This window comes from Hymenobacter psychrotolerans DSM 18569 (genome assembly GCF_900142395.1).
Classification (GTDB): Bacteria; Bacteroidota; Bacteroidia; order Cytophagales; family Hymenobacteraceae; genus Hymenobacter; species Hymenobacter psychrotolerans.
Window position 1 is genome coordinate 57,672 of sequence record NZ_FRAS01000005.1, and the last position, 55,350, is coordinate 113,021.

A 55,350-nucleotide genomic window follows, 5' to 3' on the forward strand; every position below is an offset into this window, starting at 1 on the left:
AGGCCGTAAGGGCCGGTAGAAGCGGCATTCACGTAAAGCACCGTGGCCGCGTTGTTGTTGATGCGGAACGTGGTGCTGCTGAACGAGGTGACGGGCGAGCCGGTCGTGGTGGTGATGGACGTAGCGCCGTTCAGGCGCACCAGCTGGCCCTCATACTGCTCGGCAAAAGCGGCTGTGAAGCCGCCGGCCGGAAACGCCACGGGCGTGGGCAGCGGCCGGTTGCCGGCCAGCACCGTCAACGACGACACGGGGTCCAGCTCCAGCAGGCCCCGGAAGTCCTTGAGTGTGCCCGTCACGATAATGGAGTCGCCGGGCACGACGCCGTTGGTCAGGGTAGTGGAGTACACTCCTATGCCGGCCGTGCCATCCTGCATGTAGCGGATGGCGCCCAGCTCGGGCCCGTTCGTGACGATGCCGCGCACCGTGACGGTGGCGCCGGACGTGTTGAAGGCCGGAGCCTGCGCCCGCGCGGCGGCAATGGTAATAGCCGTTTGGGCCTGGGCCGGCCGGAATGCGGCCATGCTGCAGAGCAAAGCCAGAAGAGTAAAGTTCTTCATAGAAGAAGTACGTGTGGGAAATAACTGTTATTCAGAGTGAAGCAGGTTGTAAATATCCTGATTTTCGGGCAGAATTCAGCCAGCTGCAAGGTGGGCTGTGCAGTATAAAGTCTGGATGAAGAAGCGGCCGGCGGCTTACATAATATTCACTTCGGGGTGCAGCTCCACCCCAAACTTTTCGCGCACCGAAGCAATGATTTCATAGGCCAGGTCGCGGATGTCCTGGCCTTGGGCGCCGCCGTGGTTCACGAGCACCAGCGCCTGCCGGTCGTGCACGCCGTGGGGGCCGCGGCGCAGGCCTTTCCAGCCGCACTGCTCAATCAGCCAGGCGGCCGGCACCTTCACGCCGCCGGGTACCGGGTAGCCGGGCAGGGCCGGGTACTGGCTTTTCAGCTCGTCGAAGCGGGCCTGCGAGATTTCCGGGTTCTTGAAGAACGAGCCGGCATTGCCGATCTGGGCGGGGTCGGGCAGCTTGCTGCGCCGGATGCTGCTCACGGCCTCGCTGATGTTGCGCGGCGTGGGCTCGCCGGCCACGCCCATATCCTGCAGCGTAGTCTGGATGTCGCCGTAGCGCACGTTGGGGCGGGCCTGGCGGTGCAGGCGCAGCAGCACGCCGGTCACGATGAACTGGTTTTTGAGCGCACCCTTGAACACACTTTCGCGGTAGCCGAAGCCGCACTCCGCCGCCGAAAACGTGCGCAGCTCGCCGGTAGCGGTTTCCAGCGCCTCCAACTGCTCAAAGGTGTCTTTCAGCTCCGCGCCGTAGGCCCCGATGTTCTGCAGCGGCGCCGCGCCCACCGTGCCCGGAATCAACGACAGGTTTTCGATGCCGCTCAGCTCCTGGTCCAGCGCGTACTGCACCAGCCCGTGCCAGCTCTCGCCGGCCCCGGCCCGCACCAGCGCCGAGGCATCATCCTGACTGATGATTTCCAGGCCCCGGATTTCGTTTTTGAGCACTACGCCCTCGAAATCCTTGGTGAACAGCAGATTGGAGCCGCCGCCCAGCACCAGCTTCTCGCTTTGCTGCACCTCGGGCAAAGCCAGCAGGGCCCGCAGCTCATCCACGGAAGAGAAACGGGCAAACAGGCGGGCCTTTACCTCAAGGCCGAAGGTGTTGTAGGGGCGGAGCGAAACGTCGTGTTCGAGAACGGGAGCCGAAGCCATAGCAGGAGCGGTAAGGAGGTTGCCCGGCAAAGGTAAGGGGCCCGGCGCTCTATGAAACACGCCACCCCGGCACCGCCAACGTGGGCAGGCCGGGGCGGCGCAGATTATTGGAAGGAAGCACGCGAATTACCGCACGCGGTAGCCACTCACGGCGTAGTAGAGCAGGTAGGCATAGCACAGGGCCGGCAGCACAAACGCCACGCGCAGGCCGCCGCCGTGGGTGGCCACCAGGCCCATCAGCGGCGGAATGACGGCTCCGCCCACAATGGCCATAATCAGGTAGGACGAGCCCTGCTTGGTGAACCTGCCCAGGCCCGTAATGGCCAGCGGAAACACTACAGGCCAGATAATGGAGTTGCAGAGGCCGCAGAGCACCACCAGCCACAGGGCCGTTTCGCCGTGGCTGAAGATGGACAGGAGCACGAACAGAGTGCCGGCAGCGCACACGCCCACCAGCAATTTGCGGGCATCGAAGCGGGTAAGCAGCGGAATCCCGATGATGCGGCCTACCATCAGCCCAAACCAGTACGACGATACCAGCACGGCCCCTACGGCTTTGGTGAAGCCAGCGCTGGTATCAATCGGGTCGGGGGTGTTGCCGAACAGCGCGGCGGCCCAGCTGGTAGCCACGCTCAGGCCACGCACCAGCTCCTGCGTGAAGCCGCTGAGCTGGCTGATGTTCTGGCTTTCGCCGTAGCGAATCAGGAACGAGCCCAGGCCTACTTCGACGCCCACATACGTGAAAATGGCCACCACGCCCAGCGCCAGGTGGCGGAAGTCGAGGGCGGAGCGGCGGCCGGTTTCGGCGGCGGCTTGCGCGGCCGCGGCTTCTTCATCGGCCGGAATGCTTTCAATTTCGGGCAGGCGCACCAGGAAAAACAGCACCGCCAGCACCGCCAGAAACACGGCCAGGCCCAGGTAGAGAGGCTTTACGAGGGCGGCTTCCTGGGTGAGGCGCTCTTCCAGCGGAAGCTGCGCCAGCCGGGCCTTGAGCACCGCCGAGCCACCGAACAGAATCAGGCCGCCGATAAGGGGCGAGATGGTGCCGCCCAGCCCGTTGGCCACGCCCACGATGCTCACGCGGCTGGCCGCCGTGCGGGCCGGCCCCAGCACCGATACGTAGGGGTTGGCCGCCACCTGCAGCAGCGTCACGCCCGCGCCCAGCAGGCCCAGCGCCAGCAGAAACAGCCCGAACGTGCGCGAATTGGCCGCCGGCACAAACAGCAGCGCGCCCAGCGCCATCACCAGCAGCCCTAGCACAATGCCGCGCTTAAAGCCCAGCTTTTCCAGCACCCGCCCCGCCGGCAGCGACATCAGGAAATACGCCCCGAAAAACGCCGACTGCACCGCCGACGACTGCAAATCGGTGAGCTGGCACACATCCTTGAGGTAGGGCATGAGCACGTCGTTGAAATTGGTGACGGCCCCGAACAGGAAGAACAGGGTGGTCATCAGCACCATGGGCCCGGCGTAGGAGCGGGTGGCGCTGGCAGCTGTGGTGGGAGCAGAAGAAGTAAGAGGAGCAGCCATGCAGGCAGAATGAGGGGTATAGGAACGCCTTAAAGATAGAGGGTAATGCGCAGTTGAAGCGTGCCGGGTACGGCATGGGCGCGTGGGGCTCGGCTATTGCCACGCTTGCCGGCGGCAGCGGAAATTCTTAGCGAGTCGAATTGGCCAATAGGCCCGCCTGCTGGTAGAAAGCCATTTCGTTTTGGTTTCGGCTGTCGGTTGCTGTATAAAGTAAAACAGGTTCCGCTCCAGTTCGAATGTTACTTTCTGCATACCTCGGCGCAGCATGATGTACGGCAGACCAACAAAGAAAAAGCCTGATAACAGAACCGCAGCTAGCAAAACCAGCCCGCCGGCCAGGGTCAAGCCCTGGTCCTAGGTGATGAGCGTTACGAGAAAAAACAGCATTCCCACCACGTAGAAAAGGGCAAAAAACAGGAATCTACGGGACACGCCGTTTATTTCCCCTTCCAGCCGGGTGCCTGCCGGAGTTGGCAGAGCCAGGCCTTCGAAAGTAGGCAGATAGAACTGGTGGCCGTCGGGGCGCGGTTTCAACTGGATGAACTCAGGCCGCACAACGCCACAATACGGGGCAACCGTGGGGGAGAAAATGCGGCCCAGCCGGCCGAACGGATTCAGGTGCGGCGGTGCCACGTGTGGCTGCAGGCGCTGCAAAAATTGCGCTGTATCAACCGGTAATTCCAGGGCAAAGGGCGTAATCAGCCGGATTCGGCGTAGTAGCTCTTTCATTGAAATAAAAGTAACAGGTGGCCCCGACGGTAGTCAGCGCCGGGTAAAGATAGGTGTGGTATAGCCGAAGCCCGTTACTTTCCCGACCTTTGCCGCTTCACTTCGTTTTCCGACTTCGTATGGCCCAGGCCCGCCGCTCCGCTCCGTTCTACATGACTGCCACCACCCAGTTCGGGCTCGAAGAAATTCTGGCCGAAGAGCTGTACCAATTGGGGGCCGAAATCGAGAAGATTGGCCAGCGGGCCGTGGAGTTTGTGGGCGACATGCAGCTCTGCTACGAGGCCAACCTGTGGTGCCGCACCGCCGTGCGCATCCTGCGGCCCTTCGCCGGCTTTTACGCCCCCAACGAGAAGGCACTGTACCGCGAAGTAGGCCGCATCAACTGGCAGGATTACATCCAGCCCGACCAGACGTTTGCCATTACCTCGGTCGTCAACAACTCCACGTTCGAGCACTCGCTGTTCGTGGCCCAGCTCACCAAAGACGCCATCGTCGACCAGTTCCGGGACCGGACCGGCCAGCGCCCCAGCGTCGACGTGAAGAACCCTGACATCCGGCTGCACCTGCACATGCTCGAAAACGAGGTGGTACTCAGCCTCGATTCCTCCGGCGAGTCGCTGCACAAGCGCGGCTACCGCCAGCAAACCAACGTGGCCCCGCTCAACGAGGCCCTGGCCGCCGGCATCCTGCTGCTCGCCGACTGGGACGGCAAAAAAACGGTAGTAGACCCCATGTGCGGCTCCGGCACGCTGCTCACCGAAGCGGCGCTCATTGCCCAGCGCATTGCGCCGGGCCTGTACCATCAGGGCAAATTCGGCTTCGAGAACTGGCCCGATTTCGACAAGGCCCTGTGGGAATCGGTGCGCCTAGATGCCGAGCAGGCCCGCCTCGACGAGCCCCAGGCCCTGCTCTATGGCTCCGACCTGTCGCCGGAGTTCATCGAGTTGGCCCGCGAAAACGTGGAAGCTGCCGGCCTCGAAGACTTCATCCGCTTCGCCGTGCGCGACGTGAAAGAGGCCACCGCCCCCAAAGGCGAGCCGGGCATTGTGGTGATGAACCCGCCCTATGGCGAGCGAATCGGCGAGGAAGCCGAGATGGATGCCCTCTACAAAACCATCGGCGACACGCTCAAAACCAACTTCCAGGGCTACGACGCCTTCATCTTCACCGGCAACCTGGAAGCCGCCAAGCGCGTCGGCCTGAAAGCCTCGCGCCGCATCCCGCTCTTCAACGGCGCCATCGACTGCCGCCTGCTGAAGTACGAGCTGTACCGCGGCAGCCGCCGCACCCCAGCGCCCGAAACCCAGGAGTAGGCTCTATACACGCCTGTCATCCTGAGCAGCGCGAAGGATCTTGCCACGCCAGAACGATTCTGGTCAACGTGATAAGGTCCTTCGCTGCGCTCAGGATGACAGGCTTTTGCAGGACTTGTTCAGGCGGCCGGCCGCTCTTTTGGCGTGTTGTCTGAAGGGTGAGGCGGAACCGCGTACCTTTGCAGGCTAATTCCAAGTTTATGCCTTCCTTCGCCGACCTCGGCCTCGCGCCTTATCTTCTGCAAGCCCTCGAAGAGCTGCAATTCGTTCAGCCCACGCCCGTGCAGGAGCAGGTGCTTCCGCTCACGCTCGATGGGCAGGATGTGGCCGGTCAGGCGCCCACCGGCTCCGGCAAAACTGCCGCCTACGGCCTCGGGCTGCTGCAGCAGGTTGACGTGAAGAACGACGCCGTGCAGATGCTGGTGCTGGTGCCCGCCCGCGAGCTGGCCCTGCAGGTGCGCGACGCTCTCAAGAAAATGGGTAAATTTCTGCCCAATCTGCGGGTAGCCGCCTTCTACGGTGGCCACGCTTTCGGCGAAGAAAAGGCTTCCCTCACGCAGGCACCGCACATTGTGGTAGCCACGCCCGGCCGCTTCCTCGACCACCTGGAGCGCCGCACCATCATCCCGAACCAGCTCAAAAGCCTGGTACTCGACGAAGCCGACAAGCTGCTGGAGCTAGGCTTCCAGGACGAGCTGGTGGAGATTGTGAAGCGCCTGCCCCGCCGCCGCCAGACCCTGCTGTTCTCGGCCACGATGTCGGATAAGGTGCTGGAGCTGATCCGCAAAAACCTGACGCGGCCCCGCGTTATCAACCTCGGGGAGGACGAGGACCGGCTGCCCGAAAACCTCACGCTGCTCGGCCACGTCGGCCCGATTGAGCTGAAGCCGGCCGCGCTGCTGCACATCCTGCGCCAGCCCGAAACCGGCCGCGCCCTCATCTTCTGCAACACCCGGGAGCGGTGCATGGAGCTGGCCCGCTTCCTGCAGGGCCGTGAAGTGGCGGCCGAAGTGCTGCACGGCAAAATGCCCCAGCCGGAGCGCGACAAAGCCCTGCTGAAGCTGCGCAACGGCTCCAGCCAGGTGCTGGTAGCCACCGACGTAGCCGCCCGCGGCCTCGACGTGACCCTGCTCGACACCGTGGTGCAGTACGATGCCCCCGACAAAGCTGACGGCTTCCAGCACCGGGCCGGCCGCACGGCCCGCGCTGGTGCCGCCGGCACGGCCCACATCCTGGCCACACCCAAGGAGCAGTCCCACGTGAAGAAATGGCCCGTCGCCGACAGCATCAAGTGGAGCGACATGAAGGCGCCCAAGCTGCCGCCTGCTGCCCCCAAAGCCCCCAAACCCGAAAACGTGACGGTTCACGTGACGGCCGGCAAGAAAGACAAAGTCAGTGCCCACGACCTGGTAGGCGCCTTCGTGAACGTGGGCGGCGTAGCCCGCGAGCAGGTCGGCCACATCGAAGTGTTCGACTACTACAGCTACGTGGCCGTGCCGCGCGGCCAGGTGCAGGACGTGGTGCAGCGCCTGCTAGGCGCCAAGGTGAAAGGCAAGAAAGTGCGCGTCTCGATAGTGCAATAGAATCAGTACAAGAACCGGTAAACCCCAGAACGTCATTCCGAGCTTGCCGAGGAATCTTGCGTGCTGATGTCTGAATACCATTTCGACATCAGCACGCAAGATTCCACGGCAAGCTCGGAATGACGTTTTATGTATCCTGTAGATATGCCCCAGCAACTCCTCTTCATCTGCAGCCAGAACCGCTGGCGGAGCCTCACGGCCGAGTGGCTGTTTGAGGGGCACGCGGTGTATCAGGCGCGTTCGGCCGGCACCGAGCCGGGGGCGCGGGTGCGCGTCACGGCGGGGCACCTGGGCTGGGCCGATGTGGTGTTTGTGATGGAGCGTAAGCACGCCGACCTGCTGCGGCAGAAGTTTCCGGAGGCGCTGGCTGGCAAGCCCGTCGTCACGCTGCGCATCCCCGACAAGTTTCAGTTCATGGACCACATTCTGCAGGACTTGCTGCGCGAACGGCTGCGGGAGCACCTGCCGGAACTGTAGCGCGCCGTACCCCGAAGCGGCGCTTTGGTCGGGGAAGCGGCACTGCGCAGTGCTGGTTCGGTAAGCCGAAGCGCCGCTTCGGGGTACAACCAAACCGCTGGCCGGCCGTTTAGCGGCGCATGCCTTACCTGATTTTTGCGGCTATTGTGGCCGGGGTGCTTTTCCTATTCTACCGCTACCTCACCGCCGACGCGCGCCGCAAAGCCGCAGCCCTGGCCGAAGAGTTTCCGGCCGCGTGGCAGCAGGTGCTAGCCGAGCGGGTGGCCTTCTACAACTCTCTGACGCCCGTAGAAAAAGCCCGCTTCGAGAAGCGCGTGCAGGTGTTTCTGGCCGCCACCCGCATTACCGGCATCCAGACTGATATCGACGACCAGACGCGGGTGCTGGTGGCGGCGTCGGCCATCATTCCCGTGTTTGGATTTCCGGACTGGGAGTACGGCAACCTGAGCGAAGTGCTGGTGGTACCCGACGCCTGGAAGGAGCCGCAAAATCCTGATAAAGAGGTGGCCCCGCTGGCCGGCACGCTGCTGGGCTCGGTGCGCAACTTCCAGACGTCCCACTACATGCACCTGTCGAAGGCCTCGCTGGAGCGCGGCTTTCAGGACTCGCTGGACCGCCAGAACGTGGGCATCCATGAGTTTGCGCACCTGCTCGATGAGGCCGACGGCGTGATTGACGGCGTGCCCGCCACGGTGTTTCCGGCGGCCCTGCGCCCCGAGTGGGAAGCCGTAATGGCACGCGAAATTGCCGCCATCCGGGCCGGCAACTCCGAAATCAACGACTACGCCGGCACCAATGAGGCCGAGTTTTTTGCCGTTGTCACGGAGTACTTCTTTGAGAAGCCCGAGAAGCTACAGCAGCACCACCCCGAGCTGTATGGCCTGCTGCTGCTGGCTTTCCGCCAAAACCCCAAAAGCCGCTTCCAGCGCTGGCACATCGACCCGCGCGAGTGGCTCAAGACGCTGCGCAGCCGCCGCAAGTTCGGCCGCAACGACCCGTGCCCCTGCGGCAGCGGCAAGAAGTACAAAGAGTGCCACCAGTTGCAGGAAGCCGCTGCCGCGTAGGCAACTACAATCATTCTACCTGTCATCCTGAGCACAGCGAAGGACCTTATCACACTTGGGCAAGTGCTTCCGGTGTAATAAGGTCTTCTGTATTCACCTTATGCATGGCATATTTCGAAAGACATAGGCTATTTTGGCAGTTACCAGTATGCTTTAGAGGCTGTTTCGGTAGGCATTGCTCATGCTCAGCTTGTCGAAGCATCTCTACCGCTTCGTTGCAATGGTAGTCAGACGAAGCGGTAGAGATGCTTCGACAAGCTCAGCATGACGTGCTACTACTTCCTAAACAGATTCATTCTTTAAATTCCTAAAACCGCTTTATTGCCTACCTGATCAATCTTTACTGAGAGCGTATCTGCTATGCAGCTAAACCCGGCCACCTTCTGGCGCGACAACGACACCCAGCGCCCACCGCTGACCGCCGCCCTGGTGCGGGAGGCCGAAACCACCCTCGGCGTGCAGCTGCCGCCGGCCCTGCTGGATTTGCTGCGGGTGCAGAACGGGGGCTATACCAACGAATTTGCCTTTCCCATGCCGCCGCCCACACCCTGGGGCGACGATTACCTGCTGCTGGATGAGCTGTTCGGCATCGTGCCCGACCCCACGCTGCGCACCACCCAGAACCTGCTCGATACACCCTACCTCACCGCCGAATGGTGCCTGCCGCCCCGGCAGGTGCTGCTGGCCGGCGACGGCCACACCTGGCTTTCCCTGGATTATCGCGCTGGCCCCGTGCCCGCGATGGTGTGGCTTGATGCTGATGATGCGCTGGTGGTGCCGGTTGCGCCCAGCTTCGAGGCGTTTCTGGCGGGGCTGGTGCCGGCCGGGCAGCTGGGCGCGTAGCGGCCCTCTGCCCCAATCCGGTTAACTTGGGGGCATGAAGAAGACTTCTTTTTCCGCTATGGCGGTTGCGGCGCTGCTGGCCGCCTGCGCCCCCACGGCCAACACCCCAACCGCTTCTACCACGCCCGCCACCACCACGCCTGAGCCAGCTACCCAGCCCGCGGTGCCATCGTGGCCGGAGCGGGCGGAGGCATTCCTGACGGGGTACTCCGCCGAGTACGTGCGCCTCTACACGCAGTCGGCGGAGGCGGAGTGGCGCTCCAACACGCGCATTGTGCCCGGCGACACCAGTAACGCCGGCGCTACAGCTCGCGCCAACGAGCGGATGGCGGCCTTTGCTGGTAGCGCCGCCAATATCAAGGAGTTGCGCGAGCTGCTCGACCACAAAGACCAACTCACGGATCTGCAGGTGAAGCAGTTGCAAGCGGCCCTCTACAACGCCGCTAACTCGCCCCAGACCATTGCCGACGTGGTGAAGCGCCGCATCAAGGCCGAAGCCGCTCAGACGGAAAAGCTCTACGGATTCGATTATAAATTCGGCGGCAAGTCCGTCACGACCAACGACCTGGATGAGCTGCTGCGCAAGGAAAACAACCCGGCGAAGCGCCAGCAGATCTGGGAAGCCAGCAAGGCCATTGGCCCCACGCTGAAAGACGGCTTGCTGAACCTGCGCGACCTGCGCAACCAAACCGTGCAGGCCCTCGGCTACCCCGACTACTTCTCGTACCAGGCTTCCGACTACGGCATGAGCCGCGAGGAAATGCTGACGCTGGTGCGCAAAATCAACGAGGAGCTGCGCCCGCTCTACCGCGAGTTGCACACCTACGCCCGCTACGAGCTGGCCAAAAAGTACGGTCAGAAGCAGGTGCCCGACTACCTGCCCGCTTCCTGGCTGCCCAACCGCTGGGGCCAGGACTGGAGCGCCATGGTGGACGTGAAAGGCCTCAACCTCGACCCGATACTGGCCAAGAAGGGCGCCGAGTGGCAGGTGAAGCAGGCCGAGCGGTTCTACCAGAGCCTGGGCTTCCAGGCGCTGCCGCCGGTGTTCTACGAGAAGTCCAGCCTGTATCCGCTGCCCAAAGACGCCGCTTATAAGAAGAACAACCACGCCTCGGCCTGGCACATGGACCTGAACCAGGACGTGCGCAGCCTGATGAGCGTGGAAGGCAACACCGAGTGGTACGAAACCACTCACCACGAGCTGGGCCACATCTACTACTACCTCACCTACACCAACCCCGAGGTGCCGCCGCTGCTGCGCCAGGGCGCCAACCGCGCCTACCATGAAGCCATGGGCAGTCTCATGGGCCTGGCCGCCACCCAGAAGCCGTTTCTGGCGGGCCTGGGCCTGGTGGATGCCAAAACCAAAACCGACCAGACCCAGACGCTACTGAAAGAAGCGCTGAACTACGCCGTGTTCATTCCGTTTGCCTCGGGCGTGATGAGCGAATGGGAAAACAGCTTCTACGCCGACAAGCTGCCCGCCGACCAGCTCAACGCCCGCTGGTGGGCCCTGGCCAAGCAGTACCAGGGCATCGTGCCGCCCACCACGCGCGGCGAGCAGTACCTCGACCCGGCCACCAAAACCCACATCAATGACGACCCCGCGCAGTACTACGACTACGCCCTGAGCTACGTCATCCTGTTCCAGCTCCACGACCACATCAGCAAGAACATCCTCAAGCAGGACCCGCACGCCACCAATTACTACGGCAGCAAAGAGGTAGGCTCGTTCCTGGCCGACATCATGCGGCCCGGTTCCAGCAAAGACTGGCGCGTGGTGCTCAAGGAAAAAACCGGTGAAGACCTGTCGGCCCGCGCCATGGTGGAATACTTCCAGCCCTTGATGGCTTACCTCAAGCAGCAGAACAAAGGCCGCAAGTACACGATGTAACAATGAAATCCCGGCGCATATGCGCCGGGATTCTACTTTCCAGCAGCTGTATGAAACGTACTCGTCTGTTCGCGTGCTTGTTTTTGGCCGTGTTTCTTGCCGTAGTTTCTTCCAAGGTCCGTGCACAGACTACCGCGCCGCTCAGCATCGGCCAGACGTTCACCATAGAGTCGAAGGTGCTGGGCGAAACCCGGCGGGTTAATGTGTACCGGCCGCAGGCGTATGGCCAAGCGGCAGATGCGCCTCTGCCGGTGCTGTACATGCCGGATGGCGGCATGGCTGAGGATTTTCTGCATGTGGCGGGGCTGATGCAGGTGTCGGTAGGCAACGGAACGATGCGGCCGTTTCTGCTGGTCGGCATTGAAAACACGGAGCGCCGCCGCGACATGACCGGCCCCACCACCAACCCCGAGGACAAGAAAATAGCACCCCGCGTAGGCGGCTCCGCTGCCTTTCGCCGCTTCATTCGTTCCGAGCTGATGCTCGAAATCAAGCGCCGCTACCCCACAACCGCCGAAACGGCCGTAGTAGGCGAGTCGCTGGCGGGCCTGTTCGTGGTGGAAACCCTGCTGCTGGAACCCGACCTGTTCGACGCCTACCTCGCCTCTGACCCCAGCCTGTGGTGGAACAGCAAATATCTGGTGCAGCAGGCGCCTAAGCTGCTGGCAGCGTACAAAGGCGCTCCTAAAACGTTGTTCATCGCCACCAGCAACGAGCCCCAGATTGTGGCAGATGCGGGCAGCTTCGTGAAGGCATTGCAGGTAGCCGGCAGCCGTGCCATTACCTGGCACTACGAGTCCATGCCGCAGGAAACGCACGGTACCATCTACCATCCGGCCGCCTTGCTGGCTTTCCGGGCGGTGTTTAAACCGCAAAAGCCGGCCACAGCCAAATAGCATCAGGAATCTGAGCTTGCCATTCCGGCGCAGCTTACCAGGCAGCAGTAAAACCGAAAGGGCCGGTGTACACCGGCCCTTTTTGCTAATAGTTGGCTTCGGAAGCCGGCAAGTCAATCAAAATAAACTGAGCGTCCTTGCTGGCCCTGATTTCCAGCACGTGCTCATCGGTGGAGCGCACCTGGTCGTTGGGGCCAAGGTCTACGCCGTTGATGTAGAGTGAGCCTTCCTTCACATAAATGAAGGTATTGCGGATCGGGAAAGTCTTGAACGTTACGGTTTTGTCTTCGCGCAGATTGCACCAGTATACGGTTGTGTTGGAGTTCATAAACACCACGTCTTCCAGCACTTTCTGGCCCGAAACCAACGGTACCAGCTCGTTTTTGCTGTCCAGAAAATCTACGTCCTTCTGCTCGTAGCTGGGGGCGAGGCCGCGCTGGTTGGGCATAAACCACAACTGGTAGATGTGGGCCGGTTTTTCTTCAGCATTATGCTCGGAATGGGCCAGTCCGGTGCCGGCCGTCATGCGTTGCACTTCGCCTTTCTTGATGGTCGCCTTGTTGCCCATCGTGTCTTCGTGGCAAAGCTCACCCTCCAGCACCAGCGTCACGATTTCCATCTCGGAGTGCGGATGCTGCGGGAAACCGGACTCTCCCTGAATGGTATCGTCGTTGAAGACGCGCAACGGGCCGAACTGCACGTTCTGCGGGTCGTAGTAGTCGGCGAAGCTGAACAGGAAGTAGCTGCTGAGCCACTGTACCGGAGCGGCGTGGTGGCGGTCGGTGGCAGGAATAACCTTGAGCATAGTGAGGCGAGGGTAAGTGGTTCTACTGCCCTTACGCACTAACGCAAACGGAAGTTAGACGCCGCCCGTTATTGCCCGTGCCAGCGGCGGCCCGCTCACTATCACGCAACAGCCCCAATCCTGACAAAGCAAAAGCCCATCCGGCGCTGTGGGCGGATGGGCTTTTGTAAGGAAAGCAGCTGGTGTGGCTAGCTGCTACACCTTTTTCATAGTCGAAACCTGCTGCTGCAGATCCAGCACAATGCTGGCCAGGCGGTTCAGCGACAGATCGGCAATCGGGAAGGTGCTGCTGATGTAGGCTTTGGCTTCCCAGATTTCCACCACGTCCTCCACGTCAATTTCGTAGGGCGAGTACACGGGGTTGTCGGAGTGCAGGGCCAGCATGGCGGCATCTTTGAGGCGGTTGAAGACGCGCTTGAACACGATGCCTTCCTTGCTGCTCACCACAATGCAGGGCGTGCCATCCTTCAGGCTCATCCAGTCATCGACGTAGCGGCCCACAATGACGGTGCCGCTGGCAATGGGGAGCATGGAGTCGCCGGCAATTTCGAAGGCGCGGTACGTGCCGGTGCTGCCCAGCATGGGCAGGCGGAACTTGGGCAGCTCTTCCAGATATTCCGGATCGGCGTAGCCGTTGAGGTAGCCGGCCGCGGCTTTCTGCGGTACCAGCTCAATATTTTCGTTCTGCTCTTTGTCTACCGTAAGCGCCAGAATCCGCAGGTTGCCGCCGGGGCGGGTTGGGTTGGGGCCGCCGGCCGTACCGGCTGCTTCCAGTTGGCGCACTGCCGCTTTGGCGTTCTTCTTCTTGCTGAAGTCGGTCGTAACCAGCTGATCGAGCGAGATGCCGAACAGGCGGGCCATGTTCACGAGGGTTGCCAGCTTGGGTTCGGCGCGGCCTTCTTCGTAAGCGCCCACCAACGAGCGTTTGATGCCAAGTTTTTCGGCCATCTGGGCCTGCGTCAGGGCCAGTTCGCGCCGCCAGAATTTAAGGTTCGTGTTAATCATGTCGCAGGGGAGCCAGGGGCAAGGCTTCAGAGGTAAAGAATTACCGGCTCACGAAGATACGAACCCATCTACGCGAATACTAATTCAATTAGCCGAAACTTTTAGCAATTTTTTTATTTGCATGTGCCACGAGGCAGCGCTTCGTTCGTCCACGCCGCTCAGTTGATACTGCTCGGCAACGGAATCGTTCAACGAACGAAGCGCCGCTTCGTGGTACGTCTATTCTCCGCGCAGCTTTTTGAAATACATCAGTGCCAGGCGCAGGCGGAAATAGTCGTATTTCTCACGCAGATGGTCGAATAGGTCGCGGAGCATGGGCGAGCTGCCGAGTTGGGCCTGGGCGGTCTGGATTTCGGCCAGGGCCTCAGGCGTCAGGAAATCGGCGATGCGCACATCGTAGCCGCCGGCGTAGCAGGTAGTCAGGTGGGTTTGCACCGTAGAAGCCGTCAGGCCGCGACGCTCGGCTATGGCGTCCACGCTCAGGCCCATGCGGTGCAGCTGAAACGTAGTTTCGGCGGTGCTGCCGGCCTCGGTGTTGGCGTCGCGCTTGCGGGGCGTACGCGGGGCACCGGCGTCGTCGGGACCGAGGCTGCCGGAAATGGCGTCTTCGGCCTCTGCTTCCGCCGCCGGATTGCCGCCGTTGGCCAGAATTTCCTTGATAAACTGCTCGCCGTAGGTGTCGAACTTCTTCATGCCCACGCCCGAAATGCCCAGCATAGCCACCCGGTTTACGGGGCGCTCCACGGCCATTTCCTGCAGCGTAGCATCCGTGAAGATGACGTAGGGCGGCACGTTCTGCTCGTCGGCAATGCGCTTGCGCAGGTTGCGCAGCGCCTCAAACAGCTGCGCCTCCTTGCTAACGGCTGCCACTGCTTTCTGGGCGGCTTTGCGGCCCCGGGTTGGCTTCTCGGCTTTCTCAGTAGGCTGGAATTTCTTCAGGGCCAGCGGGCGCTGGCCCTGCAGTACCTCGCGGCCCAGGTCCGTGATTTTCAGGGCGTAGCCTTCCTCGTAGGCAATGTAGAGCAGCCCGTCGTTCAGCATCTGGTGGATGTAGCTGTACCAGTCGAGGTAGGGCAGGTCGGCGCCGGCGCCGTAGGTTTTGATCTGGTCGTAGCCGCCGCTGATGACGGCCTGGTTGCGCATGCCGCGCAGCACGTCAATCAGCAGGCCGATGGGGGCCCGCTCGCGCATGCGCACCACCGCCGACAGTGCCTTCTGGGCAATCAGGGAGCCGTCGAAGGTGGTGGGCGGGTTGCGGCAGATGTCGCAGTTGCCGCAGTCGGTGGCCAGGGTTTCGCCGAAGTAGTTGAGCAGGATTTTGCGGCGGCAGCTGGCGGCTTCGGCAAACTGCTGCATACGCTCCAGCTTGGTGAGGTTGAGCTGCGTGAGGTGGGGGTTTTCCTTGGTCAGCATCTCGCGCAGCTGCATCACATCGGCGAAGCTGTAGAACAGCACGGCCGTGGCGGGGCTGCCGTCGCGGCCGCCGCGCCCGATTTCCTGGTAGTAGCCCTCGATATTCTTGGGCAGGTTGTAGTGAATCACCCAGCGCACATTGCTCTTGTCGATGCCCATACCGAAGGCAATGGTGGCCACAATCACCTGCAAGTCGTCCTTGAGGAAGCCTTCCTGCACGGCGGCGCGCTGGTTGGGCGTCATGCCGGCGTGGTAGAAGCCGGCTTTCACGCCCTTGGCCTGAATCTTACCGGCCAGCGTTTCGCACTGCTTACGCGAGAGGCAGTAAATAATGCCCGATTCGCCGGGATGGCGCTCCAGAAAGTCAAGGATGCCGCCCACGCGGTCCTGGCCGGGCCGCACGATGAGGTTGAGGTTGGGCCTATCGAAGCTGGACAGAAACACCTGCGGCTCCTGCAGGCGCAGCTGCTGCTGAATGTCGCGCTGGGTGAGGCGGTCGGCGGTGGCGGTGAGGGCAATGATGGGCACCTGCGGAAACTGCTCGCGCAACACCCGCAGCTGGGTGTACTCGGGCCGGAAGTCGTGGCCCCAGGAGCTGATGCAGTGGGCCTCGTCAATGGCGAACATGCTGATGCGCATGCGCTTGAGAAACTGCAGGAAGCCGTCGGAAAGGAGCTTTTCGGGGCTCACGTAGAGCAGCTTCATGTAGCCGTTGAGGCAGTCGCCGCAGATGGCGTTCTGCTCGCTCTGGCCCACGCTGCTGTTGATGTAGGCGGCCGAAATGCCGTTGGCCTTCAGCGCTTCCACCTGGTCCTTCATCAGCGCAATCAGCGGCGACACCACCACGCACACGCCTTCGCTCACCACGGCCGGTATCTGAAAGCACACCGACTTGCCGCCGCCCGTGGGCATGAGCACTACCGTGTCGCGCCCGTCCAGGATGCTCTGGATAATGTCCTCCTGCATAGGCCGGAACGTGTCGTAGCCGTAGTATTGCTTGAGGACTTTGCGGGCAGAGTCGAGGGTAGGAGCAAGGGGTTCGGTAGCGAATAACATCGGGCAAAAATACGACGCGGCGGAGGGAGTTGAAGCTTGAAGGTAACCACAACAGGGGGGAAATGGTGCATCGTTGCGGCCGAATCCTGCATGGCTGTTCAGGCAGAAACCCCGTAAAAGCAACCCTGTCAACTGCTCAACTCACCAACACTTTTCTACGATGAACCAGCCCACTGCTTCCGCCCTCGACAACCAGATTCTACTCGATGCGCTCCACCGCTGCGTAGCGGCCTGCGAGCATTGTGCCACGGCCTGCCTGCGCGACGAGCACGTCGGGCATATGGTCGGCTGTATCCGCCTCGACCGGGACTGCGCCGACATCTGTGCCCTGACGGCCAGACTTGTGGCGCGCGGCTCGGAGCACGCCAAGCACGTAATGAAGGAATGCGTGGAAGTGTGCCGCCTGTGCGAGGCCGAATGCGCCAAACACAGCCACGACCATTGCCAGCGCTGCGCCGCCGCCTGCAAAGCCTGCGCCGAGGCCTGCCAGGCGTATCTGAGCGAGTAACTGAGTAAAGCGAGTAACTGAGTAATGCGGAGTAGCTGAGTAGTTAGGCCGATGGTGAAACGACTTACTTAGCTACTCCGCTTACTCAGTTACTCCCCTATGTCCACGAGCTGGTAGCGTACGGCCGCTTTCTTGGGCTTGATGTCGATGCCGGCATAGTGGGCATATACTTTAGTGAAGCAGGCCCCGAAATAGAAAATCATGGCCGAGTAGAACACGAACAGCAGCACCAGCACAATGCTGGAGGCCGGCCCGTAGATAGGGCCTAGATTGCGCGGTACCAGCAGGTAGCTCAGCACCAACCGGCCCAGATTGATGAGAATAGCAGTGAGAACGGCACCGCGCAACACCGCTTTCCAGGGCACTTTGGCGCTGCTCAGGTTGCGAAACGTGACGGCGAACCAGGCCGCCAGAATCAGGAGCGAGGTAACGGGCTGAATGATCTGGAACAGATAAAACCCAACGCTGGCATCGAAGCCGCGCACGTAGTCGGCCAGGAAAGTCAGGGTGGCATCGGTGGCAAAGGCCAGCACCGACAGCAGCCCGGTGGCCAGCAGCACGCCCAGGGAGCGGGCCCGCTCTTTGAGGGCCGTGCCCAGCCGGTCACTGTTGCGGCGCGCCCGAATCTGCCAGAGCTGGTTGAGCGAGTGCTGAATCACGACGAAGAGCGTGGTGGCAATAAAGAGCAGAAACGCGAAGCCCAGCCACGTGACCAGCCGGCTCCGCTCAATGTTGGTGACGTTCTGCAGAATCTGCTCGACCAGGCCCGCCGCCGAAGCGCCCAGCAGCCCCGACAGCTTGGTGAGCAGCAGCTCCCGCACAATGGAGGTGGAATAGAGCGAGCCCAGCAGCTGAATAAGAATGATGAGGATGGGCGGCAGCGCAAACGTGGCAAAAAACGCCGTGGCCGCGCCCAGCCGTAGCGGGTCGTTGGCGGCCAGCTCGCGGGCCGCGCGGCGCAGCAGTATCACAATATCGGTGAGCCGGCGGCGGGATGGGCCCGGCGCGTGTACTTTTGTCATCAGGCCTGCGTACTAGTTTCGGCCTACAGCCGTTGGGCAACCTACGAAGGTACTGCCCCCGGCTGATTCCTGCACCTCTGTTTTCTATTCCTTGTGTCCGTATCCGTACCGCCCGTTTCGCCACCCCCGGTTCCGGCCAGCTGGTGGCGCCGCCGCATTGCCGGCCCGCTGCTGAACCTGCTCAAGCAGGGCCTTTCGCCGGCCCAACTCTCGCTGACGGTAGCGCTGGGCGTGATTTTCGGGACGGTGCCCATCCTGGGCATCACTACCCTGATGGCCACGGCTACGGCTATGCGGCTGCGGCTGAACGTAGCGGCGCTGCTACTCATCAGCCACCTGATGAGCCCGCTGCAGCTGCTGCTCGTAATTCCGCTGTTGAAGCTGGGTGCGCGCTTGCTTGATGACCAGAAAGGCCCCGCCCTGACGCTGCCGAAACTACAGTACCTCTTTGCCAATGACTGGGGGCAGGCGCTGCGGCTGCTGTGGCTGGCCGGGCTGGGGGCACTGCTGATCTGGGCCGTGGTATCGGTGCCGGTAGGGGTGGCGCTCAACTTCGGGCTCCGGCCGGTATTCCGGCGGCTGCTGGCCCGGCAAGCCGGTAAAGAGACGCCCGCTGAAGCGGCGGAGTAGCGGCACAACGTGCTCAATAACAACCATAAAGCCCTTTCGTGCTATGCACAAAAGGGCTTTCTGATTATCTGAATCGGGAGCTTAGCCGCGCTGGTAGAAGGGCGGCTGTTGCTTGAAGTACTGGTTCAGCGGCTCGTCGGAAGCGGGGTTGATCAGCATCATATCCACAAACTGGTAGCCTTCGAGGCGGCCTTCGATGATGGGCCCCAACTCCTGCAGGAACTCCGGGTTTTGCTCGGGGCTGTCGGCCTGGAACGCCAGCAGCAGACGCGGCGGTACGGGGTTGTTTTCGAGGCGCATCTCGGCCATGTAGGCCTGCTCGATAAAGTCTTTGCCGGCGCAGAATTCCCGCAGGGCTTCCAGCAGCTCAGTAGGCTCTTCGGTTGGCGGGCCAAGCTGGACCGGTACCTGCTCGCCGTCGGCGGGGGCGCCGGGCGGGTTCACGAGGTCGGAGGCCAGCAGGTCCTGAATTTCCTGGCTGGTGAGCAGCTTGCCGGCCGGCGAGAAGGGGTTCAGCACGCAGTCGGTGGCCTGCACCATCTGCAGCAGATCGAAGCCGCGCACCCGGATGTACGAAACCGAGCTGGTTTCTACGCCGCCTTCGTAAATCCGGTCAACGGACGTAAAAAGCGGAATCTTGCCATCGTGTAGCACCTGCAGCTGGATTTCCATGCCCGGCTCCACCTGAATTTCGCCGCCCGGCTCGCCTTCCTTGGGCAGCGTCACGGCGTATACTTCTTCGTGGATAAGGGCCTGGTAGAAGGCCGGCCGCAGCTCGGGCTCGTGTACGGCGCGCATCAGCAGCTCCTCCAGCACGTTGTTGGGCTGGTAGGGCAACTGAATGGGCTGGCCGGGCTGGGGAGCCTCTTCCGGCATCATTTGCATGGGCGGCATTGGCGGCATCATGGGCGCTTCTTCGGCCGCAGGCAGCGTGTAGTTGGAGCCTTTGTAGCGCGGGCCGGCGGGAGCCGGCGCGGCAGTGGCATCAGAAGCCGTGGGCACCGGAGTGGCGGGGGTGGTTTCCGGCGCTTCCGGCTTCTTTTTTAGAAAGTCAAACAGACCCATAGGAATACGAAAAATGAGAGTGCAATCTACTTAGAAGTGATGAAAAGGCGAATCCGCCGACGGGCGAATTTGTGGTTTTGGCGGCAGCGGCAGCATTGCCAGCGGCTAAAGCGCACGAAGTCACCCCTTCACCAGCCGGCAGCTACTGCCCGTCGGAGCCGTGGCAGGGCGCCAGCAGCTCCGATACTTCCCGCACCGTGTAAGGCTCGTTGTTGTTGCCCCAGTTGCGCTGCACAAAGTTCAACAGGTTGGTAATCTGCGAATCAGTCAGATCCTCGTGGCCGGGCATCACCTGGTTGTAGTGAATGCCGTTTACCACCACGTCGCCGTGCATGCCGCGGCGCACAATGCAGGGCAGGCCGGCGCGGTTGCGGGCCACGTAGTCGGAGGCGGCCACGGGCGGAATGAGGCGGCGTAGGCCCTCGCCCTGGGTGCCGTGGCAGCTGGAGCAGTGCGCCTGGTAGAGGCTGGCGCCCTCGTTCTGGCGGTTGGAGAAGCAGCCGGTGCTGGCCGTGGCCAGCAGCAGCGCGGCCACGCCTCCCGCACTCAGGCGTAGCAGCGGCAGCAGCAGCGTACTCATTTGGCGGCCGTCTGCCGAAGCTCCGCCTCTTCTTTCAACAGGACGGGCAGGTCGCGGATAAGCTGGTCGACCTGGCTTTTCTCCATGCCATCATACATGCCCCGGATGCGGCGGCGGGAGTCGACGAGGGCAAACGTGCCGCTGTGGGCGTAGCCGCCCGCCACGGTCGAGTCTTTTTCGGCGCCGGTCATGTAGGCGCGGGCCAGGGCAAACACCGTGTCGTGGGGGGCCGTGGCGAAGTGCCAGCGCGAAGCATCCTGAATGCCCAGCCGCTGCGCGTAGTCGCGCAGCACCGGAATGGAGTCGTGGGCCGGGTCGATGGTATGGCTCAGGAACAGCACGTTCGGATCGTCCTTGAACTGCTCGTAAACGCGCAGCATCTCGCTCTGCATTTTGGGGCAGATGCTGGGGCAGGTGGCAAAGAAGAAGTCTGTGATATAGACTTTGCCGGCAAAGGTCTGGTTGGTGATAACCTTGCCGTCCTGGTTGGTGAGCTGAAACGCAGGCACCGGGTCGGGCAGCGTATCGGAAGGCGAAGTGGGCTTGGTGCGCTTAATGCCCTGAATGGGCAGGCGGTCCGGCTGCGAGGAGGCGGTATCGGAGGAACAGGCGGCCAGCAGGCTGCCGGCGGCCAACAGGCCGGCTACGGTGGCCCGGCTCAGGGAAAAACGCAGGGAAGAAGGTGTCATTAGGGGCGGGAAGAACTAGTAGAAGACGAAGAAGCCGGCGCTGCGGCCTGCAACAGGCGTTGCGCCGAGTCGAGGCTGGTGCGGAACAGAACCGCTACCGAATCGATGCGGCGCTGCTGCCCGGCAAAATACAGGAGGCGACTTTCCAGGTCCACGGTATCAGCGGGCTTGCGGTAGCGGTGCATCCAGTCCATCATGGCTGCATCGGCGGCCAGCAGGGCACGGCGGTGGCGGCCGGCGGCCACGGTATCGGGGCCGGGCTGCTTCTGGAGCCGCTGGCGCAGCAGCGTGAGCTGGTCCATCTGAGCCATTAGCTCGTCGTGTTTGGCCAGCACGGCTTTTTCGGCCGCTTCGGCCTTCTGCTCGTCGCCGTTCGGTGAGTTGCAGCCTGAAAGCAGCGCCACAACCGGCAGCAGGAAAAACAAGGAGGGTATTTTCACGATGACAAAGGTAAGGCTTGCGAAGTTGACGAGGCCGCAATGCGGGCAGAGCATACGCTGGTCTACTCGTCGGAATCAACTCTTTTCAGCCACCCGCCGACGCGGCCGACTTCCGCTTGCGCAGCCACAGGCCGGCGGCCAGCAGCACCAGCAGCCCGCCGAGCATCGTGGCCAGCATCAGGTGGAAGGAAACCGGGTACAGTAGACTGCCCGCCACCACCAGCCCGGCGCCCAGCCACCACAGCCCCTCAGCAGGCAGCGGGCCGGTTTGTAGCGGCTGGGCCTGCAGCGCCGCCGCGTCGGCGGGTGGGTAGAGCAGCCATTTCAGCCGGGCGTAGTCGTGCAGGAGCAGCCCGATATTCAACACCAAGAAGCCCGTCACCAGAAAGGGCGTGCCGGGCCAGTGCTGCGACCAGGTCAGAAAGATGATGTTGAGCCACATTGGCACCAGCAGCACCGCGCCCAGCAAGGCAAACCGGCCCGTCAGCAGCAGCAGCCCCGTCAGCAGCTGCGCTACCCCAATAAACTGCGCGAAGATTTCCAGGCTGTGCTCGGCCAGAAAGGCGTGGTTTATGGGTGGCCCCATCAGGCCCGGTATGTGGTTGTCGGAGAGCTTGTAGAGGCCGCCGCCCAGCATCAGAGCGCCCAGCAACAGGCGGGCCCCCGTCACGTACAGGCGCCGCCACCAGCCGCCGGCCCACAGCGCCACCACCGTAGCCAGAATCGGGAGCAGAATCATTAGTGAGTAGAAAAGCCCGAGGCCCATAGCGCAGAAAGAATAAGGTGGTGATTAGGAGCGAACTGCCACAGGCTACAGACGCCGAAGCCGGCGCAGTGCTGCGTAAAGCACGGGCATTTTTCGGCCGGTGCAGCAACGAAAGTAGAAGTTGGCAGCCGAAGCTGTTTGCAAGTGCGTGCCCCCGGCGCCTACCTTGCCGATGCACCCACTGGAAGCAGGCCTTTCGGCCCCGAAAGTGGCACCCTGACTGTCGCTTCCGGCTTCGCCCTACCCAACTTGCCCCTCATGCCGCCGGAATACCTGCTCTTCCTGGACACAGAAACCACCGGCCTGCCCGGCCGCTGGGACCTGCCGTATGAGGCGCCTAAAGCGGCGTGGCCCTACGTGGCGCAGGTGGCCTGGCAGGTCTATACTTCTGGTGGGCAGCTCGTGAAAGAGGCCAGCCACTACCTGCGGATTCCGGCCGGCTCCATGCAGGCCTCGGCGCTGGCCGTGCACGGCCTCTCGGAAGCCTTTTTGCAGGAGCACGGCCACGAGTCGGCCCAGGTGCTGCAGCTGCTGCTCAGCGATTTGCAGCGGTTTCGGCCCCGGGTGGTTGGGTATTTTCTGCAGCTCGATTTCCACGTGCTGGGTGCCGGCCTGCACCGCGCCGGCCTGCCCAACCCGCTGCCGGAGCTGCCCCAGTTCTGCCTGATGCGCGCCGCCCCCCGCCCCGACGATGGCACGCACCGCCGCTACCAGCGGCTCGCTGAGCTGCACGAAACCCTGTTCCGGGAGCCCATGCCCGTCCTGCACGATGCCCGCCAGGATGCGGTGGCCACGGCCCGCTGCTTTTTTGAGCTGCGCCGTCGTGGCCATATCCCGCCCGAAACGCTGACTGGCCAGCTACCCTTGCAGAAGCCGGTTGGCAGACCGCACGGGGCCGGCGGCCGTTGGCTGCTGGCAGTGGTGGCCGGCGCTTTACTATTGCTTCTTCTCGGCTGGCTTTTCTATGGATAATCGTCTTGCTTTCCTTCAGACCGTAGCCCCCTTCAATACGCTGCCGCATGATGTGCTGGCCGGCGTGGCAGACCTGCTGCAGGAAGTGGTGCACCCGCGTCAGGTACTGCTGTATCAGCAGGATGCGTCCAAGCTGCGCCACCTCGATATTGTGGTGGAAGGGGCCTACGAAACGTTTTTCTACGACAGCCAGCAGCACAAGCGCCTGCCCGAAGTGTACGGCCCCGGCACCTGCTACGGCGGCATGTCCATTCTGCTGAACAAGAAACGCTCGTTGCGCACGGTAGTGGCCGGCAAAGGCACCCGCGTGCTGCAGCTGCCGCGCCGCGAGTTCCGGGCGCTGTGTTTGGCCTACGAAAGCTTCTTCCACTACTTCACGGCCCGCTACGGTGAGCGGATGCTCGATGAGGAGTACGCCCACTTCGTAAAGCCAGCCGGTCCGCCTTCCGACAACTTCCTGGTGGCCGATCAGCTGTTTTCGCGGCGCATTGAAACGCTGGAAGTGCGCGAGCTGGTTACGAGCCCCGCCACCGAGCCCATTTTTGCGGTGGCCCGGCGCATGGCGGCGGCCAAAGTCAGCTGCCTGTTCGTGACGGAGCCGGCCACGGGCGCCATACTGGGCTACTGCACCGACATCACGCTGCGCGACTCCGTTATTGCCCGGCAGCTTGACGCTGCCCGCCCGGTGCGGGATGTGGTGGCTACGCCCGTGGTGAGTATTTCCAGCACGGCATACGTGTATGAAGCCATTCTGCTGATGTTTCAGACCAAGACGCGCTACCTGCTGGTGGAGCGGGGCGGCGAGTACGTGGGCTTCCTGAGCCGCAACAAGCTGCTCAGCGACCTGGCTCAGTCGCCGTTTATGTTCATTCAGGCCGTGAAACTGGCGCAGGGCACGCCCGAGCTGAAGCGCCGCTGGGAAATGGTACCCGACATCGTGAACCAGCTGCTGAGCCGCGGCGTGCGCCCCGAAATCGTGAACCAGGTAATCAGCACCGTGGCCGACACTATTGCGCTGCGCGTGATTGAGAACGTGCTGGCAGTACAAGGTCCGGCGCCGGCGCGGTTCGTGTTTATGGTGCTGGGCAGTGAAGGCCGCCAGGAGCAGACCCTCGTCACGGACCAGGACAACGCCATCATTTACGAAGACAAGGCCAACGAGCAGCGCGAAGTGGTACGGGCCTGGTTTCTGCGCTTCGCCGAGGCCGTTTCCGATGAGCTGAACCACATTGGGCTGCACTTCTGCACGGGCGGCTTCATGGCCAAAAACCCCAAGTGGACCCACTCTCTCTCGCACTGGAAGCGCAACTACCAGCAGTGGATGAGTGACTCCAGCCCCGAAACGGTGATGCAGATGGCTACCTTCTTCGACTGCCGCTACCTCTACGGCGACCAGCCGCTGATGCAGGAGCTGCAGGAGTTTCTGCGGCAGGAGCTGGCCCGGCCCCTCGACCGGTTTCTGTTCTACATGGCCAAAAACGCGCTGCAGTACGAGCCGCCCCTGACGTTCTTCCGGGGGTTCCGCACCTTCGAGCAGGAAGGCCACAAGGTGTTCGACCTCAAGAAAACCATGTCGCCGATAGTAGACCTGGTGCGGGTGTATGCGCTGAAGAATCAGGTGTTCAGTACCAACACCGGCGAGCGGCTGGCGGAGCTGCGGGAGCGGGGCGTATTCCGGGAGCAGGAGTACCAAGAGCTGCTACAGGCCTATTACTACCTGATGGGCATGCGCCTGAAAAAGCAGGCCCGCCAGCTCATCGACGACCGTACGGCTCCCACCAACTACCTCGACCCCAAAACCCTGACCCAGGTGGAGCAGGTGACGCTGAAGGAAATCTTCAAAGTCATCGGCGACTTTCAACTAAAAATCAAGGTCGGGTTCACCAAAACCCTGTAAGACAGCACTGGTATCTGGGCGCGCACCTTACTGGAAATACTCCCACACCGACCGAAACAGCCAGTAGCCGCCCCAGAGGGCTAGCCCGCCGATACCAATCAGCACCAATAGCGTCAGGGCAATCAGGCCTTTGCCGGAGCCGCGGTACTTGCCCTCGGCATAGTGGCGGCGCAGCAGGCGCACGTTCCGGTCGTTGGCTTTGTATGTGAAGTCGAAAATGGTGCCCAGTACCGGAATGGCGCCGATAATGGTGTCGAGCAGCACGTTCAGAACCATGCGCGCCACCAGATTGCCGCTGGCGCCGTGGCGCATCATGGTGAGAATGAGCACGCCGGAAATGGCCAGCGACGGAATGCCGCCCACCACCGGAATCAAACTCATCAGCGGATCGATGCCGAACCGCCACGTGGTGCCGGGCACCTGGAACTGGCTGTCGAGCAGGCGCGAAATACGCTCTACCCAGCGCAGCCGCTCATCCTGGTCGAAAGTGGTGGCGGGCAGAGGGCGGGCGGCGAGTGGAGTGGTCATGGCGGAAGGAAAAAGCAGTTAGCGGGTTAAACGCAGACTGTCCGGCATAAGGTTGGCCTTGCTGCCGACCACCGCCCGATAGAGGGGCTGCCGTGTCTGCCGCCGAGGTTAGCGCCGCAGCGGCGGCAGCAGATCAATCAGCCCGTCTTCACTGACGACGATGGCCAGGCAGGCGTAGCGGCTGCTTTCCACGTAGCGCAGCGCCGAGTTGTAGCGGGAGCCGCGGGAAGAGTCGCCTTTTTCGGTGGCGAGGCCGTCGAGGATGGCCCCGATGGCGTGGCAGGTACCGTCGGGCTCAATCAGCACGGCCCCATCAATATTGGTGACGAGGCGCAGCACGGAGGGCGTCATCAGGCGGGGCGCCACCCGGAAGCACTGCCGGGTGAGGCGCACGGCTTCCTGGGCGGCGCCTTCCGAAATGACCAGGATAGTACCGTGGGTTTGCTCGCTGGCCCGCTGCGTCAGCTCCCAGAGGTATTCCACGGTGCCGGTATCGAGGCGGGGAAAGATGCGCTGCACGGCCCGGGCAAAGTTCTCGGCATCGACGCGGCCCTGCGGCAGGCGCGGCGTGTTCGATACCACCTTCATCATCACCTGCTCGTCGTGGGTGAGCTCCCAGCTGTAGTGGCGCGTGAAGTGCACCGTAAACATGGGCTCGTGCGTGGGGTCTTCGGGCGGCACCAGGTAGCCCAGCCCAAACACATCAGTAGCGTCGGAAACCAGGGCCGTGTAGTCTTCGCTGAGCTCCAGTAGCTTCCGAATGCGGCGGTGGTCGCGCAGCGGAATCGGGCTTTCCAGCGTGAGCACCGGCACGATGGCCGGGTGGTGGCGGCGCGCAACCAGCATAGTGCCCACGCCCTCGTCGCCTTCGTGGCGGAGGGCCGCAATGCCGTTGCAGGCGTCGTAGAGGCCATGGGTGCCGGCCGCCGCGCGCAGCATGAAGCTACGGCCGGCGGCGCGCAGCACTTCATTGTAGTCGCGGTCCAGCACGGGCCGGTCGTCGTCAGTATCGGACTCGCGCAGGGCCCGGCTGCAGTCCTGCAGAAACTCCTGCACCGCCGCATGCACCAGCGAAACCGGCCGGTTGCCCGGCCCCGGTACCGGCAGCGCGTAGTACGACTGGTACGACTCGGCGGAGAGCTGCAGAATAACCACCACCTGATAGCCATACAAACTGACCGGCGTGGAGCAGAAGCTCAACCGCTCTTCGCCGCGCGCAGCCGTAAGGGCAGCCAGGGTTTGTTCGGTGGCCCGCCGCAGCAGCTCATACCAGCGCAGCTTCTCGTACCGGTCGTGGTCGGTGGGGTGCAGATGGTACACCACGTCGCGGGGGCCATCGGGCTCCAGCGAGGCAGCCAGCGCCTTCACGCCCGCAAAATCGGCGGACGTGTAGCGCAGCGTGGTAGGCTCTACCACCACGGCCTGCGGCTCATCGGTTTCGCGGGCCGAGGCTAGGCCCAGCAGAAACACTTCGGGCTTAAGAGTCCGGTCGAGCAGGTTGAAAATACCGTCGGCAAACAGCTGGGCCGAAACCCGGAAAAGACTTTGGTGGTCCCACATGGGCGGGAGATGAGCGCTGGGCAAAGGCAACGGGAAAAGGGAGCACAGTGGGAGAGTGCCAGAGAATACGGGAAAAGCCGGCCGGAGGATAAGCCTTCCCGCGTACGGATAGGTGTCGCCGGGCACAACAGTTCTACTACCGCCGGGTTGTACTGCAATAGGCCGCGCCAGAGTTGCGAAACGCCGCTGGAAAGCGTAACTTAACTACTTGCCGCAATAGTCGTCGCCATGGTTGTCTACTTTCTGCTTTCCGGGATTGGGTTTCTGTGCGCCTTCGCGGCGCTGCCCCTGCTCACGGGCTACTGTGCCGCTAGCTATGGCCGCTCTTTCTGGCTGTGGTTTGCACTGGGCTGGCTGCTGCCCATCGTCTCGTTTTTTGTGCTGGTAGGCCTGATTGCGCGCGTCCACTTCGACCACGGCGAGCGGCTGCTGGCCGAAGCCAAAGCCATTCTGGCCGAAGCCGAGTCGCTGGCAGTGAAGGACAACGAGTAAACCCAGCCGCCCGGCTTTGATGCGGGCCTGGCGCCCAGATTTCTACAAGCCAAGAATAGATTTTGCGGCCCAGGCGCCGGTGCTGAAGCAGCCCTGCAGCAGATAGCCGCCAGTAGGTGCTTCCCAGTCCAGCATTTCGCCGGCCACAAACGTGCCGGGGCGCCGCCGCAGCATCAGCCCGCCATCCAACTCGTCCCAGGCCACACCGCCGGCCGTGCTGATGGCTTCGTCGAGCGGGCGAAGCGCGTGCACGGGCAGGGGCACGGCGCGCAGCAGCCGAGCCAGGGCCTCCGGAGTAGCTGTGGCTTCGGGCGGCGCTACCTCGCGCAGCAGCGTCGGAACGGGTGGCCCCAGGCGAAGCTGCTGGCGCAGAAAATCGGGCAGGGAGCGGCCGTTGCGGGGTTTCTGTAGTTTCAGCAGCAGCTGCTCATCGGAGAGGTCGGGCTTGAGGTCGAGCAGGAGCGGAGCTGGCTGCTGCTGGTATAGGGCCTGCCGCAGAGCCGGCGTGAGAGCATAAACCGGCGTGCCCTCTACCCCATATTCAGTGAGCAGCAGCTCGCCGCGTTCCGTGTGGCCGCCGCACCGCAAGGCTATATTCTTCAAGGGCGTGCGGCCTACTTTCTGCCTAAAAAACTCCGACCACGCTATTTCCGCGCCACAATTCGCCGGTGCAAACCCTTCGCAGCGCACCCCAATTTCCTCGAAGGCCGTAGTCCAGCGGCCATCAGAGCCGGTCTTGGACCAGCTGGCACCGCCCAGGGCCAGCAGCGCGGCATCAGGCTGTATTACCAGTTCCTGAGTGGTCGTCTCGTGGCGGATGCGCAGGCCCTTTTCTCCCTCAAACCCCAGCCAGCGGTGGCGTGTGTGCAATTGCACTCCCAGGGCCTGCAGCCGGCTCACCCAGGCCCGGAGCAGTTCAGCAGGCTTGTGCTGCTCCAGCGGAAACACGCGCCCGCTGGTGCCCACGAAGGTGCCAATACCCAAATCAGCCGCCCAGGCGCGTAGGTCGGCAGCTGAAAAGTGGTGCAGGAACCGGGCAAAATCGGGGTGGCGCGGCCCGTAGCGGGTGGCAAATGTGGCCGGCGCTTCGGAGTTGGTGAGGTTGAAGCCACCGTGGCCGGCGACCAGAAACTTGCGGCCTACCGTGGCCTGTGCCTCGTACACGTCCACGCGGCAGCCGGCCTCTGCCAGATGCTGGGCGGCCAGCAACCCGGCCGGCCCTCCCCCGATAATGGCAACGTGCAGCAACGGTAACTAACTAAGTGAGTGGCGAATGGAGTGTATGGGCCGGCAAAGCAAGCCAGGGGCGGCGGGCAGCCGGCTCCATCAAAGGTAGCGCAGATTCGCCGCGGTGGCCTGCTTCGACGTAGAGCAGAAACCTTGGCCGGGCAGGCACCGCCGGGCTTTTCTTTAATTTTGCACGCATGGGTTCCTACACTATCCTGATTGGGCTGAGCATCGCCGTCATTCTGTCGTACCTGTTTGATGTAGTGGCGCGGGCCACCAAAGTGCCTTCGGTGCTGATGCTGCTGCTTACCGGCATTGCCCTGCGCCAGGCCGCCGATTATTTCGACTTTGCCCTGGGAATTCCGCAGGTGGTGCTGGAAATATTCGGGGTGATTGGCCTGATTATGATTGTGCTGGAAGGCGCCCTCGACCTGAAGCTCACCCGCGACAAGGCCCCGCTCATCCGGCGCTCCTTTCTGGCGGCTCTGCTGATGCTGGTGGTGCAGGCCGTGGCTATTGCGTTGCTGCTGCAGGCCTACGTGGGCGCCCCATTCCAGACCTGCCTCGTAAATGCCATCCCGCTGGCCGTTATCAGCTCGGCCATTGCCATTCCCAGCGTCGCGAACCTGATGGGGGAGAAGCAGGAGTTTATCATCTACGAAAGCACGTTTTCCGACATTCTGGGCATCATGCTCTTCAACTTCGCGCTGCAGGACAACTTCGCGCAGGGCATTTCGGTGGTCACGTTCACCCGCGACGTGGTGGCCGTGATGGTGGTGGCGGTGCTGAGTACGGCGGCGCTGGCGTTTCTGCTGGGCCGCATCCGGCTGCACGTCAAGTTCTTCCTGATTCTGGCCTTTCTGATTCTGCTCTACAGCCTGGCCAAGCAGCTGCACTTGTCGTCGCTGGTGCTGGTGCTGGTGTTTGGGCTGGCCGTAAACAACGCCGAACTGCTGCTGCGCGGCCCCAAGCTGCAGCGCTGGCTGCATCCCGAGCAACTGGCCGCCGAGCTGCACCCGCTCAAAAGCATCACCGCCGAGTCGGCGTTTCTGATTCGCACCTTCTTCTTTCTGCTGTTTGGCTTCAGCATCACGCTCAGCAGCTTAGTCAGCGGCTCGCTGCTGCTGCAGGGCCTGCTGATTGTGGCCGTGCTGACCGGCATCCGCTACCTCTACCTGCGCTATATCGCCAAGTCCGACCTCATTCCGGAGCTGTTTATTGCGCCCAAGGGCCTGATTACGGTGCTGCTCTTCTACAGCATCCCCGATGAGCACCACATCGGCGAAGTAGGCGAAAACATCCTGTTTGTGGTAATTCTGCTCACGGGCCTGCTGATGATGATAGGCCTGCAACTCACCAAAAAGGAGCCCGAAATAGGCGAGTATTAAGCGAGAGTGAATGGGGGTAGCCAATCATCTTACCTTATTCCGTTTCCTTTAGCAACTGCCTGCGGTAGCCGGCCAGAATGCTGGATTTCAGCAGGAAGCCCACATAGCGCCCCTGGTTGATGACGGGCAGCGCCGGCACGTTGAGCTGCTCCATGCAGCGGAGCGTGTCCAGCAGCGAGTCATCGAAATTGACCGTAGCGGGCGGGTCGGTCATCAGGTCGTGGACGCGGGTGGTGGTGTAGTGCTGGTTGTCGAAAAGTGCGTCACGCACGGCATCCAGCGTGATAATGCCCAGCAGATAGCCCTTGTCATCGACCACAGGAAACAGGTTGCGGGTAGCGTGGCGGAACGTCTCGACCAGCGTGCCCAGCGTATCCTGCGGGTGTACGGCCACAAAATCGGTCTGGACAAGGTGGTGCAGGTCGAGCTGGGAAAGCAGACTCCGGTCCCGGTCTTGGTGCACGTACACGCCGCGCTGCACCAGCTTGCGCGTGTACACTGAGTAGGGCTCGAAATAGCGCGTAATCAGGTAGGAGGAGCTGGTAACCACCATCAGGGGCACAAACAGCGCGTAGCCGCCCGTAATTTCGGCAATGAGGAAGATGGCCGTGAGGGGCGCGTGCACCACGCCGGCCAGCACGCCAGCCATGCCCAGCACAATGAAATGCACCTCCGTGACGCTGGTCAGGCCACTGAGGTTGATGAGGCGGGCAAACACAAAGCCCAGCAGCGCCCCCGCAAACAGCGACGAGCCGAACATGCCCCCGTTACCGCCTGCGCCCACCGTAATAGTAGTCGCAAATACCTTCAGCAGCATACTGGCCGTAGCCACGCCCAGCAAAATCCAGACGTTTTCGTCGCGGTACACGGCAAAGATGGAGCCGTTGACCAGGTCCTGGCCTTTGCCGGCCAGCAGTTGCTGCACCACGTTGTAGCCTTCGCCGTAGAGCGGCGGAAACAGAAACACCAGGACGCCCAGCACCAGCCCGCCCAGCGCCACCTTGCGGAATGTACCCGGCCAGCGCTCAAAAAACTTGTCGGCCGCGAAGTACACCCGAATCATATAAACCGACAGCAGCGCCGTGCACAGTCCCAGCATCACGTAAAACGGCACCGCATCGACAGGCCAACTGGTGGTGATGAGCACGAAGGGCTGGCCCTCGAACAACGCCTTCGACACCACGGTGGCCGTCGCCGTCGAAATCAGGAGCGGAATGAAATACGGGGCGGCCAGCTCGCTCAGCACCACTTCCACCGCAAACAGCACCCCCGCAATAGGCGAGTTGAAGATGGCCGCTATGCCCGCCGCCGCGCCGCAGCCCACCAGCAGGCGCCGCTCGCGGCGGCCCACCCGCAGCAGCCGCGCCAGATTGGAGCCCTGGGCCGCGCCCGTCACGGAAATAGGGGCCTCCAGACCCGCCGAGCCACCGAACGAAACAGTCAGCCAGGAGGTGATGAACTGCGAGTAAAGCTTGCTGCGCGGCACAATGCTGCCCTGCCGCGCAATGTTGTAGATAACCGGCCCGAGCCCGCGGCTGAGGTTGCCATCCAGAAAATAGCGCGTAAACAGCACCGACAGCGCAATACCGATGATGGGGTAGAGAAACAGGGCAAACACGCGCTTCTCTTCCGGCACCCACGAATACAGGAACTCCTGCGAGCCGTGCACCGTGTTCTTGAGCAGCACCGCCGTCAGGCCGGCCATCAGGCCCACCAGAATGCTCACCAGAATCAGGTATACCCGGTCGTTGATATGGCGTAAGCGCCAGAGCAACAGGGGGCTCAGGATCCGGTGAACAAGCTTTTTGGCCATAGCCGCAGGGCAAAGTGAAACGTCTACCCGCCTCGCGGGCAAGCGGAACAGTCTATCTCAACGCAGGATAAGGAAAAACTGACGTTGAAGGCCCATAAAATTCTAAAATATTGCCGCTACTGTGCCAGGCTGGGAGCGGGGTAGCCTTTTTCCTGCAGCATGGCTTTCACCTTTTGCATCAGCTCGCTCTTGATTTGCAGCGTGCCACGGCGGTACTCATCAGAAGAAGTCCAGAAGTAGAGGCGCAGGTCGGCGGTGGTGCCGGCGGTTTTCTCCAGAATGATGTAGGGTGGGTAGGCGTTTTCGTGCTGCACATCGGGGTGCGCGCCCAGAAACTCCAGGAGCTGCTGCTGCAGCCGGCCTGGGTCGCCGGTTTCGCCGTAGTCCACGCTCACCAGAAAGTCCTGGCGCAGGTTGCCGTCGCGCGTGAAGTTGACCAGCGGCTCTTTGAGCACCAGGGAGTTGGGCAGAAATACGTGCTTGCCTTCGAAGGTGCGGATGAGCGTGGTGCGCAGGTTTAGGGCTTCCACATGCCCAATCTGGTCCTTGATCTGCACCGTATCGTTGATGTGAAACGGGCGGTTGAAGGCCAGAATGACGCCGGCCAGGAAATTTTCGGCAATATCCTTGAAGGCAAAGCCCACAATAAACGCCGACAGCCCCGCGCCGGCCAGCAGCCCGCTTACCACGCCCGAGAGGCCTACCACCTGCATCGCCAGCAGCAGCCCTATCAGCACAAACACCCATTTGCTGATGCGCGTGAGGAAGTCGGCCAGCAGCGGGTCGTGGGAGCGGCGGCGCAGGCGCCCCCCGATTAAGGTGCTGAGGCGGTTGGAAACGAAAATGGCGACAATCAGCAGCAGCAGCGCCAGGGCCAGCTTGGGCAAAACGTACAAAAACTGCTGCCAATAGGCAGACAGCACGCGGTTCAGATCCTGCAGCATAGAAACGGGTATCAGCTAAAACCAACCGCCCCGCGGCACGGGGCCGGCGGGGCGTTGCAGGGCTCTACGCAAAAAAACGGCTGGCAGGTTCGCTTAAGATGCGGCGGGCCGGTTCTGCCAGCGCCAGAACAGGAAGCCGCCCACGGCGTAGGCCACCACGTCGAGCGGGTCGGCGGTGGCGCGGGCGTCGAAGCGGGGCAGCAGGCCCTCAAACCACACGGCCATGACCAGCCAGGTGCTGAAAATCCAGGACGTCGGCAGCACGAAAGCCGGATTGCGGAAGTAGAACCGGCGCATCAGCCACAGCAGCAGCGTCAGTTCCAGGGGCAGGGTCAGCAGGTCGGCGAGGTAGGAGGTGAGCAGCGGCGGCCAGAAAGGCCAGGGCCCCAGCCACTGCCGCTTGTGCGCCACCGATAATACGTAGAGCCCGGCGCCGACCAGAAACAGCGGGTGGCGCAGCTCGGCGGGCCAGCGCCTCATCCGGCCAGCAACGTCAGCAGCCATACCATAAACGACACGATGGCCGCAAACGCCAGCTGCCCGCCCCGCACGAGGTGCTTGAAAAAGCGCAGCGCAGGGCCGTCCTCGGGGTTAATCTTGATTCGCAGAAACTCCGGCAGCGGTTCCTCGGCCTGGGCTTCGCGGGCCTGCTCGCTACGGAGGCGCGGGGCATCCAGCAGCAGGCCGCACCGCTCGCACCGGTCGTCGGCGCGCTGCTGCCAGTTGCTCCAGAAGCCGCAGTGCGGGCATTTTTTGGAAGCAAGAAGCGGCTGGTTTTCCATGCGGCAAAGATACGGTGCCAGGAGTTAGTGGCTGGTTGAATGCTGATTGTTACGTGCTGATTATTGGTGTCGTTCTGAACCAGCATTCAACAATCAGCACTCAACCAGCTATTCTACAGCTCCATGATGTCTTCGTTCCAGAGCGTGGGCTCGGCTTCGATGAATTCCTGCATCATGTCTACGCATTCCTGCGAGTCCAGAATCACGACTTCCACGCCGTGGCTTTCCAGAAACGCTTTCGACTCGCCGAACGTGCGGGCTTCCCCCACTACCACTTTCGGGATTTTGAACTGCACGATGGTGCCGGCACACATGTAGCAGGGCATGAGCGTAGTGTAGAGCACCGTGTCGCGGTAGGTGCGCTGGCGGCCGGCGTTGCGCAGGGCGTCCATTTCGCCGTGGGCAATGGGGTCCAGCTCCTGCACGCGCTTGTTGTGGCCGCGGCTTACAATCTCGTTGCCGCGGCGCAGCACCGAGCCGATGGGGATGCCGCCTTCTTTGCGGCCCTGGCGCGCCTCGTCAATGGCGGCCTGCATGAATTCGTCCATGGTATTGAGTTGTTGGTGGTTAGTTGAGAAGAAAGAAAGCGGGCCCAGAGGCTGCCGAAACGACAGCCTTGTCCAGCCGGCAAGTACGCCATTTACCGCGCACAAATACCGCGGTACGGGCAATACTGGCACTTGTCGAGGTCGTCGGTTTTGCGGATGGGCTCCTGCGGATCGAGGATGCGGTTGATGATGCGGCTGAGTAGCTCCTCGCTGCGCTGCATGAAATCCTGGCCATCGTCGGTGAGGAAGCCCATGTCGGCCGACATGGGGCCAGCTCCTAGGTTACGCAGCGAAATGATAGCCGTGTCGGCAGCGGGGCGGCCGCCTTGGGCCAGCATGAAGCGGTAGAGCCACAACTGACGCACTTTGTCAGCGGCCGAAGTGGCGTCGTGTACGAGGCGCTCAGCAGCATCAGCCGACGTTTCACCGCGCTTCTGCAGCTTCAGTTCATGAGCTAGTACAAGGCCGGTTTTGTAATCCACCACCCGTATATCACCGTTCGGCATCTGGTCTACCCGGTCGGCAATACCGGTCAGGCGTACGGGCAGCCGCTCGCCATCGGGCAGGGGCACGAATACCGTGGCATGAATCTTCTTTTCGATTTCCTGAATCAGAAGCGGCAGGCCGTCTTTTTCGGTGAGAAGACCTTCGAGGTAGCGCCGAACGAGCTGCGAGGCCACTTGACCCAGCACGTGGTTGAGGCCTTCGTCGGCGCGGGCGTGGCGGTCCTTTTCCTCTTTGCGCAGGGCCTTGGCCACTATCATGGGTGCCAGCCCAATCAGACCCGGAATGTCGGCGGCCGTGAGGGGCTTGCCGCTCTGCTGAAACGGCGTGAGCAGGTCTTCCAAGGCCTCGTGTACCACCGTCCCGAAGCCGTCGGCGCCGAGAGCTTCTTCCACCTCATCGGTTTCGCGGAACCGAGCCAGCCGGTTGAAGTAGAACTTCAGGGAGCAGGCCAGATACTCGTTCAGGGCCGTGGGAGAGAGGCCTTTGTCGAGTACTTCGCGTAGGGCCTGCAGCATCCCGGCATCTTTTTCCAGCACCAGGTCACCGGCCTCACCCCCCCGGCCGCCCTCTCCCGTGGAGAGGGGGGAGCCTGGTGCCACGCTCGCATGGCCTATAGTAATGTTCGTTTCCGGTGCTGAAACGGGTTCTGTTCTGGAAGGCCCGGAGCTATGGGCGGGTTGAACACGGGAAGGCAGGCTTTGCAGTTTGTATTCTATCTGCGCCAGCACGCTATCCAGGTTGTGCAGCACATCTGCGTTGGCAAAGCGCAGCACCTGGTAGCCCAGCTTTTGCAGCTCGTGCGTGCGGCCGGCATAATATTCTGCCTGCTCTGCTTCCAGATGAACGTCTCCATCAACCTCCACCACCAGCATTTTGGCGATGCAGACGAAATCGGCAATGAAGGAGTTGATTACGTGCTGCCGCCGGAATTTCTCGCCTAACTGCTGATTGCGCAGGGCCTGCCAGAGCGCATTCTCGGCCGGAGTTGGGCCTTTCCGCATCTCCTTGGCAAAAGAAGTTGTCTTGTGCCGGGTGACAGGATCGGCAGTATACACGTGCTCAGCTACCGTACCTGCCTGTTTCACAGCCGATGAAGTCATGCCAAAAGGCTGGCCTGCGTCTGCGGCCGTCTGGCTCCCCCTCTCCACGGGAGAGGGGGCCGGGGGGTGAGGCCCCGTAACCACCGCCACCACGTCTTCCAGCACCATCTGTGGGCTTTGGGGCAGCAAATCGTTCTGGAGCTGCAGCAGGAAGCGGCTCCGCTCGCCAGTGCGCGTGCCTTCGGCGCCGGGTAGCACATGCACCAGGTCTACGCGGCGGGCTCGCTGCAGCAGGCGCCAGAAGTGGTAAGCGGTGGCGGCTTCGTGGTCGGCGTAAGTGGGCAGGCGGAACTCGGTCAGCACGTCGTACGGAAACAGGGATGTGTGGCGCTTGGGGGCCGGCAGTACGTTTTCGTTGCAGCTGAGCAGGATGATGTGGTCGAAGTCGAGGGCGCGGGTTTCCAGCAGGCCCATCACCTGCACGTCGGCAATCGGCTCGCCGGAGAAGGGCAGGCGGGTGCGCGTCATCTGCTCGTACAGAAACCGGCGGAAGGAGCGCACCGACAGCCGCTGCTCCCGGCAGTCGAACACCGAATCAAGGCGCTTGACCAGCGTGTAGAACAGGTACAGGTACTCCGCCTCGATGGCCGAATGTTGCTCCTGGTACACCTGCTTCAGCAAGTCAATCAGCGTGTAGCAGGCCGCAATGATGTCGTCGCAGGTGTCCCAGGTCTTGAACAGCGCCTCCAGCAGCTCGTGCTCCTGGCCCAGCTCCAGCAGCTCGGAGGCGGGCAGCAGCACGGCGTTGCGGCGCACAATCTCGCGGCACACCTTGTCGAGCAGGCCGTGGTATCTGGTTTCGGGCTGCTTGTCGAGCCACTGCTGGTAGCGGCGCAGAAACGGGTGGCCCAGCAGCTTGCTCACGGCCAGGTGGTGGTAGCGCGGTACGCCGTAGCCGGTTTCGCTGGAGCCTTCCCGGATGCCGGTCAGGTGCACCTCAAACAGCAGATCCACGAGGTTGAACAGGGGCGTGCTCTGGAAGCTGAGGCCCATGGTCACGTTGTAGTCGGGTACGGTATCGGGCGGGAGGCCGTGCAGCACGGGCAGCAGCAGGGTTTCGTCGGGCAGCACCACGGCCACCGTGCCGCTGGGGTGCAGCGTGCGGGCTTCGGCCAGCAGCTGGCCCGCCACTTTGCCCTGCATGCTGGCGTTGGCTACGCCCACGAAGCGCACGTGCCGCGGCAGTCCGCGCAGCAGCTCCTCGGGCCCGCCGAAGGCTTCCAGCGGCAGCTCCCAGTTCTTGAGGTAGCGGCGCAGGTGCTGGCCGGCGCGGTTGGGCGTGTCGCCTTCCATATAGAAAGCGTCGGCATCGAATCGCACTTCGGCCAGCCCTTCCTTCAGCAGCAGCCGAATCAAGCGCTCCTCGGCCCTGGACAGAAAGCCCAGGCCCAGAAATACGTGCCGGGCCAGCGGCCGGCCCTGCTCAATGAACTCGGCCACCCGCTCGGAGGCGCGGCGGTAGGCCAGGCCGGGGTAGGCCACGCGCTGGTCGAGCATGCGGCGGCGCAGGCGGTAGTATACCTTGCTCAGGTCGTCCCAGAACTTGAAGTAGCCCGCCGTCATCGACTCGGGCTTGGGCGCTTCGCCCAAGTCCCAGCGTTCCAGCGCCTTGGCCTGCGAGAGGTACTCAAACACCTTGTCGGGCTGCGCCAGGTTCTGGTCGAGGCTGGAAAAGTCTTCGAGCAGCAGGCCCGCCCAGCCCACAAACCGGTCGAAATCCAGCTTGGGGTCAATGTCCTTGAGGATGTCGTAGAGCAGCAGCTGCAGGGCAATGGGCTCTTCCACCTGCACGCCGGCCAGCTCCACCATGTAGTCTTCCATGGCCGCCACGCGCGGGCTCCAGAGGGCCTCGCCGGCGTCGGTGGCCATGGCCAACTCGTTCTTCAGATACACCACCGCCCGCCGCGTGGGCACCACCACCACCAGATCCGACAGGTCCTCGGGCGAGTAGCGCGTGGTCAGGTCGCGGGCCATTTGGGCGAGAAACGACTCGGTGGAAACGGCAGGGCGGGCGGGAAGGGCAGAAATCATACAGTAGTAAAGATACGGCCAGGACGGCTGGAACGGGTGCTCCACCAGCCATTCTAGTATCTTCAATCACAAATTACAAGAGAAAGCAGTACCTGTTTTATGCGCTTCGCCATCACAAAAACGGTAATTCCTCCTTCTCCGCCTAAAGCTAAAAGCTGGGATGACTGGATTACTCAAGCTTTACACTGGGTAGTACTTGTTCCGCTCCTGCTGGCTGCCGCAGTGCCAGTAGCCGCACTCATGCTGGTGTCTATGGGCGCCTACCTGGTGTACGACTTCATAAAAAGCCTACTGCAGCCCCAAACCAATTTATCAAATGTAACTCAGGCTCCCGCACCAGAGAACGTTGAGTTGCTGAGTAGCTTGTCAGTGCGGTTGCAGTGGCAGCCTTTTCCCCTGGAAGAAAAGGCTACTCCCGAATTTGTGAATTGGTGGAATGAAATATTCTCTGACTTGGAACAGTATGACGACTTGATGGAGATAGGACAGCTACTGACTACGCCTGAAATTCCAGGTTTATACGGGCAGTTAATAGGGTATTTGTGCTACAAGTGGAAGGACAGCGGTGTTTTCTTACAACTGTTTGAGGCCACGAACAGCCCGGCTGGCCCGGCCGGCACCTCCTGGCTGGTGTATCTTGACCTGAAAACACTACAATGGCAGCGCATGGTAGAAACCGGTGCGTGTATACTGGACGTCACTCCGGATGAACCCGGTATGCTGCTCGGCTGGCTGGCCGACGGGACTGAGGTGCGTCTGCATCTGGCATCGTTGCAACCCGGCGCCGAAAACCCCGCACCCGAAGAGCAGTAAAACCGCTGGTACCCGTAACCTCCACAGGAACCCGGCCCCGCGCCCCGTCGTACCCGGTAGCAGTTCTTCCCACCACTATCCGATTCGATGAATCCTACCCAACTCAGCCACGAACTGCGCAACGGCCAAAGCCCCGACCTCACCCGCCGCCGCTGGATTATCGGCCTTTCCATCCTGGGGGTGGCGGCCGGTCAAATCGTGAGCCTCTACCAGACCGGCATCCTCAAGCACCTGCCCGACCCGCCCGTCGGCCCGTTCGACTCCGACAAAGTGGACGCCTCCGACTACGGCTACAAGCGCCTCGACACGCCCGACGCCCTGCCCATGATGGTGACCTACGGCCTCACCGCCTGCCTGGCCGGCGCTGGCGGCATCGAGCGGGCTACTACGCAGCCGGCGCTGCCCGTCGCCATGGCCGCCAAAACCCTGTTCGACACCGCCAACACGCTGTTTTTGGGCCGGGAGGAGTGGCAGGAAAACAAGGCGTTGTGCTTCTATTGCCAGGTAGCCACGGTGGCTTCCATTGCCTCGCTGGCCTTGTCGCTGCCCGAAGCGCGAAAAGGACTGAAGAAGCTGCTGGGCCGCCGCTAGTACCGTTTCAACAGCACGGCCTCAGCCCTGCCGCCGCATGCGGCGGTAGCATAGCGGCCGCCCGCCAAGCACCCTCCGCATGCGGTGAGCCATGCCAGGAAAGCCGCTGGCCAGCTTCCGCATGCGGCGGCAGGGTTCCGGCACTCCTCCAGTCGTCCGCCGCATGCGGCGGGCCATGCCGGGAAAGCCGCCAGGCACCCTTCGCATGCGGCGGACGACTGGAGACTGGCAAAACACCGTTTCAATTCACCCCACCAGCTTCTCGGGGCGGATGGGCAGGTGCCGGACCCGCTTGCCGCAGGCGTGGAATACGGCGTTGGCCAAGGCGGCGGCCGTGGGGCCCTGGGCAGCTTCGCCGGCCCCGAGGGGCGGCTCGGTGGGGCGGTCCAGCACGGCTACTTCCACCAGCGGCACTTCATCGAAGCGGAAAATAGGGTACTGCTCCCACTGCCGCGTGGTGATGCCCTGGGCGTTGAACAGCACTTCTTCGTTCAGAGTCCAGCTGGCGGCTTGGGTGAGGCCGCCTTCGGTCTGGTTTTTCAGGCCGTCGGGGTTGATGACTTCGCCGGCATCAATGGCGGCCCAGATGCGCGGCACCCGCACAAAGCCGGTGCCCGGGTCCACGCTGACTTTGGCCACCACGGCGCAGTAGGCGGCCGTGTTCTTATACCGCGCAAACGCCAGCCCCAGCCCTTCGTTTTCAGCTATTTTCTGGCCTTTCACCATCTCGCGCACCCGCCGAATTACGGCTTTGGCGCGCTCATCGGTGAGGTGGCGCAGGCGGAACTCGTAGGGGTCCTGCCGGGCCAGCACCGCCAGCTCTTCCATAAAGGATTCGAGGGCGAAAATATTGCCGAAGGCGCCCAGCGCCCGCAGCGCCGACACCCGCAACGGCCCCTGTACGGCGTGAGCCCGCACTTGCAGCGCCGGAAACTGGTAGTACGGCTCGGCGTTGCGGTGAATGCCGCCGCTGAAATCGTCCTCGACTTTGGGCAGCTGCGGCTGCGCCAGATACTGCGCCGCCAGCAGCTTTTCGGGCGAGCCGGCGGGCCGGGTGCTGTGCGTATCCGACCACAGCTCGTGCTGCCAGTGCGTGATGCGGCCGGTGTTGGGATTGACGCGGGCCTGCAGGTCGAAGGCCATGGCGCTGCCGTAGGGTTCCCAGGCGTGCTCGTCGTCGCGGCTCCACTGCAGGCGCACGTGGCGGCCGGGCACGGCGCGGGCCAGCAGGGCGGCATCGGCAGCCACGTCGTCGGCGCCGTTGTGGCCGTAGCAGCCGGAGCCGGGCACGCCTTTCACGTGCACATTGTCGGAGCGAAGGTTCAGGAGTTTCGCCAGCGACTCGCGCAACGGATACACGCCCTGGCTGTGCGTCCAGACGTGCAGCGCCTGGGCGCCGGGCTCGAACAGCGCCACCGCGCAGCTCGGCCCGATAGAGCCGTGCATGAGGTAGGGCTTGAAGTAGCTGGCCTGGTGGGTGAGGGCGCCCGCGGCCGGAGCTTTGGTGAAGTCACCTTTACTGGCCACATCCTTCACAGTACCCGGCAGGCTCCGTAGCAGTTCCGGCAGCGGCTTATCTATGGGCAATGGCCGCCCCGCCGACCACTGCGTGTGCAGCCGGCCGTAGTCCTGGGCCCGTAGCGCCTGGTATTCCTGCTCCGCCACGATGCCCACGAAGCTGCCATCCACCACCGTCTGGAGCACACCGGGCACGGCCCGCCGCAGGGCGTCGGCGTCGAATTGCAGCAGGCGGGCTTCGTAGGAGGGAGGGCGCAGCACGCGGGCGTGCACCATGCCGGGAAAGCGCAGGTCCTGCACGTAATAGGGCTCGGCCCGCACCATGTGCTCGATATCTTGGCGGGGCACCGAGCGGCCCACGTGCTGGTACTGGCTTTTGGGCTTGAGCGGAGCCGGCTGGCGCACCTCTTCCGTGAGTTGCCGGCCGCCCAGCAGCTGCTCCACCGACACGCGCCGGCCACTGGAGGCCACCACCGCGCCCGGCTCCAGGCGCAGCTGGCTGACTTTCAGCCGGAGCACCGGCGCGGCCAGCTCCAGCAGCTTCTGCCGGGCGGCGGCAGCGGCGTGGCGGATGGCCATGGCACTCTGCTCGATGGAGGCGCTGCCGGCCGTGTACCGTTCGTCGGGCGTGCGGCCGGTTTCGGCAATGGTTACTTCCACGGCTTCCACGGGCAGGTTCAGCTCCTCGGCGGCCACCTGCGCCACCGCTGTCCGGATGCCCTGCCCGATTTCAATTTTGCCCGTCAGCACCCGCGCCCGGCCGTTGGGCAGCAGCTCCAGCCAGGCATTGATGCGCGGGTTGTCCTGCAGGCTGCCGGGCAGTTTGTCCGCTTTCGGCGCATCGGCCAGCAGTTCAGAGGAACTCAGCAGCACAAACCCGATGGTCAGGCAGCCAGTGGTTTTGAGGAAGTTGCGGCGGGAAGTGACGGGCTGCGGCATAAGTCGGATAGGGTAGCGGAACAGGAGAGAAGTGTAGTCGGCTTACCCCGAAGCCGCCGCGCGCTGCACGGCCCGAATGGCGCGGGTGTGTACGCTGCACCGGCACAGCACCCGAAACAGCCCGTTGCGAATAGCCTCCTCACTTGGCTGCGGATACTGCTTCAGCAGCGACACAGCCGAAATAATCATTCCGTTCAGGCAAAACCCGCACTGCGCCGCCTGCTCCTGCACAAACGCCGCCTGCACCGGGTGGAGCGTGCCGTCGGGGCGGGTGAGGCCTTCGAGGGTGGTGATGGCCACACCGCCGGTAGTTTGGCGCACGGGCAGCTGGCAGCTGGGCCAGGCAATATGGTCGAGCAGTACCATGCAGGCGCCGCACTGCTGCAGCCCGCAGCCGAACTTCGGCCCGTTCAGGCCCAGGTTGTTGCGCAGCACGTAGAGCAGGGGCGTTTCCGGGTCGAGGCGTAGGATGTGCTGCTGCCCGTTCACGAGCAAAGTGAGGTCGGCTTCCATGCTAATCCATACTGCCGCCGCCGGGAAAAGGATATGGCGTGCTACGCCTGCGGCGGCTAGTGGCCCGCCACTACTTCGGCATCGGCGGGCAGCGGAGCGGAGACTTCCGGCTGGTAGCGGCGCAAGGAACGCAGGGCCAGCAGCAGGCTCCCCACGGTCAGCACGGCTCCGGTCAGGAAAGGGGCGCCGAGAAAGTGCACCGGTGCTGCGGGGCTGGTGAAGTAGGAAAACAGGTTGGTCATCAACGGCGGACCAACGATGGAGGTGAGGCTGACGAGGCTGGTGAGGGCACCCTGCAGCTCGCCCTGCTCGGTGGGCGGCACCTGCCCCGACATGATGCCCTGCAACGCCGGGCCCGCAATGCCGCCCAGGCAGTAGGGTATCAGGAAGGCAAACATCATCCAGCCCGTAGGGGCAACCGAAAACAACAGAAAGCCAATGGCATAGAACCCCAGCCCGACAAATACCGACCGGGCCGCGCCCAGTTTTGGGTTGAGGTAGCGAATCAGCACGCCCTGCACCAGCGCGGTCAGCAACCCCACCACGCCCAGCGAGTCACCCACCCGGCTTTCGCTCCAGTGAAATTTGTACATGGTGTAATACGACCAGGTACTTTGGGTGGCGTGGGCGGCAATGTAGACCAGCACCAACGAGCCCACCATGCCCAGAATGACCGGGTAGCGGCGCAGTAGCAGCAGCGAGCCAATGGGGTTGGCGCGCGACCAGCTGAAGGGCCGGCGGTTTTCGGGCGCCAGGGATTCGGGCAAGACGAAAAAGCCGTAGAGCCAGTTGAGAAACGTGAGGCCCGCGGCTACCAGAAAAGGCACCTGCGCCCCGAAGCCAACCAGTTTGCCCCCCAGCACCGGCCCGATGATGAAGCCCAGCCCGAATGCGGCCCCGATCAACCCGAAGTTCTTGGCCCGGTTTTCGGGCGTGCTGATGTCGGCAATGTAGGCGCCGGCCGTGGTGAAGCTGGCCCCCGTGATGCCCGCAATCATGCGCCCCACAAACAGCCACCCGATGCTCGGCGCGAAGGCCAGAAACAGGTAGTCGAGGCCGAAGCCGAATAGGGCCACCAAGAGCACCGGCCGCCGTCCGTACTTGTCGGAGAGGTTGCCGAGCACCGGCGAAAACAGGAACTGCATGCCCGCAAACGCAAACCCCATCCAGCCGCCATAGCGTGCTGCGGCGCTCAGCGGCTCCCCGGTCAGGTGCGTAATCAGCTTCGGCAGCACCGGAATGATGATGCCAAACCCAATGACGTCGAGCAGCAGCGTAATGAAGATGAACGCCAGTGCGGGCTTCCGGGCAGCAGACATAAGCAGAAGTCAGAAGTGAACTGCGCGAAAATACGGAAGTCCGCCCTGAGAACAAATGCTTTTGCTAAAAATATTAGTCGTGCAAGCTGTGGCTAAATCAGTTGGCGGAAGGCGGTGCTAGAACATGATTACTTCCTCAGTGCCAAAGTAATACAGGATGCACTCGACTTGGCTGTAGCCCAGTTGCCGGAACAGCTGCGCATACTGCTGCAGCGGCAGGCGGTGGGCCGGGCTGGGCGGCGGTACCTTGAAATCAAGCAGCGTGACGCGCACGGAGGCCCGGCCGGTGGCTCCCGCTACGGCCTCGAACACCACCCGGTCGGGCTTGTAGTCGCGCCGTTTCACGCCGCCCACCAGAATTTCGCGTTCCGTTTCCACCGATACCTGTTCGCTGAAATAGCGCGCCAGCTGCGGATTATCGACCACCCGCTGCAGGCGCTGTTCCAGCGCCGGCCGTTCCCGGTTGCTGATGAAGCCTTCGGCCGCCAGCTGCCGGGTCACGCGCTCCACGTCCTGGTCCAGCACCAGCCGCCGCAGGCCGTAGTGCAGCTTGCGGTTCCATTCGCCCAGCTTTTCCTGCACATCAAAGTCGAACACCGTGTTGGCGTGGCGCCGCAGCCGCAGCCGCTCTTCCCAAGGCGCCGTGGCGAGGTTAGTAAGCGGGAAAGTATGGGTGGTGGAGGGCTGGTTGCCGCTGGCCTGCTCTGCCCGGGCGCCTTCCGCCAGAACGAACGATGCCCGTTCTTCGTCCCACAGGCCTTGGTGCTGCAAATACTGATGCAGCAGCGCCGCTACGTTTTTAGCCGGGCCTTCGGCCCCTTCCTCAGCAGATTTCTTGCTGGCTTCGGGCCGTTTGCTGAGGATGTAGAGCCGGTGGCGGGGCCGCGTGAAGGCCACGTACAGCATGTTCAGGCCTTCCAGAAACGTTTTTTCGCGCTCCTCCACATACTGTTTGCCCAGTGCCGTGCGGGTCAGGCTTTTGGTGAGGGGCACCACGGCCACGGCGGGCATTTCAGCTACGGGTTTGTCTTCCTCGGCCAGCCGGCCCCACAGCAGCGTGCCGCGGTAGGGCTCCAGGCTCCAGTCAGCGAAGGGCACGATAACTACGCCGTAGGCCAGGCCCTTGGCCTTGTGCACTGTGGTGATGGTAATGGCGTTGCGGCCGGCGGGGGCGTTGATGCTCAGGCCAGCTTTGCGCTGCTCCCAGTAAGCCAGGAAGTTGTTGAGGTTGTTGCCGTAGCGCAGGCTGTACTCCAGCGTCAGGTCCAGAAACCGGAACAGATACTCACTCTCGCCGTTGCGGCCCAGTAGCCCAAACAAGCCAATCAGCCGCTCAGTCAGCTCATACAGGCCCAGGTTGCCGGTTTCGTGCTCCTGCAAGTCGTAGCCCAGCGCCCGGAACTCGTCGAAGAAGTCGGCGGCGTGCTCGGCGTTGGTAATGGCGGCAATGTGGCGGGCCCGGGGCGGAGTAGGAGCGAGGCGGCGCACCACCTTATCCAGCAGCAGCAGCGCCTCGGCCCGCGCCAGGGTGTCGGCGGGCTGGTTCAGCACCCGAAAAATGGCTACCAACAGGTTCACCACCTCCGCAAACTCCAGTGACAGGGAGTCGGCCGAAATAATATCGTAGCCGCGCTCCTTCAGGAACTTCGCTACCAACCGGCTGCCGCGCCGGGTGCGGCTCAGCACGGCCACGTCGCGCGGCTCATAGCCGTCGTGCAGAGCCTGTTGCACCAGCGCCAGGGTCAGGTAGAGAGTGCTTTCGTCGTAGTCGAGGGTAGCGCCTTCCAGGTAGCCGGTCAGCGGCTCGGCGGAGTAGCGGCCCTCCGCGGCATGGTAGCGCCGGGCGGGAGCTTCGTCCTGCGTAAACAGGATTTCCACGTGGCCCGGCCGCTGCGGCTTATCGGGCACCGACTGCTGAAAACCGGGCTCAAACAAGTCCTGCACCAGCGCGAAATCGGGGTGCTGAGCCCGAAGCTGACTGAAAAACCGGTTGTTGAAGTCTACGATTTCCGCGGCTGAGCGGTAGTTGGTATTCAGCACCTGTGGTTCCAGCCGCCCAGTAAGGCCCATGTACCGTTCACGCAGTAGCTCCCGCGTTTCCGGATCGGTGGCACGAGCAGCCAAGGCGCCTGTGTTGCCCTGGTGCAGGCGCAGAATCTGCTCCATCTCGCCGCCGCGCCACCGGTAGATGGCCTGCTTGGCGTCGCCCACGGCCAGGTTGAGGAAGTCGTTGCCGACGGAGTTTTCCACCAGTGGCAGCAGGTTATTCCACTGCAGCACCGACGTATCCTGGAACTCGTCGATGAGCAGGTGGTTGTACCGCTCGCCTAGCCGCTCGTACAGAAACGGTACCGGTTCCTTCAGCACAATACCGGCAATACGGCGGTTGAATTCGCTGATGAGCACGATGTTCCGCTCCCGGCTCACCTGCTCCACTATCTTGTTCAGCTCACTCAGCAGTGAGGCATGGAACAGGTAAGGTTGCATAGCCGACACCAATAGGTAGGCACCAAGGTGCCGCTCGCGCAAGGCCAGCAGCTCAGCAAAGGCATCGTCGAGGGCGGGGCGCACGGCGGCAATGCGGCTGGCGTAGGGCTCTTTCTTGCCGGTGGCGCTGGCCCAGTTACCGGTTTCGAACACCTTCAGGGCCGTGGCGGTGGGCGTGTCGCCTTCCTGCAGCCAACGTTTCCAGTTAGAGAAGTGCGTGTACACGCCCCGCTCCCCGCCGGCTAAGTGGCTCGGTTCCAGGTCGGCGTCGCGCAGGGCGGCCAGGGCTTTTTCCGCCACTTCCAGCACCTCGGCTTCCATGATGTCGCGGCGCTGGCGCAGGGTTTCGTGCAGGCGGCGGAAGTCCTGCAGCGTCAGGGTCTGGAGCTGCGCCACGGCTTCGTGCACGGTTTCATTGAACAGAAACTTGCCGAAGTCGGCCAGCTCGTCGGGCAGGTTGTTCCAGCTTTTGCCTTCGTCGGCGCGGCTGAGGGCATACTCGGTGAGCGTGCGGGCCAGTAGCTGGGAGTTTGGGTCGCGGTTTACTTTGTCGAGCAGGGCAGCCACGGCGGTTTGCAGCACGGCATCGGTGTCCAACTCCACTTCAAACGTGGCCGGCAGCCCCAGCTCCCGCGTAAACACCGTGACAATACGCTGCACAAACGAGTCGATGGTGCTCACCGCAAAATCGGCGTAGTGGTAGAGCACCAGCCGGAAGGTTTCGCGGGCCCGGCGGCGCACTTCCTGCTGGCGCTCCTCAGCGGTTTCGGTGCGGCGCGGCAGCAGCCCTTCGGCGGCCAGTTCCTCGGCCACTTCGGCCAGCAGCGCGTCCGTTTCGCCTGCCTTGGGGTAGGCAAACTTGCGCAGCGCCCCAATGATGCGCTGCTTCATCTCGCCGGCCGCGTCGTTGGTAAACGTAATGGCCAGCACCCGCTTGAAATACGACGGGTCCTCGCTGCCCAGCGCCAGCTTCAGGTACTCCTTGGTGAGCTGGTACGTTTTGCCGGAGCCGGCAGAAGAAGAGTAGATGCGGAAGGTGGCGGGCATTGGGGGAGGAAAAGATGCAGTTATATTGACCGTATGAAATGGATAGGGTTGATTTTATTGCTGGCAGCCGGAGGATTGAAAAGTGGGCCAGTTGAGGCGTGCTCCTGTATGGAGCTAAAATTTAGTGAACTGGTCAGTCGAGCTGACCGCATTTTTATAGGTCAAGTTGTCATGAATGCGCGTTCAGATACAACTAGCAACTACTTATTCAAAGCTTATACAGTTTTTAAAGGGCAGCAAGCAGATACAATTTCCATTAAAGTCGACATGCGCACCAATTGTGCCATGGGATTTAAACCAGCTGGCGAGTATTTGGTGTTCAGCGCACAAGGCTATACCAATATGTGTATGCAAAATGAGCCGCTGCCGTTTTCTCGAAATATTGGAAAGCTTAGGTTTTTGTTGGAGCCTGGCTTCGCCGCCACTATTGGGCAATCAGCATCTCCGTTACTGACGGAAAACGAGGCCGTATATCTTAGCCACGAAATCAATCTAAAGCCAGACGACTTCTCATTTACTCAAAAACGTGTCGGCTTCATTGATACCGACCGCGCTATAACCAAGCAGGTGTTCTTCACAAAATGGGCTGGAAAGCACCTTAGCGCGGGGCTGATCGTCCTGTCAGAAAAGGAGAAACAACGCTTTAGGGGCTATGATGCTATTATAGTGGCTTGGCGCAAAAGAATTACACCCAATTACAGTAAGGGTTTTCGCAAACGAGCTGCCCGACGAGTAGTTCAACTAGGCGCGTAGCACCTGCAGTTCACACCTCCCCCCACAGCCGCTCTACCATCTCCGGCGTCACGCGCACCGGGCGCTTGGTTTGCGGGTCCAGCAGCACCCACTGCGTCTCGGCTTCGCAGAGCAGCTTGTCATCTTCGGCCCGCTCGATGCGCACGAAGCGCTGGCTCTGGGCGCCGCGCACCTCGCCAATCCAGGTAGTGCAGCGTAGCTCTTCGCCCAGCAGGGCCGGGTAGTGGTAGCGGATGCGGTGCTCGCGCACCACCCATATATAAGAGTGGCCCTCGGCAGGTGGGTAGGCCGTATGCCAGTGCGCGGCGGCCGTGTCCTGCACCCAGCGCACGTACTGCACGTTGTTGGCGTGGTCCAGCTCGTCAATGTCCTGGGGCTGCACCGTGAGCAGGCGGGAAAAGCGGAAAGCAGGAACAGACATAGCAGGCAGCGTAGGAGAGAGGCAAAGGAACGCCGAAACGGGCGCTTTTGAAAGGCGGCTGAAACGGCAATTATCTACAACTTCTTGTGCAGGTGGGAGTGAAACTCAAAACTTCCGCTATCTTTGACACAGTTTAAGAATTGTGGCTTACGCAGGCCTGTTGAGTACTTTCGATGAGAAGGGGAAAGCAGAGTTGAGTGCTGCTTCTCTTAAAGAAACATCCATCATCACAAGTACCATGCAGACAGGAACTGTAAAATTCTTCAACGAAACCAAAGGCTTTGGTTTCATCAAAGTTGACGGCACCGGCGAAGACATCTTCGTTCACGTAACCGAGTGTGTTGACGAAATCCGCGACAACGACAAAGTGCAATTCGAAATTGCTCAGGGCCGTAAAGGCCTGAACGCTGTAAAAGTGAAACTGGCTTAGTCCATTTCCTTTTCGGATAAACCTGAAAGCGGGCTCCCGGCGGGAGCCCGCTTTTTTGTGCCTGGTTGGTCCTAGTTGTGTTGTGTATTCCAGGTTATAAGCATGTTAGGTAGCTATGGTTAGCTTGGGCAGGACATTCTACGGTCGTCCTTTTGGTACAGGAAAACGGCATTTGACCCAAATGCCAGCCCAAATCTGAAACTCTGGCATCATTCCCGATAAATTATCCGTATCTTTGCACCCGCATTTGAGAACGGCCACGTTCCGCGCAGCTTGAGAGCTGCCTTTAAAGAAACTTGTTGGGCCGGCTTAGTCTTCCGTCCGTTGCTTCCGTCACTTGTCGTTGTGTAGAGTGGGAGAAGAGCGTCGCTGAATCCGCTGTTTTCAGAGCTATAGTCTCCACTCCATAACACAGACATGGAAAACGAAAAGGAAAAATTGAAATTCAGCGAGCTGACGCTCTCTGAAGAAATGCAGCGTGCCATTGCTGAAGTAGGCTACGAAGAGGCTTCGCCGATTCAGGCCGCCGGTATTCCGGTATTGCTGCAGGGCCGCGACGTAATCGGACAGGCCCAAACGGGCACCGGCAAAACCGCCGCCTTCTCCATCCCCGCCATTGAGCGCATCGACACGGATTCGCGTGAGGTGCAGTGCCTTGTGCTGTGCCCTACCCGCGAGTTGGCAGTGCAGGTTTCGGGCGAAATCCAGAAGCTCGGCAAATACAAGCGTGGTCTGGCCGTGGTGCCAATCTACGGTGGCTCTTCTTACGACCGGCAGTTCCGCGCCCTGGAGCGCGGCGTGCAAATTGTAATCGGTACGCCCGGCCGCGTAATGGACCACATCGAGCGGGGCACGTTGAAGCTGGAAAACTGCAAGATGATCATCCTTGATGAGGCCGACGAAATGCTCGATATGGGCTTCCGCGACGACATCGAGACGGTGCTCAAGAAAATGCCCGAAGACCGCCAGACGGTATTCTTCTCGGCTACCATGAGCAAGCCCATCATGGAGATGACCAAGCGCTACCAGAAGGATCCGCAGATCGTGAAGGTAAACCATCAGGAAATGACGGTTACCAACATCGAGCAGAGCTACTTCGAGGTGCGTGGCCCGCAGAAAAAAGACGTGCTGACCCGCCTCATCGACATGTACAACATCAAGTCGGGCATCGTCTTCGCCAACACGAAGCGCATGGTCGATGAGATTGTGGGCGATTTGCAAGCCAAAGGCTATTTCGCCGAAGGTTTGCACGGCGACATGGGCCAGCAGCAGCGCCAGAACACGCTGGATAAATTCCGCAAAGGCACGCTGGAAATCCTCGTGGCCACCGACGTAGCCGCCCGCGGCATCGACGTGGACAACGTGGAAGTGGTAGTAAACTACGACCTGCCCGCCGACGAAGAGTACTACGTGCACCGCATTGGCCGCACCGGCCGCGCCGGCAAGCAGGGCAAAGCCTTCACCTTCGTGAGTGGCCGCGACATCTACAAGCTGCGCGACATTATGCGCTTCACCAAAGCCACCATCAAGCAGGAGCGTGTGCCCAGCTTCGAAGATGTGTCGGAGGTGAAAACCACGCTGATGCTCAACTCCATTAAGGAGGTGATTGTGAAGGGCAATTTGGACAAGTACATTGCCCGCGTGCAGCGTCTCATCGACCAGGAGCAGGAAGAAGCCGTTACGTCGCTGGACATTGCGGCCGCGCTGCTCAAGATGACGATGAAAGAGGACAAGCGCGCTCAGGAAAGCCTCGACGCCAGCCGCACCCAGGGTGCTGCCCGCCCCGGCTTCACGCGCCTGTTCGTGACGATGGGCAAAAAGGACCGTCTGCACCCCCGCGACATCGTGGACCTGATTGCCGAAAATACCAGCCTGATTGCCAGCAAAGTAGGTGATATTGCGCTGTATGATAAGTTCAGCTTCGTAGAAGTGCCGAATGATTTCGTGGAAGAGGTAATTGCTCAACTCGGCCGCAGCTCCATTCAGGGACGGCCGGTGGCGTTCAACATTGCGACGCCCCGCCAGGAAGGTGATGCGCAGCAGGAAGGCGGCAACCGTGGCGGCTTCGGCGGGGACCGTCCGCGCCGGACGGGTGGCTTCGGCGGCGGCGACCGTCGGGAAGGCGGCAGCTACGGCGGTAATCGTGGTGGCTCCTCATACGGCGGTGGTTCATACGGCGGCAACCGCGGTGGCGGCTCCTACGGCGGCGACCGTCGGGAAGGTGGCAGCAGCTACGGTGGCAACCGTGGTGGCTCCTCGTACGGCGGTGGCTACAAAGGCGGCAACCGCGAAGGCGGCAGCTCTTACGGTGGCGGCAACCGCTACGGCGGCAACCGCAACGAAGGCGGCTCGTCTTACGGCGGTGGCTACAAAGGCAAGCGCGAAGACAACAACTTCGACGAATAGCCAGTGAGCGGGCCCTGCGCAAGAATGTGCGCAGTTGGCTGCTTACGGCAAAAGCCCAACAAAAAAGCCTCGTACGTACGAGGCTTTTTTGTTGGGCTTTTCTGCTCCACAGATTGCGCGGAGCCCGATATAGCGGCTTACTTGGAAGAGTCGCGCAGAGCTTTCATTTCGTCGTGGCCCTGCTTGATGCCGGCGGCCTGCTTGGAAATGAGGGCGCTCAGGTTGCCGGGCAGGCCTTCAATTTTCTGGGCTTTATCGTAGGCGGCTTTGGCGTAGTCTTCACCCCGTTCGCACTCAGCCAGAATGCTGTGGCGGTCTTTGCTGGTCACCAGGCCTTTGAGGTTGATGAAGGCCCGGTGGATGGTGCCCGTGATAGACGACTCAGATTCCTGGTCGGGGTGCAGGTTCAGCTTGTGCATCTCGTCCTGCAATTCAGTCAGGTATTCGGAGCGCTGGGCCGCATACTTCTTGAAAATCTGCTTCAGATCAGCATCTTCCACGTCGGTCAGCGCCTCGGCGTAGCCTTTCTGGCCGTCTTTGAGCGTGTCGAGAAGTTCGTTGAGGCCGGCTTGCACTACTTTGGTATCCATGAGGAGGTGTTTTTGTGTTGTAGGAAAGGATATAATGCACTCCTTTACTGCCAAATCTGCCCCAGGGTTGCAAGGCCCGCCGAAAGACTTAGGTGCCGGACTGGCCGATGGCCCGACCAGCCAGATAGCCGGTAGTCCAGGCCGCCTGAAAGTTGAAGCCGCCCGTAATGCCGTCGATGTCCAGCACCTCACCGGCAAAATGCAGGCCCGGCACGCGGCGGCTTTCCATAGTTTTCATGTCCACCTCGCTGAGCACAATGCCGCCGCAGGTCACGAATTCGTCTTTGTAAGTGGTTTTGCCGCGTACGGGCAGGGCCGTATTCAGCAGCGCCTCAATCAGCCGGTTCTGGGGCTTGGCCGGCAGTTCGTTCCAGCGTACTTCGGGCGCCACGCCGGCCTGCTCGGCCAACGTGCGCCACAGGCGCTGGGGCAGCCCGAACAGCGGATTGGAAACCACCACTTTCCGGCCGTTCTGTTCCCGGTAGTCGCGCAGCCAGGTGCGCAGCGTTTCCTCGGTGTGCTCCGGAATCCAGTTGATGAGGGCTGTGCTCTGGTAGCCCAGCTCGTGGAGGCGGCGGGCGCCCCAGGCCGAGAGCTTGAGCACGGCCGGCCCGCTCACGCCCCAGTGCGTCACCAGCACCGGGCCTTCGTACTCCAGCTTTTCGCCGGCCACCCGCACGCGGGCCTGCGGCACACTCACGCCCGGCAGCTCGCGCAACGGCGAATCAGGCACGTTGAACGTGAACAGGCTGGGCACGGGGGCCGCCACCGTATGGCCCAGCTGCCGCAGCCACTCGTATTGCTCGGCTTTGGGGGCGCCGCCCGTGGCAATCAGGAGCCGGCCCACGGTCATTTCGCCGGGATGCGCGCCGGTAAGGTGCAGGCGGAAACCACCGGCCGGCAGCACCTCAATCTGGCCGGGCTGGGTTTGGGTCAGGATGCGGACGCCGGCCTGCCGGGCGGCGTCCAGCAGGCACTGGGCAATGGTTTCCGACGAGTCGGTGACGGGAAACATGCGGCCGTCGGGCTCGGTTTTGAGCTGCACGCCGCGCTGCCCGAACCACCGGATGGTAGCCTGCGCATCAAACTGCCGGAAGGGCTCCTTGAGCTGCCTGGCCCCGCGCGGGTAGTGCTGCACCAGCTGCGCGGGCGTATCGGCGGCATGCGTTACGTTGCAGCGCCCGCCGCCCGAAATCCGGACTTTGCTCAGCAGCTTGCCGGTCTTCTCAATCAGGTAGACCGTGAGGCGCGGGTTGGCTTCGGCGCAGGCAATGGCCCCGAAAAAGCCCGCCGCCCCGCCGCCCAGCACTGCTACCGTCGAATTAAAATCATTCACGAACGCAAAGGTACGGCCGGCAGCATTGCCGCGGGCGTTGGCCTGCAAACGCGCCAAGGGTTAGCAGCTTTCCAGGGCCGCCAGCACATCATCGTGCTGAAACCGGTAGCCGGTAATCTGGCGGAGCAGGCTGCTGTCTATCACTTTGCCGCCACTCTCGCCGGATTCGGCCTCGAAAGTGGGCGCGGCCAGGCCCAAAGCCTCGGCGGCAGCCGGGTAGAAGTCGCGGCGGGGCGGATGCTGGCCGGCGCAGGCGTTGAAGGTGTAGCCCCAGGCCTTTTCCCGGATGATATGCAGCAGCAGGCCTACGCAGTCGTCGAGGTGAATGAGGTTGACGGGGGCGTTGCCCTGCGGCAGGTTGTGGCGGGCGGCCAGGAACCGGCCCGGCGGCCGCTCCGGCCCGAACAGGCCGCCCATGCGCACCACCGTCGTCAGCCACTGGCCCCAGCGGGGCGTAAACTGCCCTTCGGCCCGCAGCAGATCCGAGGGCGCGTCCGGCGACGACACCGCGTCGCCTTCCCGCATAAGCCGCGCCTCATTGGGGTAGACGCTGGTGGAGCTAACAAACAGCACGTGCCGCACACCCGAGGCCGCCACCGCCGAACCCACTGGCCGCAGCAGCGCCGGGTAGGAACCGGCCACCGCCGCCCGGGGGGGCACGTTCAGCACCAGCACATCTACGCCCGCCAGCAGCGCGTGCAGCGAATCGGCATCGGTCTGGGAAAACTCCGGGCCCAGCCGCAGCAGGTAGGGCCGGATGCCGGCATCGCGCAGGGTCAGGAGCTGGGTAGGAGTGGTGGTAGAGCCATTGACGGCGTAGCCCTCCGCCACCAGCGCTTTGGCCAGCGGCAGCCCCAGCCAGCCACAGCCGAGCACGGCTACAGTTGTGGGAACGGGTCGGGAAGAAGAAAGGGAGTCAGCCATGCGGGGTAAAGGTGGCAAAAAATCTTTCTTACACAAGAGACTGCCATCCGGAAAGCCGGAGACTCTATTTTGCGTCACTGCAAGAAATTGATTCCAGCGCTATGCCTGCTTCTTATCGAGTATACAAAGACCTCCGGGACGATTTTGAGGCACGCATTCGGATTCTGACCCCCGAGGAAGGAGGCCGCCAGCTGCCGCCATCCAATGGAATGCGCTGGGATTTTCAGTATGCGCTTGACAAGCCGGCCCGCTGTTACATGCACCTGTACCCGGACTTTTACGACCCCACAACAAACAACTCGTGGCGTGAGCTGCCGTTGCCAATAGATGAGTGGCTGTATGCCCGCTTATATTTTTTTTCTGCAGAAGCCCGCGCCTTTCATCAGCAAAGGATACGTTGCGGCACGTCTTTCTACTGTGTAGAGGGCAGCCGCATTGTAGCCGAGGGCACGGTTACCCGAATAACTGGTTTATTTGAGGAGCGGTAGTCACTACCGTTGCTTTCCCACTTCCCCAATTTTTCCCACCAACTTCCCTATGTCTTCCAGCCATCCCTACGCCCAACCCATGCTCCGCGACAACGCACTTCAAGGCAAAACCATCGTCGTGACGGGCGGCGGCACCGGCCTGGGCCGCGCCATGACCACGTATTTCCTGCAGCTGGGCGCCAATGTTGTCATCAGCAGCCGGAAGCTGGAGGTGCTGGAGAAAACGGCCGCCGAGCTGCGCGAGCAGACGCAGAACAACAATGTGCTGGCCGTGCAGTGCGACGTGCGCAAGTACGACGAGGTGGAAGCCATGCTGCAGAAAACCATCGACACGTTTGGCGGAGTGGACGTGCTGCTCAACAACGCGGCCGGCAACTTCATCAGCCCCACTGAGCGCCTGAGCCATAAGGCCTTCGACGTAATCGTGGACATTGTGCTGCGCGGCTCCTACAACTGCACCCTGGCCTTCGGCAAGCGCTGGATTGCCGACCAGAAGCCCGGCACCATCCTCAATATCGTAACCACCTATGCCTCCGTGGGCTCGGCTTTCGTGGTGCCGTCGGCGGCGGCCAAGGCGGGCGTACTGGCCATGACCCGCTCACTGGCCGTGGAGTGGGCCAAGTACGGCATCCGCTCCAATGCCATTGCTCCCGGCCCGTTCCCGACCGAAGGCGCCTGGAGCCGCCTCTTCCCCGAGCCGCTGGCCAAAAAACTCGACCCGGCCGCATCCGTGCCCCTCAAGCGCGTCGGCGACCACCAGGAGCTGGCCAACCTGGCCGCCTACATGGTATCGGACTTCTCGGCCTACATGAACGGCGAAGTGGTGACGCTGGACGGGGGCGAGTGGCTGAACGGGGCCGGCGAGTTCAACAAGCTCGAAGCCATTCCGGCCCCGATGTGGGACGAAATCGAAAAGTCCATGCGCCGCTAGCCGCAACTTTCCCAATTGATGTTACC

50 protein-coding genes (1 of these 50 cut by a window edge) are annotated in these 55,350 nt (G+C 62.2%); 20 read left to right on the forward strand and 30 right to left on the reverse strand.

Annotated elements, in window-relative coordinates; translation table 11 throughout:
- From BUE15_RS06645 to BUE15_RS06665, 4 genes are all read right to left on the reverse strand, one after another.
- Nucleotides 1–557 carry the 5' end (the start) of a phospholipase D-like domain-containing protein gene (locus tag BUE15_RS06645; protein WP_073282368.1) on the reverse strand. Its footprint begins 1,762 nt before the window's first position, so only the first 557 of its 2,319 coding nucleotides appear in the window; its start codon is at nucleotides 555–557; the stop codon falls past the left edge of the window.
- A gap of 135 nt (nucleotides 558–692) precedes the next feature.
- Nucleotides 693–1,721, reverse strand: coding sequence for a UDP-N-acetylmuramate dehydrogenase (gene murB / locus BUE15_RS06650; RefSeq protein WP_073282370.1), 1,029 nt, complete (start codon nucleotides 1,719–1,721; stop codon nucleotides 693–695).
- 126 nt (nucleotides 1,722–1,847) lie between these two features.
- The gene (locus BUE15_RS06655; RefSeq protein WP_073282372.1) at nucleotides 1,848–3,251 is read right to left on the reverse strand and encodes a sugar MFS transporter; all 1,404 of its coding nucleotides are present in this window, start codon (nucleotides 3,249–3,251) and stop codon (nucleotides 1,848–1,850) included.
- A gap of 354 nt (nucleotides 3,252–3,605) precedes the next feature.
- Nucleotides 3,606–3,980 (reverse strand): hypothetical protein, encoded by a 375-nt coding sequence (locus BUE15_RS06665; RefSeq protein WP_073282376.1) that lies wholly within the window; start codon nucleotides 3,978–3,980, stop codon nucleotides 3,606–3,608.
- Nucleotides 3,981–4,099: 119 nt separating this feature from the next.
- Between BUE15_RS06665 and BUE15_RS06670 the strand changes: the two genes are divergently transcribed.
- The 7 genes from BUE15_RS06670 (at nucleotide 4,100) to BUE15_RS06700 (ending at nucleotide 12,050) form a co-directional block, all read left to right on the forward strand.
- Nucleotides 4,100–5,293 carry a THUMP domain-containing class I SAM-dependent RNA methyltransferase gene (locus BUE15_RS06670; RefSeq protein WP_073282378.1) on the forward strand — a complete coding sequence of 398 codons (1,194 nt, stop codon included), beginning with the start codon at nucleotides 4,100–4,102 and terminating at the stop codon, nucleotides 5,291–5,293.
- 200 nt (nucleotides 5,294–5,493) lie between these two features.
- A complete protein-coding gene (locus BUE15_RS06675) occupies nucleotides 5,494–6,876 on the forward strand; it encodes a DEAD/DEAH box helicase (RefSeq protein WP_073282618.1) in 1,383 nt (460 codons plus the stop codon).
- 144 nt (nucleotides 6,877–7,020) lie between these two features.
- Nucleotides 7,021–7,353: a low molecular weight protein tyrosine phosphatase family protein gene (locus BUE15_RS06680; RefSeq protein ID WP_073282380.1), complete on the forward strand. Its 333-nt coding sequence runs from the start codon at nucleotides 7,021–7,023 to the stop codon at nucleotides 7,351–7,353.
- A gap of 119 nt (nucleotides 7,354–7,472) precedes the next feature.
- The gene (locus tag BUE15_RS06685) at nucleotides 7,473–8,417 is read left to right on the forward strand and encodes a M90 family metallopeptidase (RefSeq protein ID WP_073282382.1); all 945 of its coding nucleotides are present in this window, start codon (nucleotides 7,473–7,475) and stop codon (nucleotides 8,415–8,417) included.
- A gap of 360 nt (nucleotides 8,418–8,777) precedes the next feature.
- Nucleotides 8,778–9,260, forward strand: a complete 483-nt coding sequence (locus BUE15_RS06690; protein WP_073282384.1) for an SMI1/KNR4 family protein — start codon at nucleotides 8,778–8,780, stop codon at nucleotides 9,258–9,260.
- A gap of 34 nt (nucleotides 9,261–9,294) precedes the next feature.
- Complete coding sequence (locus tag BUE15_RS06695) at nucleotides 9,295–11,154, forward strand: M2 family metallopeptidase (protein WP_073282386.1); 1,860 nt, start codon at nucleotides 9,295–9,297, stop codon at nucleotides 11,152–11,154.
- Nucleotides 11,155–11,204: 50 nt separating this feature from the next.
- Complete coding sequence (locus BUE15_RS06700; RefSeq protein WP_073282388.1) at nucleotides 11,205–12,050, forward strand: alpha/beta hydrolase; 846 nt, start codon at nucleotides 11,205–11,207, stop codon at nucleotides 12,048–12,050.
- An 85-nt stretch (nucleotides 12,051–12,135) separates the two neighbouring features.
- On the opposite strand, the gene BUE15_RS06705 is transcribed toward BUE15_RS06700, so the two are convergent.
- From BUE15_RS06705 to recQ, 3 genes are all read right to left on the reverse strand, one after another.
- Complete coding sequence (locus BUE15_RS06705) at nucleotides 12,136–12,855, reverse strand: pirin family protein (protein ID WP_073282390.1); 720 nt, start codon at nucleotides 12,853–12,855, stop codon at nucleotides 12,136–12,138.
- 195 nt (nucleotides 12,856–13,050) lie between these two features.
- Entirely contained in the window at nucleotides 13,051–13,860 is an 810-nt protein-coding gene (locus BUE15_RS06710) for an XRE family transcriptional regulator (RefSeq protein WP_073282392.1), read from the reverse strand.
- Between the two features lie 219 nt (nucleotides 13,861–14,079).
- Nucleotides 14,080–16,329, reverse strand: coding sequence for a DNA helicase RecQ (gene recQ / locus BUE15_RS06715; protein WP_073282394.1), 2,250 nt, complete (start codon nucleotides 16,327–16,329; stop codon nucleotides 14,080–14,082).
- 160 nt (nucleotides 16,330–16,489) lie between these two features.
- On the opposite strand from recQ, the gene BUE15_RS06720 reads away from it, so the two are divergent.
- On the forward strand, nucleotides 16,490–16,837 hold the full coding sequence (locus tag BUE15_RS06720; RefSeq protein WP_073282396.1) for a four-helix bundle copper-binding protein: 348 nt from the start codon (nucleotides 16,490–16,492) through the stop codon (nucleotides 16,835–16,837).
- A gap of 89 nt (nucleotides 16,838–16,926) precedes the next feature.
- Here the strand turns inward: BUE15_RS06720 and BUE15_RS06725 are convergent, their stop codons facing one another.
- The gene (locus tag BUE15_RS06725; RefSeq protein ID WP_084548873.1) at nucleotides 16,927–17,859 is read right to left on the reverse strand and encodes a YihY/virulence factor BrkB family protein; all 933 of its coding nucleotides are present in this window, start codon (nucleotides 17,857–17,859) and stop codon (nucleotides 16,927–16,929) included.
- A gap of 93 nt (nucleotides 17,860–17,952) precedes the next feature.
- On the opposite strand from BUE15_RS06725, the gene BUE15_RS06730 reads away from it, so the two are divergent.
- Nucleotides 17,953–18,489 (forward strand): DUF2062 domain-containing protein, encoded by a 537-nt coding sequence (locus tag BUE15_RS06730; protein WP_073282398.1) that lies wholly within the window; start codon nucleotides 17,953–17,955, stop codon nucleotides 18,487–18,489.
- Between the two features lie 81 nt (nucleotides 18,490–18,570).
- Here the strand turns inward: BUE15_RS06730 and BUE15_RS06735 are convergent, their stop codons facing one another.
- From BUE15_RS06735 to BUE15_RS06755, 5 genes are all read right to left on the reverse strand, one after another.
- The gene (locus tag BUE15_RS06735) at nucleotides 18,571–19,554 is read right to left on the reverse strand and encodes an enhanced serine sensitivity protein SseB C-terminal domain-containing protein (protein ID WP_073282400.1); all 984 of its coding nucleotides are present in this window, start codon (nucleotides 19,552–19,554) and stop codon (nucleotides 18,571–18,573) included.
- A 142-nt stretch (nucleotides 19,555–19,696) separates the two neighbouring features.
- Nucleotides 19,697–20,134 (reverse strand): c-type cytochrome, encoded by a 438-nt coding sequence (locus BUE15_RS06740; protein ID WP_073282402.1) that lies wholly within the window; start codon nucleotides 20,132–20,134, stop codon nucleotides 19,697–19,699.
- The gene (locus BUE15_RS06745; protein WP_073282404.1) at nucleotides 20,131–20,823 is read right to left on the reverse strand and encodes an SCO family protein; all 693 of its coding nucleotides are present in this window, start codon (nucleotides 20,821–20,823) and stop codon (nucleotides 20,131–20,133) included. Before BUE15_RS06745 ends, BUE15_RS06740 begins: the two co-directional genes overlap by 4 nt.
- Nucleotides 20,823–21,263 (reverse strand): hypothetical protein, encoded by a 441-nt coding sequence (locus BUE15_RS06750; RefSeq protein ID WP_139252160.1) that lies wholly within the window; start codon nucleotides 21,261–21,263, stop codon nucleotides 20,823–20,825. The genes BUE15_RS06745 and BUE15_RS06750 overlap by 1 nt, the downstream gene beginning before the upstream one ends.
- A gap of 85 nt (nucleotides 21,264–21,348) precedes the next feature.
- Nucleotides 21,349–22,002: a DoxX family membrane protein gene (locus BUE15_RS06755; protein ID WP_073282408.1), complete on the reverse strand. Its 654-nt coding sequence runs from the start codon at nucleotides 22,000–22,002 to the stop codon at nucleotides 21,349–21,351.
- A gap of 285 nt (nucleotides 22,003–22,287) precedes the next feature.
- Between BUE15_RS06755 and BUE15_RS06760 the strand changes: the two genes are divergently transcribed.
- A complete protein-coding gene (locus BUE15_RS06760) occupies nucleotides 22,288–23,001 on the forward strand; it encodes a 3'-5' exonuclease (RefSeq protein ID WP_073282409.1) in 714 nt (237 codons plus the stop codon).
- Nucleotides 22,994–24,898, forward strand: coding sequence for a DUF294 nucleotidyltransferase-like domain-containing protein (locus BUE15_RS06765; RefSeq protein WP_073282411.1), 1,905 nt, complete (start codon nucleotides 22,994–22,996; stop codon nucleotides 24,896–24,898). Before BUE15_RS06760 ends, BUE15_RS06765 begins: the two co-directional genes overlap by 8 nt.
- Before the next feature lie 27 nt (nucleotides 24,899–24,925).
- Here BUE15_RS06765 and BUE15_RS06770 read toward each other — a convergent pair whose 3' ends face one another.
- Together BUE15_RS06770 and BUE15_RS06775 are read right to left on the reverse strand one after the other, a co-directional pair.
- Nucleotides 24,926–25,426 (reverse strand): DUF4112 domain-containing protein, encoded by a 501-nt coding sequence (locus tag BUE15_RS06770; protein WP_073282413.1) that lies wholly within the window; start codon nucleotides 25,424–25,426, stop codon nucleotides 24,926–24,928.
- 108 nt (nucleotides 25,427–25,534) lie between these two features.
- Complete coding sequence (locus tag BUE15_RS06775) at nucleotides 25,535–26,986, reverse strand: DNA integrity scanning protein DisA nucleotide-binding domain protein (RefSeq protein ID WP_073282415.1); 1,452 nt, start codon at nucleotides 26,984–26,986, stop codon at nucleotides 25,535–25,537.
- 228 nt (nucleotides 26,987–27,214) lie between these two features.
- On the opposite strand from BUE15_RS06775, the gene BUE15_RS06780 reads away from it, so the two are divergent.
- A complete protein-coding gene (locus BUE15_RS06780) occupies nucleotides 27,215–27,478 on the forward strand; it encodes a hypothetical protein (protein WP_073282417.1) in 264 nt (87 codons plus the stop codon).
- 42 nt (nucleotides 27,479–27,520) lie between these two features.
- Here BUE15_RS06780 and BUE15_RS06785 read toward each other — a convergent pair whose 3' ends face one another.
- Nucleotides 27,521–28,726 carry a BaiN/RdsA family NAD(P)/FAD-dependent oxidoreductase gene (locus BUE15_RS06785; protein WP_073282419.1) on the reverse strand — a complete coding sequence of 402 codons (1,206 nt, stop codon included), beginning with the start codon at nucleotides 28,724–28,726 and terminating at the stop codon, nucleotides 27,521–27,523.
- Between the two features lie 176 nt (nucleotides 28,727–28,902).
- Here BUE15_RS06785 and BUE15_RS06790 point away from each other — a divergent pair, with 176 nt between their 5' ends.
- Nucleotides 28,903–30,093, forward strand: coding sequence for a cation:proton antiporter (locus BUE15_RS06790; protein WP_073282421.1), 1,191 nt, complete (start codon nucleotides 28,903–28,905; stop codon nucleotides 30,091–30,093).
- A 34-nt stretch (nucleotides 30,094–30,127) separates the two neighbouring features.
- On the opposite strand, the gene BUE15_RS06795 is transcribed toward BUE15_RS06790, so the two are convergent.
- From BUE15_RS06795 to BUE15_RS06820, 6 genes are all read right to left on the reverse strand, one after another.
- Complete coding sequence (locus tag BUE15_RS06795) at nucleotides 30,128–31,906, reverse strand: chloride channel protein (RefSeq protein ID WP_073282423.1); 1,779 nt, start codon at nucleotides 31,904–31,906, stop codon at nucleotides 30,128–30,130.
- 116 nt (nucleotides 31,907–32,022) lie between these two features.
- On the reverse strand, nucleotides 32,023–32,850 hold the full coding sequence (locus BUE15_RS06800) for a mechanosensitive ion channel family protein (RefSeq protein WP_073282425.1): 828 nt from the start codon (nucleotides 32,848–32,850) through the stop codon (nucleotides 32,023–32,025).
- Nucleotides 32,851–32,943: 93 nt separating this feature from the next.
- On the reverse strand, nucleotides 32,944–33,354 hold the full coding sequence (locus BUE15_RS06805; protein WP_170865205.1) for a hypothetical protein: 411 nt from the start codon (nucleotides 33,352–33,354) through the stop codon (nucleotides 32,944–32,946).
- The gene (locus tag BUE15_RS06810) at nucleotides 33,327–33,632 is read right to left on the reverse strand and encodes a hypothetical protein (protein WP_073282429.1); all 306 of its coding nucleotides are present in this window, start codon (nucleotides 33,630–33,632) and stop codon (nucleotides 33,327–33,329) included. The genes BUE15_RS06805 and BUE15_RS06810 overlap by 28 nt, the downstream gene beginning before the upstream one ends.
- A gap of 113 nt (nucleotides 33,633–33,745) precedes the next feature.
- Entirely contained in the window at nucleotides 33,746–34,180 is a 435-nt protein-coding gene (locus BUE15_RS06815) for a nucleoside deaminase (RefSeq protein WP_073282430.1), read from the reverse strand.
- Nucleotides 34,181–34,272: 92 nt separating this feature from the next.
- On the reverse strand, nucleotides 34,273–37,818 hold the full coding sequence (locus tag BUE15_RS06820; RefSeq protein WP_073282432.1) for a PD-(D/E)XK nuclease family protein: 3,546 nt from the start codon (nucleotides 37,816–37,818) through the stop codon (nucleotides 34,273–34,275).
- Nucleotides 37,819–37,917: 99 nt separating this feature from the next.
- Between BUE15_RS06820 and BUE15_RS06825 the strand changes: the two genes are divergently transcribed.
- Together BUE15_RS06825 and BUE15_RS06830 are read left to right on the forward strand one after the other, a co-directional pair.
- The gene (locus BUE15_RS06825; protein WP_139252161.1) at nucleotides 37,918–38,631 is read left to right on the forward strand and encodes a hypothetical protein; all 714 of its coding nucleotides are present in this window, start codon (nucleotides 37,918–37,920) and stop codon (nucleotides 38,629–38,631) included.
- A gap of 87 nt (nucleotides 38,632–38,718) precedes the next feature.
- Nucleotides 38,719–39,222: a vitamin K epoxide reductase family protein gene (locus BUE15_RS06830; protein WP_073282436.1), complete on the forward strand. Its 504-nt coding sequence runs from the start codon at nucleotides 38,719–38,721 to the stop codon at nucleotides 39,220–39,222.
- A 246-nt stretch (nucleotides 39,223–39,468) separates the two neighbouring features.
- Here the strand turns inward: BUE15_RS06830 and BUE15_RS06835 are convergent, their stop codons facing one another.
- From BUE15_RS06835 to BUE15_RS06850, 4 genes are all read right to left on the reverse strand, one after another.
- Nucleotides 39,469–41,679, reverse strand: coding sequence for a xanthine dehydrogenase family protein molybdopterin-binding subunit (locus BUE15_RS06835; RefSeq protein WP_073282438.1), 2,211 nt, complete (start codon nucleotides 41,677–41,679; stop codon nucleotides 39,469–39,471).
- Nucleotides 41,680–41,721: 42 nt separating this feature from the next.
- Nucleotides 41,722–42,192 carry a (2Fe-2S)-binding protein gene (locus BUE15_RS06840; RefSeq protein ID WP_073282440.1) on the reverse strand — a complete coding sequence of 157 codons (471 nt, stop codon included), beginning with the start codon at nucleotides 42,190–42,192 and terminating at the stop codon, nucleotides 41,722–41,724.
- Between the two features lie 56 nt (nucleotides 42,193–42,248).
- Nucleotides 42,249–43,511, reverse strand: a complete 1,263-nt coding sequence (locus BUE15_RS06845; protein ID WP_073282442.1) for a TCR/Tet family MFS transporter — start codon at nucleotides 43,509–43,511, stop codon at nucleotides 42,249–42,251.
- 117 nt (nucleotides 43,512–43,628) lie between these two features.
- Nucleotides 43,629–47,045, reverse strand: coding sequence for a UvrD-helicase domain-containing protein (locus BUE15_RS06850; protein ID WP_073282444.1), 3,417 nt, complete (start codon nucleotides 47,043–47,045; stop codon nucleotides 43,629–43,631).
- Between the two features lie 33 nt (nucleotides 47,046–47,078).
- Here BUE15_RS06850 and BUE15_RS06855 point away from each other — a divergent pair, with 33 nt between their 5' ends.
- The gene (locus BUE15_RS06855) at nucleotides 47,079–47,798 is read left to right on the forward strand and encodes a DUF8192 domain-containing protein (RefSeq protein WP_139252162.1); all 720 of its coding nucleotides are present in this window, start codon (nucleotides 47,079–47,081) and stop codon (nucleotides 47,796–47,798) included.
- A 10-nt stretch (nucleotides 47,799–47,808) separates the two neighbouring features.
- Here the strand turns inward: BUE15_RS06855 and BUE15_RS06860 are convergent, their stop codons facing one another.
- The gene (locus BUE15_RS06860; protein ID WP_073282448.1) at nucleotides 47,809–48,219 is read right to left on the reverse strand and encodes an acyl-CoA thioesterase; all 411 of its coding nucleotides are present in this window, start codon (nucleotides 48,217–48,219) and stop codon (nucleotides 47,809–47,811) included.
- 238 nt (nucleotides 48,220–48,457) lie between these two features.
- Between BUE15_RS06860 and BUE15_RS06865 the strand changes: the two genes are divergently transcribed.
- Nucleotides 48,458–48,649 carry a cold-shock protein gene (locus BUE15_RS06865; protein ID WP_073282449.1) on the forward strand — a complete coding sequence of 64 codons (192 nt, stop codon included), beginning with the start codon at nucleotides 48,458–48,460 and terminating at the stop codon, nucleotides 48,647–48,649.
- 417 nt (nucleotides 48,650–49,066) lie between these two features.
- Nucleotides 49,067–51,055 (forward strand): DEAD/DEAH box helicase, encoded by a 1,989-nt coding sequence (locus BUE15_RS06870; RefSeq protein ID WP_073282451.1) that lies wholly within the window; start codon nucleotides 49,067–49,069, stop codon nucleotides 51,053–51,055.
- A gap of 137 nt (nucleotides 51,056–51,192) precedes the next feature.
- Here the strand turns inward: BUE15_RS06870 and BUE15_RS06875 are convergent, their stop codons facing one another.
- The 3 genes from BUE15_RS06875 to BUE15_RS06885 all read right to left on the reverse strand — a co-directional run bounded on the left by BUE15_RS06875 (nucleotide 51,193) and on the right by BUE15_RS06885 (nucleotide 53,905).
- Entirely contained in the window at nucleotides 51,193–51,645 is a 453-nt protein-coding gene (locus BUE15_RS06875) for a ferritin-like domain-containing protein (protein ID WP_073282453.1), read from the reverse strand.
- Between the two features lie 88 nt (nucleotides 51,646–51,733).
- Nucleotides 51,734–52,951 carry a BaiN/RdsA family NAD(P)/FAD-dependent oxidoreductase gene (locus tag BUE15_RS06880; protein ID WP_084548888.1) on the reverse strand — a complete coding sequence of 406 codons (1,218 nt, stop codon included), beginning with the start codon at nucleotides 52,949–52,951 and terminating at the stop codon, nucleotides 51,734–51,736.
- Nucleotides 52,952–53,041: 90 nt separating this feature from the next.
- The gene (locus BUE15_RS06885) at nucleotides 53,042–53,905 is read right to left on the reverse strand and encodes a Rossmann-fold NAD(P)-binding domain-containing protein (protein ID WP_073282455.1); all 864 of its coding nucleotides are present in this window, start codon (nucleotides 53,903–53,905) and stop codon (nucleotides 53,042–53,044) included.
- Nucleotides 53,906–54,006: 101 nt separating this feature from the next.
- Between BUE15_RS06885 and BUE15_RS06890 the strand changes: the two genes are divergently transcribed.
- Both BUE15_RS06890 and BUE15_RS06895 read left to right on the forward strand, forming a co-directional pair.
- A complete protein-coding gene (locus tag BUE15_RS06890; RefSeq protein WP_073282456.1) occupies nucleotides 54,007–54,393 on the forward strand; it encodes a hypothetical protein in 387 nt (128 codons plus the stop codon).
- A gap of 49 nt (nucleotides 54,394–54,442) precedes the next feature.
- Nucleotides 54,443–55,324, forward strand: a complete 882-nt coding sequence (locus BUE15_RS06895; protein ID WP_073282458.1) for an SDR family oxidoreductase — start codon at nucleotides 54,443–54,445, stop codon at nucleotides 55,322–55,324.
- Nucleotides 55,325–55,350: the final 26 nt, after the last annotated feature.

Excerpts from the sequence above, each read along its gene's own strand:
- murB (WP_073282370.1), bottom strand. The coding sequence starts at position 1,721 with ATGGCTTCGGCTCCCGTTCTCGAACACGACGTTTCGCTCCGCCCCTAC.
- BUE15_RS06655 (WP_073282372.1), bottom strand. The coding sequence starts at position 3,251 with ATGGCTGCTCCTCTTACTTCTTCTGCTCCCACCACAGCTGCCAGCGCC.
- BUE15_RS06665 (WP_073282376.1), bottom strand. The coding sequence starts at position 3,980 with ATGAAAGAGCTACTACGCCGAATCCGGCTGATTACGCCCTTTGCCCTG.
- BUE15_RS06670 (WP_073282378.1), top strand. The coding sequence starts at position 4,100 with ATGGCCCAGGCCCGCCGCTCCGCTCCGTTCTACATGACTGCCACCACC.
- BUE15_RS06675 (WP_073282618.1), top strand. The coding sequence starts at position 5,494 with ATGCCTTCCTTCGCCGACCTCGGCCTCGCGCCTTATCTTCTGCAAGCC.
- BUE15_RS06680 (WP_073282380.1), top strand. The coding sequence starts at position 7,021 with ATGCCCCAGCAACTCCTCTTCATCTGCAGCCAGAACCGCTGGCGGAGC.
- BUE15_RS06685 (WP_073282382.1), top strand. The coding sequence starts at position 7,473 with ATGCCTTACCTGATTTTTGCGGCTATTGTGGCCGGGGTGCTTTTCCTA.
- BUE15_RS06690 (WP_073282384.1), top strand. The coding sequence starts at position 8,778 with ATGCAGCTAAACCCGGCCACCTTCTGGCGCGACAACGACACCCAGCGC.
- BUE15_RS06695 (WP_073282386.1), top strand. The coding sequence starts at position 9,295 with ATGAAGAAGACTTCTTTTTCCGCTATGGCGGTTGCGGCGCTGCTGGCC.
- BUE15_RS06700 (WP_073282388.1), top strand. The coding sequence starts at position 11,205 with ATGAAACGTACTCGTCTGTTCGCGTGCTTGTTTTTGGCCGTGTTTCTT.
- BUE15_RS06705 (WP_073282390.1), bottom strand. The coding sequence starts at position 12,855 with ATGCTCAAGGTTATTCCTGCCACCGACCGCCACCACGCCGCTCCGGTA.
- BUE15_RS06710 (WP_073282392.1), bottom strand. The coding sequence starts at position 13,860 with ATGATTAACACGAACCTTAAATTCTGGCGGCGCGAACTGGCCCTGACG.
- recQ (WP_073282394.1), bottom strand. The coding sequence starts at position 16,329 with ATGTTATTCGCTACCGAACCCCTTGCTCCTACCCTCGACTCTGCCCGC.
- BUE15_RS06720 (WP_073282396.1), top strand. The coding sequence starts at position 16,490 with ATGAACCAGCCCACTGCTTCCGCCCTCGACAACCAGATTCTACTCGAT.
- BUE15_RS06725 (WP_084548873.1), bottom strand. The coding sequence starts at position 17,859 with ATGACAAAAGTACACGCGCCGGGCCCATCCCGCCGCCGGCTCACCGAT.
- BUE15_RS06735 (WP_073282400.1), bottom strand. The coding sequence starts at position 19,554 with ATGGGTCTGTTTGACTTTCTAAAAAAGAAGCCGGAAGCGCCGGAAACC.
- BUE15_RS06740 (WP_073282402.1), bottom strand. The coding sequence starts at position 20,134 with ATGAGTACGCTGCTGCTGCCGCTGCTACGCCTGAGTGCGGGAGGCGTG.
- BUE15_RS06745 (WP_073282404.1), bottom strand. The coding sequence starts at position 20,823 with ATGACACCTTCTTCCCTGCGTTTTTCCCTGAGCCGGGCCACCGTAGCC.
- BUE15_RS06755 (WP_073282408.1), bottom strand. The coding sequence starts at position 22,002 with ATGATTCTGCTCCCGATTCTGGCTACGGTGGTGGCGCTGTGGGCCGGC.
- BUE15_RS06760 (WP_073282409.1), top strand. The coding sequence starts at position 22,288 with ATGCCGCCGGAATACCTGCTCTTCCTGGACACAGAAACCACCGGCCTG.
- BUE15_RS06765 (WP_073282411.1), top strand. The coding sequence starts at position 22,994 with ATGGATAATCGTCTTGCTTTCCTTCAGACCGTAGCCCCCTTCAATACG.
- BUE15_RS06770 (WP_073282413.1), bottom strand. The coding sequence starts at position 25,426 with ATGACCACTCCACTCGCCGCCCGCCCTCTGCCCGCCACCACTTTCGAC.
- BUE15_RS06775 (WP_073282415.1), bottom strand. The coding sequence starts at position 26,986 with ATGTGGGACCACCAAAGTCTTTTCCGGGTTTCGGCCCAGCTGTTTGCC.
- BUE15_RS06780 (WP_073282417.1), top strand. The coding sequence starts at position 27,215 with ATGGTTGTCTACTTTCTGCTTTCCGGGATTGGGTTTCTGTGCGCCTTC.
- BUE15_RS06790 (WP_073282421.1), top strand. The coding sequence starts at position 28,903 with ATGGGTTCCTACACTATCCTGATTGGGCTGAGCATCGCCGTCATTCTG.
- BUE15_RS06795 (WP_073282423.1), bottom strand. The coding sequence starts at position 31,906 with ATGGCCAAAAAGCTTGTTCACCGGATCCTGAGCCCCCTGTTGCTCTGG.
- BUE15_RS06800 (WP_073282425.1), bottom strand. The coding sequence starts at position 32,850 with ATGCTGCAGGATCTGAACCGCGTGCTGTCTGCCTATTGGCAGCAGTTT.
- BUE15_RS06805 (WP_170865205.1), bottom strand. The coding sequence starts at position 33,354 with ATGGCTGCTGACGTTGCTGGCCGGATGAGGCGCTGGCCCGCCGAGCTG.
- BUE15_RS06810 (WP_073282429.1), bottom strand. The coding sequence starts at position 33,632 with ATGGAAAACCAGCCGCTTCTTGCTTCCAAAAAATGCCCGCACTGCGGC.
- BUE15_RS06815 (WP_073282430.1), bottom strand. The coding sequence starts at position 34,180 with ATGGACGAATTCATGCAGGCCGCCATTGACGAGGCGCGCCAGGGCCGC.
- BUE15_RS06820 (WP_073282432.1), bottom strand. The coding sequence starts at position 37,818 with ATGATTTCTGCCCTTCCCGCCCGCCCTGCCGTTTCCACCGAGTCGTTT.
- BUE15_RS06825 (WP_139252161.1), top strand. The coding sequence starts at position 37,918 with ATGCGCTTCGCCATCACAAAAACGGTAATTCCTCCTTCTCCGCCTAAA.
- BUE15_RS06830 (WP_073282436.1), top strand. The coding sequence starts at position 38,719 with ATGAATCCTACCCAACTCAGCCACGAACTGCGCAACGGCCAAAGCCCC.
- BUE15_RS06835 (WP_073282438.1), bottom strand. The coding sequence starts at position 41,679 with ATGCCGCAGCCCGTCACTTCCCGCCGCAACTTCCTCAAAACCACTGGC.
- BUE15_RS06840 (WP_073282440.1), bottom strand. The coding sequence starts at position 42,192 with ATGGAAGCCGACCTCACTTTGCTCGTGAACGGGCAGCAGCACATCCTA.
- BUE15_RS06845 (WP_073282442.1), bottom strand. The coding sequence starts at position 43,511 with ATGTCTGCTGCCCGGAAGCCCGCACTGGCGTTCATCTTCATTACGCTG.
- BUE15_RS06850 (WP_073282444.1), bottom strand. The coding sequence starts at position 47,045 with ATGCCCGCCACCTTCCGCATCTACTCTTCTTCTGCCGGCTCCGGCAAA.
- BUE15_RS06855 (WP_139252162.1), top strand. The coding sequence starts at position 47,079 with ATGAAATGGATAGGGTTGATTTTATTGCTGGCAGCCGGAGGATTGAAA.
- BUE15_RS06860 (WP_073282448.1), bottom strand. The coding sequence starts at position 48,219 with ATGTCTGTTCCTGCTTTCCGCTTTTCCCGCCTGCTCACGGTGCAGCCC.
- BUE15_RS06865 (WP_073282449.1), top strand. The coding sequence starts at position 48,458 with ATGCAGACAGGAACTGTAAAATTCTTCAACGAAACCAAAGGCTTTGGT.
- BUE15_RS06870 (WP_073282451.1), top strand. The coding sequence starts at position 49,067 with ATGGAAAACGAAAAGGAAAAATTGAAATTCAGCGAGCTGACGCTCTCT.
- BUE15_RS06875 (WP_073282453.1), bottom strand. The coding sequence starts at position 51,645 with ATGGATACCAAAGTAGTGCAAGCCGGCCTCAACGAACTTCTCGACACG.
- BUE15_RS06885 (WP_073282455.1), bottom strand. The coding sequence starts at position 53,905 with ATGGCTGACTCCCTTTCTTCTTCCCGACCCGTTCCCACAACTGTAGCC.
- BUE15_RS06890 (WP_073282456.1), top strand. The coding sequence starts at position 54,007 with ATGCCTGCTTCTTATCGAGTATACAAAGACCTCCGGGACGATTTTGAG.
- BUE15_RS06895 (WP_073282458.1), top strand. The coding sequence starts at position 54,443 with ATGTCTTCCAGCCATCCCTACGCCCAACCCATGCTCCGCGACAACGCA.